The sequence below is a fragment of the bacterium genome (genome assembly GCA_024228115.1).
GTDB lineage: Bacteria > Myxococcota_A > UBA9160 > UBA9160 > UBA6930.
The window spans coordinates 1-57,671 of record JAAETT010000151.1; the positions used below are offsets into that span (position 1 = coordinate 1).

A 57,671-nucleotide genomic window follows, 5' to 3' on the forward strand; every position below is an offset into this window, starting at 1 on the left:
CAGTCTGTGCGGTAGAATCCGGCTTCATGAAGGGGCCCTTGTTGAGGGGAAACGGGTGTCGCAACACGTTTCTACCGCAACTGGGGCCTTCTTCAATTCAAGAACGAGACTTCTTCATGAATTTTCCGGGCTAGACCTTCTGACTCCGCCGATGTGCGGCTGTCGTCGGCGCGCGCGCCTTTCGGCGAAACCCCTGGGGCGTCTGACCCGTCCAGCGCCGGAAAGCGTGGTCGAACGCGCTGAGCTCCGAGTAGCCGAGCAGGAACGCGATCTCCTCCAGGTCGTTCACGGTCTCTTCGAGATAGCGGCGCGCGAGCTGGAAACGCACGCGTGCCACGAGATCCCGATACAGAATGCTGCGTTCCTCCAGACGGCGCTGAAGGGTGCGCACGCTGAGTCCGAGCTGAGGCGCCACCGATCGGATGGGCGGGTGTCCGTCGCAGACCCGGCTCGCAACGAGCATCTCCACATCGCGGAGCCAGGGGTCCGAGCCCTCTGTCGGCTCCAAAGCATCTTGGAGCTGGTGCTCGGCGATGGGAAGCAGGTAACGATCTGCGCCGGGTACCTCGGCGCGAAGGTCGCGGGCGTCGAAGGAGATCGACGCGACGGTGCAACCGAAGCGCAGGCGCGGACAGATCGCTGCCACGTGCTCTCGGGGGTCCGAGGGCGCGTCGTGCTGGAATGACACGTCGTGTGGCTGCCAGTCGGGCCCCCTGAGGCGCCGCATCATGCGGACGAGCATCACGAGACCGGCCTCCGCAAGGTGTCGCAGGGCGTTTCGATCGGCCGCTGGGATCCGGGGAATCTCCAGCGTTGCCGTCTCGCCGCGGACCTCGAGGGGTGGCGTCCCCAGCCCCTGGCCCAGCGCCGCCGAGTAGCGAGCGAGATTTGCAAGCCCGACCGCCACGGTCGGAGCGTTGAGCACCGCATAGGAAAAGGGGCCCAGGGTCGCGAGCCCGAAGCTCGCGCCTACGTGGAGGCCGAGAGCGTCGTCGCCCAGCTCGCGAGCCGCGGCGTTGAACAGGGTCACGACCCGATGCAGGTCGAGCATACGCCTTGGGTTCGCCAGGTCGGCTGCCGTGATCCCGGCTTCGTCCCGCAGCGACCGGGCCGGCCCGCCCGCCGCTGCCACGAATTCGAGCGCGGCCCTCGCAACGCTCGAATTCAGTCGGATGATGGGGCCCATACCTGGCACCAAATATCAATGTTGGTGCTCCGCCCACGGATATGATCGGCAAGATGGCGAGCATTCGCGCCCGTGGTGCAGGTGGTCCCGGGCAACCAACAAGAGGATCCACATGAGCATTCGATTTCCGTCCCTCGAGTTCTTCAGGGCGCTGCAACAGCGCGCGAAGGACGACGCAGATGTGTTCGAAAAACTCGGCGTCTGCGACACCACGTTTGGCATTCGGGTCGGAGACGATCTGTATCGGATCGCGTTCGAGGTCTACGAGTGCACGGAGGTCGATGAAACGAATGATCCGGCTTCACTCGACTTCGTTCTCACTGCGCCGGTCCAGTTGTGGAAGGAGATGTTCGCGTCCGTACTTGCGAACGGGGGTGCGGATGCTGCGCACACGATCAATACACTGACGCATGTAGGCGACGTGATGAAGGTCGAATACGAAGACCCGGAAGGCCACGACCGTCTCTATCGCTTCATGGCGACGATCCAGGAGTTCCTGGACGAGGCCCAGCACCTCGATGTGGAGCTGGGCTGATGTCTTACATCGGACCGAAGGACTTCTCGGAGGACACGAATCTGATCGCCGAAGTGATGCGGGTCATGAGCGGCGACCTCAATCTGGAGTGGATGAAGGACTGTCCTCATGCCATGACCGCCCGTCCCAGCCAGGCGCGTCGCGGTCTCACGCTGGACGATATCAACGACGATCCGTACTACGGGCCCTCGGCGATACCGGAGATCATCCGGCGTCACTTCTCGATGACTCCTCGCGGCGGTGTCCTGCCCGAAGGCTTGCCGTCGCTGGGCTACCGACTGAACCGAAAGAGCGATGTCTGGGCCGATTCAGCAACGGTGTTGTTCGAGGAAAGCAAGTCTCGACGCTGGGCGCCGGCCCGCAGCGTGCCCTGGGATGCGCTGGACGAGGCGTCGCTCAGCTCCGAAGAGGACGTGGCGATCCGCCAGCTGTGCACCGGTTTGACCTCGATCGGTCTCGTCTCCACGGATGTGCCCTCCCGCTGGGTCTGGTTGATGAACCAGGATTTCCACGAAATCAAATACTGGATGTGCGCGCAGATGTTCGACGCGACGCGGCTGGCTGAGGCCTTCCGCAAGCGAGCGCTCTACGGCCAGGGCGCATTGGGATGCGATTCTCGGGAGCTCGGTGAACTGCTCAAGATCATCATGGAGTCGGATACCTACCCGTTGGCGTCTGCAGCGCTGAACCTCACTCTGTTTTCCTTCGTTCAAAGCCTCGGAAGACGTTTCGAGTTCTCGTCGACGAATGCCGCCGACACCTACCTCGGAACCCGGCTCGTGCAAGACGCCTCGCGTTTCATCGCGTATGGCGTCGATCACATTCGCCAACTCGTGGGCACTCGTCCCTCCCAGGTCGAGATCGTCAATGATCACCTGGATCTCGTCGAGAATGGGCTCGTCGGCTACCTCGGCTCGCGAGAACTCATCGAGCCGCTGATCGTGCTCTCGGGCGGTGTCGAGTCCGTGGCCGCGTTCTACCGCAGGGCCGCAGAGCAATACTTCGAGCGCTGCATTGCCGCCGGACTCGGCGAGCGCCAGGACCGCAGCCCGCTTCCGGCCTTCCTGAAACTACTCGATAGCTAGACAGGAAAAATCATGAGCTACTACGGATCGACCGACTATCTGGCGAATGACGATTTCGTTCTTCGCATGAAGGATATCCGCAAAGGCAACCTCGATCTCGGATGGATGAAGGCCGGCACAGAGCAGGTCGAGATCCACGCGGAGAACAAGAAGCGCGGGCTCACGTACCTCGATCTGAACAAGGGGAGCTACGGCTATGACGATCTCGAGGAGGTTCCGCGCGGCCCGCGAGGCATTGCCCCGCGAGGTGCGAGCTACGATGTGGCCGACCAGGCTGACATGGGGCCGGAGCTCAATCGCAAGAGTGACGTGTGGGCCTATAAGGTCGCTTCGTTCTACGAGGAGACCCTGAGCCGCCAGTGGGACGCAACGACCGATATTCCCTGGCGCGATCTCGACAAATACGAAGTGCCGCTCGAGGTCGAGATTGCGTTCGCACAGCTCTGCACCATGTTGACGGAAGTCGAGATGGTTGCGACGGATCTGCCTGCGAAGTGGTGTTGGCGGATGAACAACCAGTTTCACGAGGTCAAGGGCTTCCTCGCTGGGCAGGCGATGGACGAAGCGCGTCACGCAGAGGTTTTCCGCAAGCGAGCGCTGGCCGGCGGCGTTGGCTTGATGCAGGGGAGCCCGCAAGCCGAACACTCGCTCAAGGCAATCCTCGACTGCGATACCTACAGCGAGGCGAGCGCTTTCATGCATCTGCTCGCCGAGGGGAACATCCTGACGATGTTCCGCTTCAGCGAGTTCATCTCGCCGACTGCCCTCGACAAGCGCATGTTCCAGCTCGTCATGCAGGACGAGGCCCGCCACGTTTCGTATGGCCTCCAGCACCTCAAGTGGATCGTCGACCAGGCACCGGAACGCCGGGAGCAACTGCACGCGGCTCTCGATGAGGCGGAGAACTTCAGCCTGAAGCAGTTCGATTCCGCGTTGTTCGAGGCGATGATCGTGCTCGCGGGCAAAGGCACCTCACCGGAACAGATCAAGAAGGGCGTCGAGATCGTCGGCACGCTGCAGATCAAGCAGGTCGAGGAGTACTTTCAGCGATTGCAGCGTGCCGGATTCGGCGAGCGCATCGAACGGAGCAAGTTCCGCGATTTGCTTGCGGCCATATCGTTGAAACAGCAGGACCCCGCGCTACCTGCCTGAACTCGGAAGGCGGGCGCAATCTGGATCGCCCCGTCGCCCATTGAACTACCCGTGTTTCGATCTGGGGAAGAGGGCCCAGGGCCCTGAGAACCGGAGTCGTCGCCGAGCCGTGTCGGCTATCCTTCTGACGACGATTGATTGCCGGCTCTCGCAAGGAGGCGACCATGAGCGCATATCTCGGGGACGCGGTTCTCCTCTACCTGCAGGAACTCATCGACTGGGAGGCCTACTTCGGCTGGCGCAAGGGCGGCGACTGCGATGTCGAGGCGGAGCAGGGAGCTCTGCGCGACATCCTCGCGGCCGGCGCCCAGATCTGCGAAGAGCAGGAACCCGCGCTGCGCGCCGGCTGGTACGAGAGCGCGACGCTCGAGGACGGCGTCGTGAAGTACCCGGCGCATATTGCGGAGACCCTCGCGAAGCTCCGCGAGGCTGGGCTGGTGAGCTTCGGGGTCGAGGAGCAGTACGGCGGCTTCGCGCTTTCGAGCTTCGTTTCGAATGTGCTCCTGCAGATGGTCTCCCGCGCGGATGCCGGCCTGATGACGATCCTCGGGCTCCAGGCCGGAGTGGCGGAGGACATCCAGCAGTACGCATCGGACGAGTTGAAGGAGACCTATCTGCCGCGCTTCGCCTCGGGCGACGTGATGGGCGCGATGGATCTCACCGAACCGCAAGCGGGTTCGGATCTCGGCGCGATCACCACCCGCGCCACCGAAGAAGAGGGGCGCATCTTTCTCGACGGCCAGAAGATCTTCATCACGAACGGCGGCTGCGAGATCCATCTGGTCCTGGCACGCGACCACGACACCTTCGAGGCGTCGAAAGGAACGACCAAGGGCCTCTCCTTGTATCTCGCTCCACGCACCCTGCCCTCCGGAGAGCGCAACGGAATCAGCGTGCCTCGCCTCGAGGAGAAGCTCGGCATCCACGGCTCGCCGACGGCGGCGGTCCAGTTCGACCACGCCGAGGCTTTCCTCGTGGGTACGAAGGGCGACGGCTTCAAGGCGATGCTCTCGCTGATGAACAACGCGCGTCTCGGCGTCGCCGCCCAGGGAATCGGCATCGCGGAAGCCGCGCTGCAAGTGGCAATCGCCTACGCGAAGGAACGGATCCAGTTCGGGCAACCCATCGCAGAGCAACCACTCATGAAGGATCGGCTGGCAAAGATGACCTTGGCACTCGAGGGCAGCCGTGCGCTTCTCTATCGGACCTGTTCGCTGGTCGACCAGAATCGCGCCATCGGGATCGCGCTCGCGCGCGGGGGCCAGTCCGAGGCAGAGCGCACCGAGCTCGAGGCACTCGTCGATCGCAACGACACGCGAATCCGACTGCTCACCCCGCTCGCGAAGTACATGGGCACGGAAGCCGCTGACGAGATCAGTCGCGAAGCGATCCAGATCCACGGCGGTCTCGGATTCATGGCCGAGTCCGAGGTGGGCAAGCTCCACAGCGACGCGATCATTACCACGATCTACGAGGGTACGTCCGAGATCCAGGTGTCCTTCGCACTCAAGGAGATCGGCAAGGGCGCTCTCGGCGTGGTCTTCGAGACGCTGGAGAAGGAGCTCAAGGCCTTCGAGGATCCGGCATTGAAGGAACCCGCGGATCGCGTACTGGAGGGCATGTCGCTGATCCTCGACGCCTCGAGCGCACTGATGGCCGATTTCAACTACGCGCTCATGTCCGCGCAGTCCCTGGCGGAAGTGGTCGCGAGTGTGATCGCAGGCGCCGAACTGCTGAAGCAGGCCCAGGCGGATCCGCGTCGGCTCGATCTCGCAGCTTCCTGGGTGAACCGACGCATGATCGACCTTGCTGGCCGGTGCCAGCGCATCAAGGAAGGCTCGACGGATCGACTCGATCGCGCCGCCAACATCATCGCTCTGGCCGAGTAGTTCCGCTCGTCGAGCCCGCGGCGCAGGGAGGTCGAGGGTGGACGTTAGTCGAGCGTCACGAACAGGGACCGCCGCCGCCGGCCATCGACCGAGCGGCTCTTGTGTCCGCGGCCGGTCAGGTCCTCTGCGAGCAGGATCTCGCCGGCGCCGAGCACGCGCTTCGTACCGTCGCCGATCTCGATCTCGACCGCCGCGTCCAGGTTGATCACGTACTGGCGCCGCGGCGCGGTGTGGAAGCCGAGGTCGTAGTCCCCCTCCGTCTCGCGGAACACGATGCCGGTCGCCTCCTTCAAGGTGGAAATCGCACCGATCGCTCCGTGATCGTCCAAGGGGACGTCCACATCCTCGAAGTGGGACTCGCCGTCGTCGCCGGAATAGATGCGGGTGATCTTCATCGCCCGAGGAATCCGACGATGTCGTCGGCGATTGCCTCCCCCTGGAGCACCGGGAGCATGTGGCTTCCGCCCGGGTAGACCTTGAGTTCTGCGCCCGGGATCACGCCGGCCAGGTACTGGGGGATCGCCAGCGGCGCGAGCCGATCGTCATCGCCGTGTAGCAGGAGGGTCGGGAGGTCGATGCTCTCGACGGGGAACGAGGCGTCGCCGCTGGGGATGCTGAACATCTCGCCTCGGTAGGCCAGCAGGGTTTCCCAGCGCGAGAAGTTGGCCGTTACGTTGGGGATCCACCAATCCGGCATGGGCTTCTCGCTGAACGCCACTGTGCTGAGCACCGAGATCAGGGCGCGTCCGACCGCGGGCACCCGGCTGCGCCAGGCGAGGACCGGATCGGAGTAGAGGAACCGCATGAAGCCGCCGGGATCGGGCGGTTGCGCCTCAGCCGAATCGGGTCCACCGGTGCCAACGAGCAGGAGGCGCCCCATGCGCGAGGGGTCCCGCATCGCCGCCACCATCGCGGTGACACCTCCGTACGACCAGCCGACGACCGTGGCGTTGCGCAGGTCGAGTACCTCGAGGAGCGAGAGCAACTCGGCCGCGTTGTTCCCGACCGTCGCCTGGCTGGCCGGATCCGGCCGCGGGGCCGAGCGGCCGTAGCCAACCCGGTCGTAGGCGAGAGCGCGCATGCCGCGGGCCGCCAGCGCCGCCGAGGTGTTCTGCCAGTCGTAGCCGGTGCCCGGCAGGCCGTGAACCAGGACGACCGGCGGGCCGCTGCCTTCCTCCATCAGGTTCACCGCCAGGCCTCCGGCCAGTGCGATGCGGCGGCCCGGCGGCGGCAGCTCCGGCGGCATCTCCGAGGAGAAGCTCGAGCACACCGGAGGCAGCACGATGGCGCCCGCGATCAGGAGGACGAGGCCGAGGAGAAGGCGGCGAAGCATGCGGCCACGGTACCACGCGGCCCGAGTGCGAGGAGGGAAACTGGATGAACACGAATTCGACGAAGATCCAGGATGACAGCGAGCCGATGATCCAGGACTGGATCATCGATGTGGACACCCACACCACCGATTCCGGCGACCTGTAGACGAGCCCCATGCCACTGGGCCAATCCGGATTCTTGGCGGCATCAGTCCGTAGCGGACGGCTCTTCAGGCGAATCGGGCGAAGTACCGTCAGCGTTGCAGGCCTCTGGCCATCCGGCCTCGCCCCATACCAGTCGACGGATGTTCAGCACCGGTTCGTAGTCGAACTCGGAGTCGTACGCATGATGCACCAACCAGTCGATTCCGTTCTCCGAGTACACGTCGGCGTGCCCAGTGCCGATCAAGCGTCCGTCGCGCTCGATGAGAACAGTGCCCCCTTCTGCGATGAGCGGAACGCCTTCGCGGTCGACGTAGGGGCCTTCCAAGGCCTCGGATCGGCCGACGAGGATCTTGTACTTCGTTTCGGCACCCTTGCAGCAGCTGTTGTGCGACAGGAAGAGGTAGTAGTAGTCGCCGCGCCGGATGATGTACGGGGCCTCGATGATCGGATCCGCTTGCAGGAGCGGACGGGCTGCGAGGACGACGAAATCGCGCGGGTGCTGTGTGGGCCTCAGGGTCTCCGAATCGATCTCGGCCAGGAGGAGCCCGCCGAGCGTAGAGCCGAACACGAGCCACGGCGTCTCGTCGTCATCGATGAACAGGTGCGGGTCGATTGCGTTGTACAAGACATCGTCAACGCCGCAGATGAAGTCGAAGTTTTCGAAGAGTGGCGTCGATCGAAGGATCAACCCGTGGTCGACCCACTGGTAGCGCGGGTCGCTTGGGTCGAGGGTGACGTTCGTCGCAAGGCCAATACCCGCGTTGCAAGTCCCACCGATGTGGCTCTGGTAGAAGAGGATCCACACACCCCGGTAGAAGGCGATGTCCGGTGCGCCGATGTGGTCCGGGTTCGGAAGCTCCTCGATCACCCACGGTGGGAGCTCATCGAAGATCTGGCCAGCCTCGGTCCATGTAACCAGGTCAGGGGAAGTATAGAAGGACGCGAGCGGGCTCGAAGAGTAGACGTAGTAGGTATCGCCAAGCTTCGCGATGGCGGGGTCGTGGATGGGGGCGACCTGGCTCTCGAGGTCGACGATGTTACCGGTGCAGCCCGGGCCCGGTTCCTCGAGGTCCGCGATGAACGGCGGGCCGTCTTCGCAGGTGAGGAGGGCGAGGGCAACCACGGCAAGGGCTGCGGTTCGAACCATGCTGGGACGGGCTCTGTTCAGTCGCGGAAAATGTGAAACCATCCGCAATGCAGCGCCCTCCTGAGGGGAGAATGCCACGCCAACCGATTCATGAGTCTTTCGGGTCAGCGACGGGTGTGCTCATGCAAGAGCGCCCCGGCCCTTCTTCCGCCCCCAGCAGCGTCTCCCATGCAGAGGCGGGTGAAGCCATGACCGAGGCGGCTATGGATTGAGACCCACCTCATCGAGGAGGTGAGGCGGACCGCGCCAATGCCCCGCGAAGCCATCCCACCGCGCCCCCTGATGCGGCCCCTGACCCGCGGAGCGAGCACCCCACATGTCGTGGTTGAGTGGCTGGTCACCACAAGATCTTGTAGGGGACTAGAAAAAGTTCAATGAAGACGAAGATTTTGGTTGGCAAGCTGCCGATCCCTGTCTATAAGAGGGATGTCGTGGCAGCAAGTGGCATGAAGTGGAAGGACAGGGCAAGTCGATGGCACGCGGCCGGTTCTTCCACGCAATGGACGAAAAAGGGCGAGTGAGTATCCCAGCCGTGTTGAGAAACGAACTTCAAACACAAGACGAGCGGCCCCCCTTCCTGACCAGTGTATTGGATAGCCCCGCCGTCGGCCTCTACGCCCACGAAACGTGGCTCGCGATCGAAGAACGCCTCAAGAATGTTTCACAGATGAAGCCAGAGATCGCATCCCTCCGACGCATGGTGATTTCCGGCGCCGTCGAGTCTCCGATCGATGGCTCTGGACGAATCTTGATCCCGCCCCATCTGCGTGAGCACGCGCAGCTGGAGCGGGACGTCACGATCGCGGGCGTCGGCTCGCGCATCGAGATCTGGGACAAAGCCCGCTTCGACGAGGAACTCGGATCGATCCGCCAGCAGGGTCGCGAGGTTTCCGATGTCGCCGCGGAGCTGGGTTTGTAGGGAGAAGTGTTTTTTTTGGGGGGGGTCCCGGAAGCGCAGGCTTCCGGGCAAGAGAGATGGGGTGTCTCCGGAGTGCTGAGCTGAGACGCGCGGGAATCGTTGGGGGGCGTGCCCCCGCGACTCAGAGACGCGCTCCGGAGCTCCCCAATCTCTCCTCCCTGGAACCGCCCGGCGGTTGAGAGGTTCCGAACCTCCACGTCTCCAATCCTCGTTGGGCGGGGGCAGCGGATGCTGTTCTCGCGAATCAAGCAACGGGGGATCGCGGCACGGCGATCCCCACCGAGGTGGGCCCCGAGCGAGATGCCGGGTCCAGGACCGAGTTGAGCAGCGAACCTCTCCACCAGCCCGTACTTCTCGCCGAGTGCATGAACCTCCTGGGTGCCGAACCCGGGAGAACCTTCGTCGATGGAACACTCGGCTATGCGGGCCACGCGGAGGCGCTGCTGCGCGAGACGGCGCCCGATGGCTTGCTATTCGGGCTCGACCGCGATGCGGATGCCCTCGCTGCTGCAGCTGAACGGCTCGCGCCCTTCGGCGACCGCGCCGTCCTTCTCCACGCGTCCTTTCGTGAACTCCGCGATGTGCTGAAGGCCCGCGGTGTCTCCCAGGTCGACGGAGTACTCCTCGATCTGGGTGTTTCCTCGGTGCAGCTCGATCAGGCCGCGCGCGGCTTCCGCTTCTCGGAAGAGACCGCCGAAGAAACCCCCCTCGACATGCGCATGGATGCCAGCCGAGGCGAGACCGCGGCGGACCTGCTCGCTCGGGCTTCCGAGGAGACGCTCACCGATTGGTTCCGGCGCTACGGCGAACTCCGGGGCGCTGCCCGTCTGGCCAGAACGATCGTGGAAACGCGACGCGAAGCCCCGCCGCGAACCGCGGCGGATCTCATCCGCCTGACCCGCGAAGCCCGGGTCGGCGGGGGCCGCCGGCATCACCCGGCCACCCTCGTCTTCCAGGCTCTGCGGATTGCCGTGAACGACGAGCTCGGTGCCCTGGAAGAAGGACTGGCCACGGCGACGAGTGTTCTCGCGCCGGGCGGCCGGCTCTGCGTCATCGCCTACCACTCGCTCGAAGACCGGATCGTGAAGCACTACATGCGCGACGCCGAGCGCGGTTGCATCTGTCCGCCCAAGGATCCCATCTGTACCTGCGGGATCCTGCCCAGCCTGCGCCGCGTCACGCGACGACCGGTTCGGCCAGACCCTGAAGAGATCGCCGGAAACCCGCGGGCGCGTTCGGCTCGCCTGCGGGCCGCAGAAAGGCTGGCAGCATGAGTCGGGCCTGGAGTCAGAAACGGGCGCGGCTCTTCGATGGGGCGACCAAGGGGACGGAGAACCTCGTCGGCCGCGACATGAAGCGGACACGCCGCCGCCGGCGCGGCGGGCGCATCGCCTGGCTGCCCATCTTCGTCGGCGTCCTGGCCGCCGCCCTCTTCCTGGTCGCTCTGCGGAACTCGATCCTTCGCGTGCGCTACGACCTCGACGCCGCGCGTCAGCGCGAAACCGCGCTCATGGAACGCAAGGCGAACGCCACCGTACGGCTGCGTGAACTGCGCGATCCCACCCGTTTGAATGCCCTCGCCAAGGAGCGCGGCTTCGTCAGGCCCGAGAAGGTCATCGACCTGGGAATGGGGGCAGCGCGCCCATGAGATCCGCGGATCTGCGCCATTCCGGACGGCGAACCCTGGGCGTGGGCGTGGGCCTGCTCCTCTTCTTCGGTGTCCTGGCGGTGCGGGCCGCTCATCTCTCGGTGATCGATGGCCGCGGCCTCGAGCGGGGCGACCGCCAGACGATCACCGTACTCCGGGTGGCACCGGCGCGAGGCATGATCACCGATCGGCACGGCTCGGAGCTCGCCATCACCGTGCAAGCCCCGTCGGTCTATGCGGTCCCCGCGCAGATCAAGGACAAGCGAGCGACCGCGGGAAAGCTGGCGAAAGCCCTGGGCAAGAACACCGCGACCGTCCTCGACCGGCTCGAAAAGCGCTCGCCCTTCGTGTACGTCGATCGCTGGCTCGGCGCGTCCCAGGCCGCCGCGGTTCAGGCCCTCGAGCTACCCGGCGTCGGCCTGGTCGACGAGCCGCGCCGCGCGTATCCGCACAAGGCCCTGGCGGGGCGTCTGGTCGGGTTCGCCAACATCGATGGCCTGGGTGCCCGCGGCATCGAACAGATGGAAGATGGCTGGCTCGCGGGGCAGGCGCGCACGGTCGTGGTCGAACGCGACGCCCGGCAGCATTTGCTCCCCAAGGCCGGTGTCGACCCGCGGACCAGCGTTGGTGGGGATGTCGCCCTCACGCTAGACGCCACGCTCCAAGCCGAAGCCGAGACCGCCCTCTACGAGGTCGTTCGGCAGACCGGATCCCGTGGCGGTTTCGTCGTCGTGATCGACCCGCAAACCGGCGATCTCCTGGCCCTGGCCGAAGCTCCCGGTTTCGACCCGGGTGCGTTCCGAACGACGCCCTACCCGCGGACCGCTTCCTGGGCCTTCCTCAACGCACCGGAACCGGGATCCACGCTCAAGCCCTTCGTCATCGCAGCCGCCCTGCAACGCGGCACCGTGCGCACCGACGAGCTCTTCGATTGCGAGCAGGGGCGCTGGAAGGTGCCGGGGAAGCTCATCCACGACGTCAAGGGCCATGGACTCCTCGACCCGGCAGGCATCTTGCGGGTCTCGAGCAACATCGGCGCGGCCAAGGTCGGCTTCCGGGTTGGAGCGCAACCGCATTATGAAATGCTGCGCGCGCTGGGTTTCGGCAGCCGGAGCGGCAGCGGCTTCCCGGATGAATCCGCCGGTTTGTTGCGCAGCTGGAAGCGCTGGCGAACGGTGGACCACGCCAATGTTTCGTTCGGGCAGGGCCTGAACGCCACGGTGATTCAGATGGCGGGGGCGATGGCGACCCTCGCGAGCGGAGGCGTGTTCCACCAGCCACGGCTGATCGCGGCGCGGCGCAAGCCGGGGGGCCTCTGGGAGACCGCTCCCGAAGCGAAGAGCCGTCGTGTGTTGCGCCCGGAGATCGCCCGCACGGTCATGGACATGCTGCACGGGGTCGTGGCGGACAAGGGCGGCACCGGCCGGCGTGCGGCACTCGAGGGGGTAGCCGTCGCCGGCAAGACAGGTACGGCCCAGAAGCTCGACCTTGCGGCTGGGCGCTACTCCCATGAGGACTATCAGGCCTGGTTCATCGGCGCGGCTCCGGCCGAAGCCCCGATGATCGCCATGGCCGTCATGCTCGACGAACCGCGCGGCAAGATCCACGGTGGCGGCTCCGTCGCCGCGCCGCTCTTTGCACGGGTCGCCTCAGCGGCGCTTGCTCAGCGGGGCGTCGTTGCGCTGCCGAAGCTCGGGCTGCCGGATCTTGCCCGGGTCGACTTGCCGAAGAACCCGAGTGCGAAGGAAACTGCGAAGCGGGTGGCCCGTCCCGCCTCCAGGCCTTCCGCCCGCCCGGATGTCGCAGCGGCACGGCCCAAGCCGCAATCGAATGGAAAGGTGGCGAAGAAGAACGCAGCCGGAGCCCGCAGCCCGGCCGTCGAACCCAGGCGGGTCGCGGCGCGGCCCACGGCCCCGACGCCTCTGGCCCAGCTCGGAGGTCGCGTCCTGCTTCCGGATTTCCGAGGGCTCAGCCGCGGAGAGGTGCAGACGATGGCCGCCGGCGTCTCGCTGCGGCTCGTGCTCGATGGCCACGGACAGGCCGTCAAACAACATCCCGCACCCGGCACGATCGTCGGCGGCTCCTCCGCCGTGCGCGTACGCTTCGAACAGGGCATCTGATGCGCTTCCGCGAACTGCTGGCCGCACTACCGCCCTCCCTGGCCGCGACGCAGGTTTCCGATGAGGACCCGGTCGTGCGCGGGATCGCCTACGACTCACGTGCGGTCGCTGCTGGCGACCTCTTCGTTGCCCTCCGGGGTGGGCGCGCCGACGGTCACCGCTTCCTCGCCCAGGCGAGAGCCCTGGGCGCGGTCGCCCTTCTGGTCGAGGAGTCCAGCGGCGAAACGGAAGACTCGGCGTTCGCGGTGGTGCCGGACAGTCGGCGTGCCCTCGCACCCATCGCCACGCGTTTCTTCGGCCAGCCCGCTCGGGAGCTCGCACTGCTCGGAGTGACGGGCACCAACGGCAAGACCAGCACGACGTACCTGCTCGAATCCATCCTGGCAGCGGCCGGAATCTCGGTTGGGCTGATCGGCACGATCGAGGTGCGTTTCGCCGGGGAGCACGAACGCGCCGTCAACACCACACCCGAGAGTCTCGATCTCCAGCGAACGCTTCGCGCGATGGTGACCCGCGAGGTCCAGGCGGTCGCCATCGAGGTGTCCTCCCATGGGCTGGCCCTCGGCCGCGTCGCGGGTTGCCCGTTTGCCGTGTGCGCCGTCACCAACGTCACCCAGGACCATCTCGATTTTCATGAGAGCATGGAGGCCTACACCGACGCGAAGGCCGCCTTGTTTCGCGATCATCTCGTTCCCGGCGGTTGGGCGGTGGTGAACATCGATGACCCCTCCGCCGAACACTTCCTTCGCGCCGGGGAGCAGGCCGGAGCCCGGTTGCTTCGCGTGACGCGGCGCCCGGATGTCGACGCGGAGCTGCGGGTCCTCGAATCCGAAGTCCGTGTGAACGGAACGCGGGCGCGGCTTGCTCTCCCGGACGGAGAGCTGGCGGTGGAACTGCCGCTCGTTGGAGATTTCAACGTCGAAAACCTCGCGGTCGCAGCGAGTGTCGCATTCGCCTATGGCGTTTCGCACGAGGCGATCGTCCGTGGTGTCGAGGGCTGCCCCCAGGTCCCGGGGCGTGTGGAGCGGGTCGCGAGCGGCCGACCGAACGAACCCACCGTCTTCGTGGACTACGCCCACACTCCGGATGCCGTCGACAAGCTGCTGCGCACCCTGCGGCCTCTCACACAGGGCCGACTCATCACGGTCTTCGGTTGCGGCGGAGACCGCGATCAGGCCAAACGACCGCTGATGGCCGAGGCCGTTGCGCGCTGGAGCGACCGTGCGCTGGCGACCAGCGACAACCCGCGCACCGAAGATCCGGCCGCGATTCTTCGGGATGTCGAAGCCGGGCTCGGCGGGCTCGAGCGCTGTGACGCGGCGAACCTCGACGCGACCGAAAAAGGCTACACCTCGGTGATCGATCGACGTGCGGCGATCGAATGCGCCATCGCCATGGCTCGCGCGGAAGACACGGTGGTTCTCGCCGGAAAAGGCCACGAGGACTACCAGATCATCGGAATCGAGAAGCTGCCTTTCGACGACCGGGAAGAAGCGGCGCGCGCGCTGGCGGGGAGGACCTCTTGAGCGTCCCCTTCTCCGTCGCCGAGCTGGTCCGCTGGACCCGCGGTCGCCTGTTCAGCGGCAGCGACGACGTCCAGCTTGGAGCCGTCTCGACGGATACACGAACCCTCAGCACCGGCGCGTTGTTCGTCGCGATCCGCGGGCCCCATCACGATGCACATGACCACCTGGACGCGGCCCTCGAAGGAGGCGCGTCCGCCCTGCTCGTCGAGCGAGGCACTGCCGCCTCCGAAGCTTGCGACGTCCCGGTCGTCTTCGTCTCGGATACCACGGCAGCGCTGGGAGCCCTGGCGGCGGGCCATCGCGCCGCATTCGATGGCCCGGTCATCGGCATCACCGGGAGCAACGGCAAGACCACGACGAAAGAGATGTGCGCCGCGATCCTCTCCTTGCGCGGGCCCTGCCTCAAGAACAGGGGCAACCTGAACAACGCCTACGGCCTGCCTCTGACCTTGCTCGAGCGAGAGGCCTCCCACGAAACATTGGTGGTGGAGTTGGGCATGAACCACCGCGGCGAGATTGCGCCGCTCGCCGCGATCGCCCGGCCCACGATCGGCGTGATCACGAACGTCGGCAGCGCCCACATCGAACACCTGGGAAGCCAGGAGGAAATCGCCGCAGAGAAAGGCGATCTGATTGCGGCTCTCCCCTCGGAAGGCATCGCGGTATTGAATGCGGACGATCCACGGGTGATGAACCAGGCGGGGCGAACTGCGGCGCGGATCCTTCGCTTCGGAAGGGACAACCCGGCCGATGTCCGAGCCGAGAACATCCGCACGACCCGGGATCGCGGATTCGCGTTCGACCTCGTGACCGCGGACGGTGTCGCCGAAGCGGGCCGCTGGCCCGCCGTCGTCGCAGGCCTCGGTGAGCCGACCGTGATCAATGCCCTGGCTGCGGCCGCTGCCGCGTTCGCTGCCGGCGCAGGCCCGGAAACCGTGGTCCGCGGCCTTGCTGCCTATACAGGCGTCTCGGGCCGGATGGCTCAGATCGAGCTACAGGGCGGGATCGTCGTCATCGACGACAGCTACAACGCCAACCCTCAATCGATGGAGGCCGCCCTGCGCAGCCTCGCGGGCCGCGCCAGCGGAGGCAGGGCCTTCGCGGTTCTTGGCAGCATGGGCGAACTCGGGACGGCCGCCGAAGCAGCCCACCGGGCGATGGGTCGGCTCGCCGGCGAACTCGGCGTGGCGGCGCTCTTCACCTACGGCGAGCACGCCGAGACCCTCGCGGAGGCAGCCATCTCTGGCGGTTTGTCCACGAGCGACGTCTGCGTGGCGAAGACCCACGAAGAGCTCGCGGCGAATCTCAGCCGGCGGCTTCGCAGCGGCGATTGGGTGCTGGTCAAAGGCTCCCGTGCAATGGCCATGGAAAAGGTCGTCGGCTTGCTCAGCAAGCAGAAGGATGAAATCTGAATGCTGTTCCATCTGCTCGTGCCCTTCGCCGACGAGTTCACGGCGTTCAACGTGTTCCGCTACATCACCTTTCGCACGGCGGCCGCGACGCTGACGGCCCTCTTCCTTTCCTTCCTGCTCGGCCCCCCGATCATTCGGGCGCTGGGCCGCCTGCGCGTCGGCCAGCCCATCCGCGAGATCGGGCCGGACCACCAGGCGAAGGAGGGCACACCGACGATGGGCGGCCTCCTGATCCTGTTGTCACTCGGGGTATCCGTCCTGCTCTGGGCCGACCTTACGAACCGTGCCATCTGGATCGTGCTCGGCCTCACCATGGGCTACGGCGTGCTCGGCTTCATCGACGACTACCGCAAGGTGCGCGAAGGAAGCAGCGCCGGCCTTTCAGCTCGAGTCAAGTTCTTCTGGCAATGGGTCCTCGCGATTGGCGTCGCGCTGTTGATCTACGCAGACCCGGCCTTCGACGGCGAGCTCGCCGTGCCCTTCTTCAAGGATTTCACACCGCAACTGGGCTGGCTCTACGTTCCGCTTGCCGCGTTCGTGATCGTCGCCGCGAGCAATGGTGTCAACTTGACCGACGGCCTCGACGGACTGGCCATCGGCCCGGTCATGATCGCGGCCGGCACCTTCCTGCTCCTCGCCTACGCAGCCGGCCACGCCCAGATCGCGGACTACCTGGCAATCAAATCGGTGCCGGGCAGCGGACAGCTCGCGATCTTCTGCGGCGCGCTGGTCGGAGGCGGCCTCGGCTTCCTCTGGTTCAATACCTATCCGGCCCAGCTCTTCATGGGCGATGTCGGTGCGCTCGCCCTGGGTGGCGCCCTCGGCGCGATTGCCGTCGTAATCCGCCAGGAGATGCTCCTCGCGGTCGTCGGTGGAATCTTCGTCGTGGAAACACTCTCCGTGATGATTCAGGTGGCTTCGTTCAAGATGACGGGGCGACGGGTCTTCCGGATGGCCCCGGTCCACCACCATTTCGAACAACTGGGATGGCCCGAGCAACAGATCGTGGTTCGATTCTGGATCGTCTCGATCATCCTCGCGCTCGTCGCGCTCTCCTCGTTGAAGCTGCGCTGATGGTCGACCTCACGGGACAGAAAGTGCTCGTCCTGGGTCTCGGCATGACCGGGGCCAGCGCGGCGCGCTTCTGTGCGGAACGTGGCGCCCGGGTGGTCGTGGCAGACGAACGCCCCGACGTCGACACGAGCCAGCTGCCCGCGGGAATCGAGGTTCGAGCGGGGCAGGTCTTTCCGGATCCGGGTGATTTCGATCTGGTCATCCCGAGCCCCGGGATCCCCCGCGCACGTTATGCCTCGAAGGCAAAGCGAGCCTGGGGGGATATCGAGCTGGCGTTCCGCTTCCTGCAGGTTCCGGTGATCGCCGTGACCGGCACGAACGGAAAATCGACGACCGTTCGGCTGATCGAGGCCATGCTGCGAGCGGCCGGGCTTCGCGCGAAGGCGGCGGGAAATGTTGGCGAACCGGCCCTCGAGCTGGTGGGGCAGGCGCTCGACGTGGCCGTTCTCGAGGTCTCGTCCTTTCAGCTCGAAGCGGTGGACGCATTTCGCCCAAAGGTCGGCGTGCTGCTCAATCTCAGCCCGGACCACCTGGATCGCCACGAATCCATGGAAGGTTATCTGGCCGCCAAGGCCCGGCTCTTCGCACGACAGAACGAGAGCGACCACGCAATCCTGAACTTGCGAAACTCCCAGTTGCGGGAGTTGGCGGGCGGATTGCCGGCCGCCGTGCATGCCTTCGACGGCCAGGAACCCGTGGAACGCGGTGCCAGCTGCGACGGAAGCTGCTTCGTCCGCAGTGAGGGCGGCACCGACCTGCGCTTCCCGCTCCCGGGCGGCGAGCCCCTTCCCGAGCCCCTGCGCAGCAACGCCCTGGCCGCCTGGCTCTCGGCCTGCCTGATCGGGGCGGACCCGGCGCGTGCGCTCAGCGCCCTCGGCGATTTCCAACCACTGCCCCACCGGCTCGAACGCATATCCCTCCGCAACGACGTGGAGTGGATCGACGATTCCAAGGCGACCAACCCGGGCGCCGCAGCTCGGGCACTCGAGGGAATGGAGCGGTCGACGATCTGGATCGCCGGCGGACGAGACAAAGGCCTTCCTTTCGACGAACTGGCTTGCGCGGCGCTCGACCGCGTCCGAAGGGTGCTCCTCATCGGTGAGGCCGCGGCCTCTCTTGGACACGCCTTGGCCGGCCATGCAACGACCGAGCAGCTCGGAACGCTGGAAGCCGCTGTGGCCCGAGCCGCGGAACTCGCCGTCCCGGGCGACGCCGTCTTGTTGGCCCCGGCCTGCGCCAGCTTCGACCAGTTCGCAAGCTTCGAGGAGCGCGGTGATCGGTTTGCGGAACTCGTCGGTGCCCTCAGCATGGAGGGGAACCCGTGAGGGGCATCGCTGCGACACCCAGAAGCCCGCTCGGACGGAGCCGGGCGGCCGCCCCGCACGACGGCAACACCGATGCGATCGCTGCCGTTGCCATGGCGGTCGCGCTGCTCGCCGCGCTCGGGGCTGTCGCCGTTTTCAGCGCCAGCGCACCCCTGGCCCTGGAAGCGACGATCCCGCCCCACTTCCTGCGCCATGCGAGCGCCCTGGGCCTCGGGGCGGGGCTGGCGTGGGTTGCATCCCGCATCCCCCTGACGCTCTGGTACCGGACCGCCCCACTCTTCTGGGGCGGAGCGATTCTGCTGCTGGTGCTCACCGCGCTCATCGGACACACCGCAAACGGCGCGCAACGCTGGCTGGTCATTCCAGGGATCGGGGTCGCGTTCCAACCCGCAGAGATCGCAAAGCTCGCCACCCTGGTGGCGGGAGCGGCGTGGCTCTCGGGCCAGGATGGCAAGGCAGCCCTCACCCGCAACGGTGTGCTGGGTGCGTTGGCCCTCGCGACCATCCCGGCATTGTTATGCGCCCCCCAGCCCGACCTCGGAAATGCCGTCCTCCTGGTCGCGTTGATGGGCCTGCTCTTGTTCGTGGGGGGCGCTCCACTGCGGATCCTCTTCGGTCCGGCAGTCGCCGGGGTCGCGGGCATCGCCCTCTACAGCTTCATCCAGCCTCACGCCCTTCGGCGTTGGATCGGCTTTCTCGACCCCTGGGCCAACGCCAACAACGAAGGCTTCCAACTGGTCCAATCCTTCGTTGCTTTCGGGCGCGGTGGCTGGTTCGGGGTCGGCCTGGGCGACGGGCGCCAGAAACTCTTCTACCTGCCCGAGGCCCACACGGATTTCGTCCTCTCGGTCGTCGCGGAAGAACTCGGTCTGGTGGGCGTGCTGTTTGCGCTCGGCGGTTTCGCCGCTCTCTGGATCGCCGGCCTGCGCATCACGCTACGCACCCGACGCCGCTTTCCGATGCTGCTGGCCTTCGGCATGACCTCACTCATCACCGTGCCTGCGGCGATGAACGCCGCAGTCGTGATGGGGCTGCTCCCAACCAAGGGACTCACCCTGCCCTTCCTTTCCTACGGTCGCACTTCGCTTCTGGTCTCATGCGTAGCCATCGGAATCCTGATCGCCGTGGCGCGAGAACCAGCCGGTGACGCACCAGCTCGCAGGTCCAGGCGATGACCCTTCGCTGGATCATCGCCGGAGGCGGTACCGGCGGGCACGTCATGCCCGCCCTCGCGCTCGGAGAACTGTTGCGTGAGGCCGGAGAGCCGGTGCTCTTCGTGGGGACCGAACGCGGCATCGAAACCCGGCTCGTCCCCGAGGCAGGGTTCGAACTGGTCGCGCTCGATTCCCGACCCTTGATCGGCCGATCGCTCTTCTCCCGAATCCAAGCCGTGGGCGCCCTGCTCCGGGCAACCTGGCGCGCACGCAGCGTGCTCGCGCGCTTCGGTGCAGACATCGTCATCTCGGTGGGCGGTTATGCATCCGCACCGGCGGCCCTCGCCGCCGCATCGAGCGGAACGCCGATGGTGCTCGTGAACACGGATGCGCTGCCCGGCGCTGCCAACCGGCTCTCGGCGAGGTATGCGAAGCGCATCTTCGCCGGTTTCCCGAACAGCGAGAACGCCTTCGGCAAGCTTGCCGAGCGAGTCCAGGTGACCGGCGTCCCGCTGCGGCGAACGTTGCGCGACGCTTTCGCTGGTGCTTCCCCGGCCCAGGTGCCCGAGGACGAGCCGCGGCGACTCTTCGTGTTCGGGGGCTCCCAGGGTGCCCGTCAGATCAACGATGCCCTGCTTGCGATGCTTCCGGAGCTGGCGAAGCGTCGGGTTCGCATCGTTCATCAGACCGGAGAAGCGGATCGCGAGCGTGTCGCCGAGGCGTACGCCGGGGCAGGTGTCGACGCCTGCGTAATCGCCTTCGAGCATGACATGCCGCGACGCTACCGGGAGGCGGAGCTGGTCGTCTGCCGAGCCGGGGCCATCTCGATCGCGGAGCTGGCACTGGCGGGCCGCGCTTCGCTGCTCGTCCCGCTGGCCCACGTGGGCGGCGGCGAGCAGTTCGCAAACGCCCGGCTTCTCGAGGAGTGCGGTGCGGCGCAGGTTCTCGACAGCCGGAAGCCGGATGACGCGACCTTCCAACGAGCACTCCTCGACCTGCTCGATGATCCGGCCGGGCTTCGAAAGATGGGCGCTCTTGCCGCGAAGCTCGGCAGGCCCGAGGCGGCTCGCTCCATCATCGTCACCTGCCGCGAGATCGTTGGAGGCTCGCGATGAAACGGCGCTTTCGCGGCATCGATCGGGTGCACTTCATCGGTATCGGCGGCATCGGCATGTGTGGGATCGCCGAACTTCTCCACGGCCTGGGCTACACGATCACCGGTTCGGACCTTGCCGAAGGACCGACGGTCGACCGGCTGAGAACCCTGGGTATCAGCGTGGTCTCTGGCCACGATGAAACGAATGTCGGCGCTGCGGATGTGGTCGTCGTTTCCTCGGCGATCCGTGCCAACAACCCGGAGATCGCTGAGGCCACACGCCAAGGGATCCCGGTGATCCCTCGGGCCGAGATGCTGGCCGAGCTGATGCGGCTGCAGGATGGCATCGCGGTGGCGGGAACCCACGGCAAGACCACGACCACCTCACTGATCGCGCACGTGCTCGAGCACGCCGGACTCGACCCCACCGCGGTGGTGGGCGGACGCATCGCCGGGGCTGGCGAACGCACCGGGGCCCGCCTCGGACAGGGCGCCTTCCTGGTCGCCGAAGCGGACGAGAGCGACGGCTCCTTTCTACGCCTCGCACCCGTCATCGCCGTGATCACCAACGTGGAGCCCGAGCATCTCGACCACTACGGCAGCGAGGAAGCCCTCCAGGATGCCTTCGTGCAGTTTGCGAACCGGGTGCCCTTCTTCGGCGTCTGCGTCGTCTGCCTCGATCACCCGGGCGTTCAGGAATTGCTGCCCCGGCTGACTCGCCGCCGCAGCACCTACGGGTTCTCTCCCCAGGCCGAGTGGGGCGCAGGAGAGCCTGAGTTCCACGTCGACGGCTCCCGCTTCGAGGTGCGCCAAGGCGACCAGGCGCTTGGCCTGATCGATCTGCCCCTCGCCGGTCGCCACAATGTGCTGAACGCGTTGGCCGCGGTCGCGGTCGCTGGCGAGGCGGGCGTGTCCTTCCAGGACACGAGCGAAGCCCTCGCACGCTTCCCTGGGGTCGAGCGACGCTTCGAAACCAAGGGCGACGCCGCCGGGATCCGGGTGATCGACGACTACGGCCACCACCCCACCGAGATCCGCGCAACCCTGGCAGCCGCACGCGGCGTCCACTCCGGGCGATTGGTGGTCGTCTTCCAGCCCCACCGGTACTCGCGCACCCGCGATCTGTTCGAGGATTTCGCGGCGGCGTTTCATGAGGCGGACGTGGTCTGGGTGACCGAGATCTACGCCGCCGGCGAATCGAAGCTCCCCGGCGTCGAAGGCCTGACCCTCGCCGACGCCGTCCGCGCGCGGGGACATCGGGATGTCCGCTTCGCAGCGGACCTTGCGACCCTTCCGGATCGGCTCGTCCCCGAGCTGCGACCCGGCGACTGGGTCCTCACCCTCGGCGCCGGTGACGTCACGCGCCTTGGCCCGCGTTTGCTTGCGGCCCTGGAGGCTCGCGCATGATCGCGCCGGACGTCCGAGAGGCTTTGCAGCATGCGGTCGGCGACGCCGTCGAATTCGAGGCGGACACGAGCCGCCTCACCTCGCTTCGCGTCGGCGGGCCGGCGGATGCACTTGCCACACCTCCGGACCGCCCTGCCCTCGCCCGCCTGTTGGCGACTTGTCATGCCCACGGCCTGCGCAACCGGGTAATCGGCCGGGGCTTCAACATGTTGATCCGCGACGAGGGCTACGATGGCGTGCTGATCCGGCTCTCCCGCTTCCGAGCCCTGGAAGAGCGCCCGGGCCCGCGAATCTTCGCAGAGGCGGGCGTGAGCCATGCGAGCCTCACGCGCTTCTGTCGGGATCGCGGTCTCTCCGGCCTCGAGTACGGCGCGGGCATTCCCGGCAGCCTGGGTGGCTGGATCGCGATGAATGCCGGAATCGGCCCGCGGGAAACCCGGGACGTCGCCCTGGAGATCGAAGTCATCGGACCCCTCGGCGATGAGCCGCGGTGGATCCCGCGCGACGAGCTGCAGTTCGAGTATCGCGCCCTGCGCGGCCTCGAACCCGGGACGGTTGTGGTTTCCGCTTTGCTCGAGGTGAAACCTGCGACCCCGGAAGAAGTGGGCGCCGAAGTCGAACGGTTGCTCGCCCACCGGGCGGCGACCCAGCCTCTCGACATTCCCTCCTGCGGCTCGGTCTTCAAGAACCCGCCGGGCGGCTTCGCCGGGCAACTGATCGAGGCGGCCGGCCTCAAGGGCTCGCAGCAGGGAGGCGTCATGATCTCGCCTGTCCACGCCAACTTCATCGTCAACACGCGCGTCGGCAGCGGGGCCCGCGCCGACGACGTGTTGACGCTGATCGAGCGCGCTCGCAGCGACGTCGAGCGTTCAACCGGCATTCGCCTCGAAACCGAGGTGCAGATTCTGGGGAGAACCCACTCATGAAGACCCGACGACCTCCCAGCCGACGCATGCGCCGGATCGCGCGATGGCTGACCTGGACCGCCGCCGCAGTGACAGGCCTTGCGGTAGGCACGTTCGGCTGGAACCAGCTGGGAAGCCGGGTCGCTCCGCAACACACCGCCGTAGCGGCGCTCGAACTCTCTGGCAACCAGCGTGTCGCCCCTGAGGCACTGGCGGTCCTGGCTGGCATCCGCCCGGGAACACCGCTCGGCGCCGTCGATCTCGAGGCCGTTCGCGTTCGCATCGCCGGCCATCCCTGGATCGCCAGTGCACGGGTGACGGCCCTGCCGCCGCGTCGCTTGCTGGTCGGGGTCGAGGAGCGCACACCCAGAGCCTTGACCCGAACGGCCACAGGAATGCGTTTCGTCGACGGCAGCGGCGTGGCGTTCGCTCCCGCGCCTGCGGCGGGTGGAATCCCGGAGCTACGCCGTGCGCCGGCGCCTGGAAGCCCTTCGGGTTCGGAGGCAGCTCTCGAAGCCCCGGACCCGGACCTCGTTGCGGGTATCCAGGTCCTCGATGGCCTTGCCCGAGAGGGATTGCCCGCACCTCTCCACGTCGAGGTCGGCCAGGACGAAGCCGGTAGCCATCCCGCCTTTGCCTGGCGCCGCGGCGAAACCCTGCAGCGCGTGGTGCTAGGCGAGGGAGAGCTCGAGACGAAGCTCGCTCGTCTCGCCCGCCTCGTGCAGGCGGATCTGCGCCAGGCCCGTGAGGCCGTGCAGCTCGATCTGCGTTTTCGCGGACGCGTGATCCTGCGTCCGCAGGGAGATGAAGCGGTCACGGATGTGACCCAGGACGACGACCGGCCGCTTGGCCAGGGCGTTTGATTCGATTCGAAATCCAGGTCTTCAACAGGGGGGAAGCACCAAATGGCACGTAAAGACGATTTGATCGTCGGTCTCGACATCGGGACCACCAAGATCTGCGCGATCGTCGCAGAACGAAAAGAAAACGGAGTCGACATCGTCGGGATCGGAACCCATCCGTCGAAGGGGTTGCGAAAAGGCGTGGTGGTAGACATCGACGCCACCGTCGATTCCATCAAGAACGCCGTCGAGGAAGCCGAGTTGATGGCCGATTGCGAGATCTCCTCGGTCTACGCAGGCATCGCCGGGGGCCATATCGACGGTTTGAACTCCCACGGGGTCGTGGCGGTGAAGGACCGGGAGGTCTCCGAGAACGATGTGCGTCGGGTGATCGACGCGGCCAAGGCCGTGGCGATCCCGATGGACCGAGAGGTGATCCATGTGATCCCTCAGGAGTTCATCATCGACGATCAGGACGGGATCCGCGAGCCGCTGGGCATGAGTGGCGTGCGACTCGAAGCCCAGATCCACATCGTCACGGCGGCGGTCACGAGTGCCCAGAACATCGTGAAATGTGCGAACAAGGCCGGCCTCAACGTGGTGGACATCGTGCTCGAGCCCCTGGCCTCCGCCGAAGCCGTACTGGCCAGCGACGAGCGGGACCTGGGGGTCTGCTTGATCGATATCGGCGGGGGGACCACGGATATCGCGGTCTTCTCCGAAGGGTCGATCAAGCACACATCGGTGCTCTCGCTAGGCGGCTACCACATCACGAACGACATCGCGGTGGGCCTTCGCACACCCTTCGACGAAGCCGAACGCATCAAGAAGCGGTTCGGAGTGGCGTCCTCACGCTATCTCGGCTCCGACGATGTGATCACCGTGCCTAGCGTCGGTGGGCGAAGGCCGCGGGAAGTCTCACGCAAGATCCTCTGCGAGATCATCGAGCCGCGTATCGACGAGATCCTCTCCCTGGTTCGCCAGGAACTGGTTCGCGCTGGCCTCGAAGACAAGATCCCGTCCGGCGTCGTGCTGACCGGTGGCGCGTCGGCCCTGACCGGTGCGCCCGATCTGGCCGAGGAGATCTTCGAATCTCCGGTGCGCCAGGGCCAGCCGACCCACGTGGGTGGACTGCAGGACGTGGTGCGTAGCCCGATGTACGCCACGGGCGTCGGCCTCGTGTTGTTCGGCCACTCGTCCAGCGGTCGCCACCAGAGCCGTTTCCGCATCCGGGACGAATCGATCTTTCGGCGCGTGAAGCAGCGCATGCGGGACTGGTTCTATGGGGAGTTCGAGTAGGCCGGCCCGCCAGTTGGGCCCGGAACACAATGAGGTCGAGCCCGGAAATGACCGGGCCGGGCTCGCAACTTTTGAGCTAAATAGGCGTTTCCTCTCGGGAAAGTTCCCGCTAGGATCGCGACCACAAGGGGGGTGAAGATGGGCAAGAATCGCAATCCGCGGGATTCGGAGACGCTGGCAGATGCCTCGGGGGATGGTTTCGATCTCCTTGAGGTAGGCCCCGACGATGGCAACGATCTGCTCGAATTCGAAGATTCGGGCGAGCTCCATGCGCGGATCAAAGTCGTCGGCTGCGGCGGTGCGGGTGGCAATGCGCTGGACACGATGATCCGAGCCGGCCTGTCCGGCGTCGAGTTCGTGGCGGCCAACACGGATGCCCAGGCACTCGAACACAAGCTGGCACCGACCAAGGTCCAACTCGGACCGCAAGTGACCCGTGGTCTCGGTTGCGGCGCGAACCCGGAAAAGGGTCGTGCGGCGGCCCTCGAGGATCGCGACAAGTTGCGCGACATGCTGATCGGCTCGGACATGGTCTTCGTCACCGCCGGGCTCGGCGGCGGTACGGGCACCGGCGCCGCACCGGTCATTGCCGAGGTCGCCCGCGAGATCGGCGCCCTGACGGTTGCCGTCGTGACGAAGCCGTTCCCGTTCGAGGGGCGGCAACGCACGAAGCACGCGGAGCAGGGGCTCGACGAGCTGCACCGTGTCGTGGACACGCTGATCACGATCCCGAACCAGCGCCTTCTGGCGTTGGCCGGCAAGGACACGCCCATGACGGCGGCGTTCACGCTGGCGGACGACGTGCTCGTGAACGCGGTCCGGGGCATCTCGGACCTGATCACGGTACACGGCTTGATCAACCTGGATTTCGCCGATGTACGCACGATCATGAACGAGATGGGCATGGCGCTGATGGGTACGGGAGCCGCCAACGGCGAGAACCGCGCCCAGGACGCGGCCTACGCGGCGATCTCGAGCCCGTTGCTCGAGGACGTCTCGATCGACGGCGCACGGGGGGTGTTGATCAACATCACCGGCGGGCCGGACATGACCCTCTACGAGGTGAACGAGGCATCGACACTGGTCCAGGAAGCCGCACACGAGGAGGCGAACATCATCTTCGGCGCGGTCATCGACGAGACGGTGGGCGAGGGCGAACTCCGCGTCACGGTGATCGCCACGGGCCTCGACGATGGCCGTGTGCGGGTGGGCGAGCGCACGCCGGCCCGCGAAAGCCTGGCCGAGCTTCGCCCGCTGGACATGCCTGCCGCAGCGGCGCCCGACGCGGTCGCGCCGCCTCCTGCGGCCGAGCAGACGACCGAGGCCGTGCCCTTCGTCGCGGAGCCCGTGCGTCCCGCGGCCGAGGATGTGGCCAGCCCTGACGAGTTCGTCTCGCCCTTCGAAGACGAGCTCGATGTGCCGACCTTCCTGCGCAAACGACGCCAGGCGGGCCTGCCTCAGGAAGAAGAGGACGATCGTGAATCGCCCGCCTTCCTGCGGAGATCGGCGGACTAGCCGCTAGCCAACTCGGCGGCCCGGCCCTTCCCAAGGGTCGCAGACCAAGCGCGGGGTAGAGAGGTTTCGACCTCTCTACCCCGTTTCATTTGCTCAGCAGGCTCTCCTCCGTCAGCCTTCGCCCATGACAGAGCCGCTTCTCCTCATCGATCGCCGGGATGGAATCGCGACGGTCACCTTCAATGATCCGGCGCGCCTGAATGCCATGACCGAAGCCATGGGCGAAGCCATCTCGAGCGCGATGGGCGAACTCGCGCGAGAGGATGCCGTGCGGGTGGTGATCCTGACCGGTGCGGGCCGGGCGTTCTCCGCCGGTGGCGACCTGGACATGATCGATCGCATGGGCACTGCGGGACGCGCTGATCCCGGCGGTGCGACCCGTGCCCACAATCGCGATTTCATGCGGCGCTTCTACGGCCTCTACCTGGCGATGCGCGAGTTGCCCCAGCCGACGATCGCTGCGGTGAACGGCCATGCCATCGGTGCCGGCTGCTGCGTGGCCCTCGCCTGCGATATCCGCCTGGCCGCCGAAGAGGCCAAGCTCGGGCTCAACTTCACACGCCTCGGCATCCACCCGGGCATGGCGGCGACCTGGACGCTTCCCCGCCTCGTCGGCCCGGCCCACGCGGCCGAGTTGCTCTTCACGGGCCGCCTCCTGGATGGCCCGGAGGCCGCGCGAATCGGCATGGTGAACCGGAGCCTGCCCCGCGAGAAGGTTGGGGCGGAAGCCCTCGCGATGGCGGAAACGATCGCCCAGGCGTCCCCACTCGCGGTCCGCGGCACCAAACGCTCCCTCGCAAAGACCGCCACGGCCAGCCTCGATGAGCAACTCGGAACCGAGGCCCACGAGCAAAGCCTCTGCTACGAGGACGCCGACCTCGCCGAGGGCCTGATGGCGGCAAGGGAGAAACGCCCTCCCCGTTTCTCGGGTCGCTAGGCGAGACCTGCCCGGAGAGCTACGCCCGAGCCAAGCGGTGATTCACGTCACGTCACGGCATTTTTCATTCGCTACCCCTCAAGTCGAAGGCGTTTCGTACGAAACGCATGAAGGCGGAACAAGGGGACTTCGTGAAGCGGGCAATCAAGAGCCACGGACTCTGGCTCACCGTGGCCTACGTCGGCCTGATCCTGCTGATCGCAAAGGGCTACGCCTGATCCCAGGCCCCGGCAGCCCACTCCCGCAGGTCCACGCCTTTCCGGTTCCGGCGGCGGGCGGAATTCGCGCCCGCCACACCGTGCCTGGGGTAGAAATGGCACCACACCGGGCATTCCAATCCTGGTGGAATGCGAGGCGCTGAGCTGCGACCCACTGTGTGGAGCTTCGATGTCCCGAACCAACCTGATTGGTGAGCCGCGCGATGTGGCTCTGCGCGTGCCTCGTGTTCAAAGACGCGCATTTCTCGGGGGGCTCGCCGCATCGGGCGTCGTCGGGGCTGCCCTGCCCGGCCTGTGGACGATCCGGACTTCGAGCCGAATGGGGGCATCTACATCGACGGCGATGGCTGGGACATGTTCCAGGCCGAACGCCGAGAGCTGCTCGAGCACATCGAGCAGGAGCAGGTCGAGAACGTCGTCTTCACCAGCGGTCATACCCACATCTATCTGACTTCCGAGCTCCACATCGATTTCGACGATCCCGCGTCCGTTCCGGTCGCGGCCGATTTCGTTACCGGCTCCCTGACGGCGGATCCGGATCCGCTCACCCCGGCTCCGCTCGACGTGCTGCACTTCGCCGAGAACCTGATGCTCAAGGCCAAGAAGCCGCGCTTCCGCATGGTGAGCGGAGGCTCGGCGGTCGAACGTCTGCTCTGAGTGCCACTCGAAACTGGACGGCTCGAACGGTACGAAAGCGCCCGATCTCGGTATGCTGGGACCCGCGCCAAGGGGAGCCAGCCATGTCTTTGAGCCCGAAGGGCACGATCGCCCGATGGGCGATCGTGAGCCTCGCCATCCTCACGATCGCATGCGAGAACGCCCCACCGCCGGTATTCGGCGGCGGCTCTGTCGCAACCTGGACCGCCTACGGCGGGACACCGGGCGGTACGCACTACTCGACGGCCGAGCAGATCACGCCCGAGAACGTGAGATGGCTGGAGCTCGCCTGGGAGCATCGCTCCGGGGACATCCGGAAGGCTCAGGAGCCCGGCGAAGGGCGCATTCCCGTCACGAACAACGGGTTCCAGGCGACGCCGATCGTGATCGACGACACCCTGTACTACTGCTCCTCTTTCAACAAGGTCTTCGCCCTCGACGCCGAGACCGGGGCTGAGAAGTGGCGTTTCGATGCCGAGGTGGACCGGTATGCCGACGTCCTCCCGGTCTGTCGGGGGGTCAGCAGCTGGCGCTCGGGGAAGCAGGGAACCTGCGAGCACCGGATCCTGATGGGCACCCTCGACGCGCGCCTCATCGCCCTGGATGCCGAAACGGGCAAACGCTGCGAGGATTTCGGGGAAGGTGGAGAGGTGGATGTCACGCATCGCGTGTCGAAGCACCATCCGGCCGAATACAGCATCACCTCGCCCCCGGCGATCCTGAACGATCTGGCCATCACGGGCTCGTTGGTCCTCGACAACCAGCGCACGGATGCACCCAGCGGCGTGGTGCGCGCCTATGACGTGCGAAGCGGCGAACTGCGCTGGGCATGGAATCCCGTCGCGCCCGACGCGGAGAAGCTGAACGAGGACGGCACCTATCGCAGCGGCACGACCAATGTCTGGTCGATCATCGCCGTGGACGAGGAACGCGACCTCGTATTCGTGCCCACCGGCAACACCAACCCCGACTACTACGGGGGGCATCGAGACGGCCTCGACCACTACTCGAGCTCCGTGGTTGCCTTGAACGGCAAGACCGGTGAGGTGGTCTGGCACTTCCAGATGGTTCACCACGATCTCTGGGACTACGACACCCCGTCGCAGCCGACCCTGATGGATTTGCGCCTGGGCGAGGAGACGATTCCTGTCGTCGTGCAGGTGACGAAGATGGGCATGACGTTCGTCCTGCATCGTGAGACCGGCGAGCCTGTATTCCCGGTCGAGGAACGCCCGGTTCCTCAAGGCGCGGTACCCGGCGAGTACCTCTCGCCGACCCAACCGTTCCCGACCCACATCCCCCATCTGCTCCCGCCGATCACCGCAGACGATGCCTGGGGCTTTACGTTCCTGGACGAAGGTGCCTGCCGGGATCGGCTGAACGAGCTGCGTAACGACGGGATCTTCACCCCACCCTCCCTCGGCGGCTCTGTGCTCTATCCCTCGAATGGCGGAGGGAACAACTGGGGTTCGCCGGCCATTCATCTGGGCGAACAGACCATGCTGGTCGTCACGTGGCGGATGCCTGCCACCAGCAAGCTCGTGCCGCGAGACGAATGCGCGGACAACTTCCAACCTCAACACGGCACGCCCTACTGTGTCGAGACCGGGCTCGTCTTCTCTCCGATCGGCGTGCCCTGTACTGCGCCACCCTGGGGCACGCTCGACGCGATCGATCTGGAGGCCGGCAAGATCCGCTGGAGCGTCCCGCTCGGAACGGCTCGTAAGCTTGCGCCCTTCCCGTTCTCATTGATCAAGGGCGTGCCGGGAGTTGGAGGCCCCATGGTCACGTCGACGGGGCTCGTATTCATCGGCGCGTCGATGGACCACATGCTGCGCGCCCACGACCTCACGAGCGGTGACGTGCTCTGGGAGACGACGCTACCGACGGCTGCCAACGCGGTTCCGATGACCTACCAGGTTCATTCCGAAGGTCGCCAATACGTCGTCGTCGCCGCCGGGGGACATTGGGGTTCACCCAGTCCGCCCGGTGATCACCTGATGGCGTTCGCTCTGCCAGGATCGTCGCGAAGAGAGCGCTAGCCTCCGAGAATGGCAGACAGCAGACAGAACGAGACCGTACCCTTCGACTCCATCGAGCCGGGCGATTCGGTTGGCGAATGGAGCTACCGCCTCACACCGGAACTGGTCGACCGACACCGGCGCGCCACCCAGCAGGCGCCCTACGAGGACCCCGAACTCGCTCCGATCTCGATCCTCGCAGCAGACGGCGTCAACCTGGCGGACCGCTTCTGGGACATCTCGCAATCGGTGCATGCGGGCCAGCAGATCGAAATTCTCGGGCTGCCGCGCATCGGGGATGAACTCCGGGTCACTGGAAAGGCCCGCGAGAAATTCGTGAAGCACGGGCGGCGCTTCGTAGTTTCGGAGGTGAGTACCTCGACGGCGGCGGGTGAGCCGATCGCACGGGGCCTGACGACCGGCGTGATCGTCTACTCGGAAGTGGATGACGACACCAGCCCCAAGACGCGACCGCCCGTCGAACAGCCGACGGAATCCCTGGCGACGTTCGGGCCCCTGATCCGGACGATGACCCATGAAGCGATGGTCCTCTACGAGCCCGAGGGAGACACGAATCTGCATACATCGGACGAGGTGGCCCGTGCCGCCGGGCTGCCCGCTGCGATCGCGACGGGCACGTTGTTTCTGGCCTACGTCTTCGATCTCCTCCACCAGACCTACGGGCCCGGCTCCCTGCTTGGCGTCCAGCTCGATACGCGCATCCGGCTTCCGGTCTTCGCCGGCGATCGCATCGAGACGCAAGCGGATGTCGTCGCCCGCGAACAGGGGCAAATTCTCCATCGCGTGCGTTGCCGCGGCCCGCACGGAGATGTCATCGTCGGTACCGCGTCGGTGCGAGAGCTGTGAGCGACCCCCGGGAGCAGGAACTTGCAGAGATCTTCGGCGAACGCTGGGCAGACGCCGAGGGCGTCGTTCGCCAGATAGCGGCCGGCGCACATCTGGCCACGAGTCTGATCGAGCCCACGGTGCTGCTCGGCGCCCTCAGCCGGCACGAGACCACCGGCTCGGCAACGATCGCAGTGATGGCACTCGGGGGACTGGCGCTCGGATTGACGGACCGCTGGGCGATCCGAACCGGATTCGCAAGCCCGGTTTCGCGTGCATTGGCGGGCCAGGGCCGCTGCGAGTACCTCCCGCTCGGCTTCTTCGACGCGGGCCGCCACATGCGTGATGCGAAGCCCGATTGCGTGCTGTTGCGACTCGCAGCGCCCGACGAACGGGGCCTCTGCTCCTACGGCTGGGCGGCAGGCTTCACGCCGGAGCTGGTGGCCGTCGCGCGCGAGCGGAACCTGCCGATCCTGGCTGAGATCGATCTCAGCATGCCGCGGACGGTAAGCGGCCACGAGGTGCCCGTCGCGGCCATCACGGCAGCATGCCTCGCCGGAGGCGAGCCGGCCACGGATGCACCCGTTCCGGCCTCCCCGCATGCCGTGGCCATCGCTCGACACCTCGATCCGTTGGTTCCCGATGGAGCCACCCTCCAGGTGGGTATTGGTGCGGTTCCCGACGCAGCGGTCGAACGCCTGGGCGCTCGCGATCTGGGAATCCACACCGAAGTGTTGGGCCGCGGGCTGGCGAAGTTGGCTATCGATGGTCGCGCGAACGGCGCCTTCAAGGCGCGAGACGCCGGCATCGCCGTATGCACGATCGCTTCCGCCGATCCCCAGGTCGAGGCGTTGCTGGCGTTGCCGGGGCGCACCGAGGTGCGGCCGGCCGGGCAAGTGCTCGACCCGCGGAGCGTGGCCGAGCACGACAACCTCCGCTGCATCAACAGCGCCCTGGCGGTGGATCTCCGTGGCCAGGTGAATGCCGAGACCCTCGGCGCCGAGCAGGTTGCGGGTGTCGGTGGACAGCTCGATTTTCTTCGCGGGGCCGGGCTGCGCGACGACTCGCTGCGCATCATCCTGCTCCCGAGCTCGACTTCGCGGGGCGAGCCTCGCATCGTCGCGGGCCATCCCCCGGGTGCCGTCATCACCGCAACCCGCTACGACGTCGACGTGGTGATCACCGAGCATGGCACCGCGTGGCTGCGGGATCGCACGGATGAGGAGCGGGCCCGGGCACTCATCGCGATCGCCCATCCGGAGCATCGTGCTGGACTCGAAAAGGAAAGAGCTCTGATACCGCCCGCGGCAGGCCGTTAGTCGCCCTGGATCTCCTCGCCGAGATCCTCGAGTGCTTCGCCCGTCTCTCGAACCGCGTCATCCACGGCCTCGCCGAGCTTGCGTCCGGCCTTCTCGAGATCGCCCTCGTCGCCGTGGCGGAGCCGGTCGACCATCTCATCGACCTTCTTGCCGGCCTTCTCGGCAGGGCCCTCCTCGCGACACCCGGCGGTACCGAACGTCAGCACCACGGCCACGAGCGCCGCCGCGGCGGTCCTGCTCAGAGCGCTTCGCACGGCCCTGCGATCTCGCTGGCGTTGAAGAAGTAGGAAATCTCGATCTTCGCGGTCTCCGGTGCGTCGGAGCCATGCGCGGCGTTGCGCTCGATGTCGGTGCCAAAATCGCCACGGATCGTGCCCGCCGGGGCTTCGGTCGAGTTGGTGGGGCCCATCAGCTCGCGGTTCTTGGCGATGGCGCCTTCGCCCTCGAGTGCGCTGACCACGACAGGGCCGGACGTCATGAACTTCACGAGATCACCGAAAAAGGGACGCTCCTTGTGAACGGCGTAGAAGCCCTGGGCCAGCTCGTCACTGAGCTGGAGCTTCTTGATCGCGACGATCTGGAGGCCCGCCTCTTCGAAACGGCGCAGGATTTCGCCGGTGGCGCCCTTGGCAACCGCATCAGGTTTCACGATGGAGAGAGTTCGCTCGACGGCCACGTGGACCTCCTGGGGTTCGATTTCGGGAACGGGTTCGAAGGCGACGGACGTTAGCCGTCGTCCCCCGCCACTTCCAGCACGATCTTCCCGAAGTGCCCGCTCTCCTGCATCAGCTTGTGGGCCTGCTCGATCTCGGCCATCGGCAAGACCCGGTCGACCACCGGAGCGACGCGGCCAGCGTCCAGGGCGGCGCCGAAGCGCTCTTGAAAGGATGCGATCAGAGCGCCCTTCTCGGCCAGGCTGCGCGCCCGCAGCGTCGAGCCCTGGATCCGCAGCCGCTTGCCCACCACGACCCCCAGGTTGATCTCGGTCCTGGCGCCGCTCATCAAGCCGATCATCACCAGCCGACCGTCCACGGCGAGCGAGGCCAGGTTGTCGGCCAGGTAGTCGGCTCCGATGTGATCGAGGACGACGTCCACACCGCGCCCGCCAGTTGCCTCGCGTACCGCCTCCGCGAACGAGGCCTGCTTGTAGTTGACCGCCACGTCCGCGCCCAGTTCGCGGCAGCGAGCGCATTTCTCTTCGCTACCCGCCGTGACGATCACCTTCGCGCCCGCCTCCTTGGCCAGCTGGATCGCGGTCGTACCGATGCCACTGGCGCCGCCGTGGGCAAGCAGCCATTCGCCTTCGGTGAGTTCGGCGTGCTGAAACACGTTCTGATGGACCGTGAGAAAGACTTCCGGCGTGGCGGCAGCCGCAGTCAGTTCCAGAGGCTCAGGCACGGGGAGCAGGCAAGCGGCCGGCGCCACCACTTCCTCGGCGTAGCCACCACCGGCCAGCAGAGCCATGACGCGATCGCCAGGCTTCCAGCCCGTGACCTCGGACCCGACTTCCGCCACCCGACCCGCGCACTCGAGCCCCATGATCTCGGAAGCGCCGGGCGGGGGCGGATACATGCCCATGCGTTGCAGCAGATCGCCGCGATTGATGGCGAAGGCCGCGACGCGGATGCGCACATCGCCCGCACCGAGTTCCGGCGCCGGAACCTCGCCGATACGAAGCGTGGATTCCTTGCCCGGGTTGTCGACGATGACGGCTCGCATGGCCGCAGAGGCTAGCGCGGTCGGCGGTGTCCGGGCGCCTCCACTCGTGGTGGAGGCGCCCGTCGCACCTGTTCGGTCCGGGCATGAGCGCCCGTCCTACCTACTTCAGCTGGCTGCGATCGTACTCGAGGATCGTGCGGGCGATGATCAGGTTCTGGATCTGACCGGTGCCCTCGTAGATATCCGTGATGCGCACATCCCGGAACCACTTCTCGAGAAGATGCTCGCGAGAGATCCCCATCGGTCCGAGCAGCTCGATGCAGCCCTGGGTGATCTCACGCACGGACGAGCCGCCCTTGGCCTTGCTGATGGAGGCTTCCAGGTTGTTCGGCTGGCCCTGGTCGGACAACCAGGCCGCATGACAGACGGTCAACTCCGCCGCTTCCTGAAGCGCTTCCAGTCGCTGGAACTTCGCCGCCACGGCCGACTGGCCTTGGGTGCCCGTCCCGTAGGAGAGGTCGACACCGGCCTGCTCCAGCTGCTCCCGAGTGAAATCGAGGGCCGCTTTGGACATGCCGAGGCCAAAGGCCGCCGTCATCGGGCGTGTGATGTTGAAGGTCTTCATCACACCGCGGAAACCGCCGGAGCCCGCCTTCGGAATCTCCTCCTTGCCGCCCAGCAGGTTGCCGCGCGGAATGCGGCAATCCGTGAACACGTAGGTGGCGGTATCGTCGGCGCGAATACCGAGCTTCTTCTCCTTGTGGGAGACCTGGAAGCCCGGCGTCTCCTTCTCGACCAGGAACGACTTGATGCCCGCACGGCCCGCAGAGCGATCCAGCGTGGCCCACATCACGACGCCATCAGCACGACAGCCGGTGGTCACGAAGATCTTCTCGCCGTTGATCACCCACTCGTCGGTCTCCTCATCGAGGACGGCGGTGGTCTGGACCAGCGAGGGATCGGAGCCGCAGCCCGGCTCGGTGATGGCCATCGAGAGCAACAGGCCGCCCCACTTGGCGCGCTGCTCTTCCGTGCCCGCCGCGCCGAGGGCGGCGTTGCCGAGACCCACGCCGCGGCCCTTGCGCATGCGCACGGAGTAGTCGCCCCAGGTCTCGGCCATCGTGATCAGCATGCCGATCACGCTCTGGCTCGTGTCTTCATCGTTGCGCTCGCCCATGAGGGACCAGACGCCCGGGAAGTCCTTGGCCTCGTCGAGCTCTTCGGGCGGGAACTCGGCTTCGTTCTCGTCGTAGTGTCGAGCGTACTTGCGGGCCACGAGTGCTTCCGTGCGAACGTAGTCGAGGATCTTGTTGTCGGTATCGGTCAGGTTGAAATCGATCATTGGGATGTCTCCAGATCGTCGAAAGGTGAATTGGTTGCGGGCCGCGCTAGACGGCTGCGACGCCCTGGAGGACGCTCAGCGTGCGCGCAGCGCGGTACCACATCTCGACGGGATGTTCGCGGATGAAACCGTGGCCACCGAGCACCTGCAGGCCGTCATCGGCCAGCTTCATGCCCTTCTCCGAGGCGTACGTGGATGCGAAGATCGCAGCCTTGGTCGCATCTTCGAGGCTTTCGAGGGTGGCCGCGGCCTTCCAGGTGAGCCAGCGCATCGCGTGGGTCTCGATCTGCATGTCCGAGAGCATGAACGCGATGGCCTGCTTCTGGGCGATGGCCTCGCCAAAGGCGTGGCGATCCTTGGCGTAGGGAATCGCGTACTCGCGCACGGCGCGTGCCAGGCCGACCAGCAACGCCGCGTTGGCAGTGCGGGTGCCCGCAAGCAGACGCCCCGCATCGATCCCAGCCTCGCCGCCAAGGCGTGCTTCGGCCGGTACCTCCACCTTCTCCAGCTCGAGGCTCACGGTGGGCAGGCCCTTCATGCCGAGGTTCAGCTCGAGATCGCCGATCGTCAGGCCGGCGGCGTCCCTCGGCACGATGAACGCGTCGAGGCTCTCGGCGCCTGTGTCGGCACTCTGGGCATTTCGCGCGACCACCAGGAAGTGCTCGGCGCGATCGCCGAGCACGACGAAGCGCTTGTGGCCCGTCAGGACGAAGCCGCCTTCCTTCGCTTCTGCCGTGGTCTGGAGCGCTAGCGGATCGAATGCCGGAGACGGCTCGATCAAGGCCAAGCTCGCCGGAGCGAAGCGCTCCTCGCAGAAGCGCGGCAAGTAGCTGGCCTTCTGCTCGGCGGTTCCGAAATCGTTGATCGCGAACGCGAACACCGAGGGATGGGTTGCGGCAATCGCCAGGCCCGGATCGCCGAACGCCAGTTCCTCGAGGATCAGTGCGTTCGTTATCGGCGAGCGGGGCTCGCCGCCACCGCCGAATTCTTCGGGCAGCTGGGTGTTGGTGAGACCGAGTTCCCATACCTGGTCGAGGACGCCGTCCGGAAGCGCACTGGCTTCGTCGGCGTCGCGCGCCACGGGACGGAGCACCTGCTCCGAGAACTCGCGCATCGCATCGCGCACGACTTCCTGCTCTTCGGTGGGTCCGAACGAGATCATGTTGTTACTCCTGGGTTCCGCCCGAGGTCTCCGGCAACGTGCTCGGAGCCACGGGACGGGCAAGCTGGTGAAAGAAAGGATCCATGGCTTCGCGGCCGCCCTCTTTTTCGAGGAGGCCACGCTTGGCAGCGTCGCGGGCATCGAGGAGCCCGAGGGCAACCGCACACCAGACGCGGGCATCGGCCGTGTACCGGACGTCCGCACCACTGGCGAAGCCGGGTTCGACCCGGCATTGGCCGCCGTGGATGCGAATGGACCAGACGCCACCGCCGGCGCCGGTGAGTCGCAGCTCGAAGACGACGTCCGCCTCCTTGGCCAGTTCCTCCCTCAGCAGGAAGGGCAAGGACTCGAGGATCGAGATGGCCGACGTTTCGGTGAACTGCTGGATATCCAGATCCAGCTCCTCCACCGCATGGTGGACGTACCAGCGCGCGATCGCGGCAATGACGGGCTCCAACTCGCGAGCCCTCTCGGTCGCCGCGTAGGCCTGCCGCCCGCCATCGAGCTCCTGGGTGCCTACGAAACCCGCCGCTGAGAGCTGACGCAGCCGGTTCGAGAGCACACGCGGCGTGATACCGGTGCGCTGGCGAAGCTCCTGGAAGCCGCGGGGCCCGCGCAGCAGGTGGCGGATGAGAACGAGCGCCCATTTGTCCCCGATCCAATCGAGCGCCCTTGCGACGGGATCGAAGATCTCGCCGGGCCGAGGAATAGGTGTGGGGGAGGCGTGCTCGGACACGGGACTAAGTATCTATCGGATACTTGCCACCAGGTCAAACGGATTCTTGCCCCCAGGGGCACCTGAGTTCAGGCTCCATGGAACCAGCGCCCATTGACGGGAGCGGGTAGCCTCTCCCCGCCGGAGGTGGACGGAGGATCGCCGGCGGGCAAGCATCGCCCGCGGGAGGAAAGTCCGGGCTCCATAGGGCAGGGAGGTCGCTAACGGCGACCCGGGGTGACCCGAGGGAAAGCGCCACAGAAACGACACCGCCGATGGCCCTTGATCCCGGCCGCTCTGAGAGGGGTAGCCGGAGGAGGCACAGGCAAGGGTGAAAACGTGGGGTAAGAGCCCACGCGCGACAGCCGGGTGACCGGCGGCGGGGCAAGCCCCTCCCGGAGCAAGCTCGAATAGGGACATCGCTGAGGGCGACCCGCCCAAGGTCCGCAAGGGCCCGGTGTCCGGGTGAGAGTGCTGGAGCGACGCAGCAATGCGCCGCCTAGATGAATGATCCTTGCCGGCCTCCGGGCCGGAACAGAACCCGGCTTATAGTCCACCTCCGGCACGGGGACGTTCCTTGCGAACTTGCGATGTTGAGATTGTGGGGAACCCACAATCTCAACATCGCAAGTTCGCAAGGAACGTCCCCGCCTCTTTGCTTACAGCTCTCGCCGCAGGCAGCGGAGCTTGCCGCGCCGGGCCGGGTCGTAGCTCTTCCACTTGGCCGGCGGCAGCTGGTCCGGCGGTACCTGGGAGAATCCCTGCCGTTCGAAGAAGGCCGCGACCCTCTGCGAGGTCGTGCAGGCAAAGATCCCACGCAACCCCAGGGAAGCTGCGCGCTCGACGGCGTGCGCCACCAGATGTTGGCCCACACCCTCCCCGAGAAATCGGGTCAACGTATACAGGGCGCTGATTTCGCCCTGGTCGCCCCAGTGGAGGAGTGCGCCCATCCCCGCGAGGTGGTGATCCTCGACGAAGGCGCCGAAGCCGCTGACCAGGATGCGATCGATCTCCGCTTCGCTACGCGGTGCGAGGTAGCCCTCCTCCATGCCCCGAGCGACAAGGTCGGCGGCGGCCGTGTAGTCGTCGATAGTCAACGCGCGCACGCCGACATAACGTTCGCGCGTGAACAGCGTTCCGACACCACTGTAGGTGAAGAGCTCGTCGGTCAGCCCGGCGGCCGTACACACGTTCACCGCAGGCAGGCCCGCGCCGAGAAGAGCGGCGACTTCACTCCAGAGCGCCATCCGGTCGCGCCCGGCCAGGCTGCTTCCGCCCTCGGCGAGCCAACCCTTCAGTTCCTCCAGGTGGACGAAGGAATGGCGGCCTTCCTGGGTCGTCACGAGGCCACCTTCCCCATCGAGCCGTACCACTTTGAAGAAGCGCAATCCGGTCGCCAGGTTGCGAAGCCCTGAGGCGAAGTCATCGGCCCCGACCTGGACGCCAACCCGAGCGGCTTTGTCCAACTGGCGCCACAACGCGCCCTCCAGCCGGTCCTCCTCGGCGGAAAACGTGGCGCCCAGGGAGTGCAAGTTCAGCACCTCCCGATCCGGCGCGACCAGCACCACGCGCCCCCCCCCCTCCTCCAGGATCTCGAGCGCCCGGGTCACGGCGGGATGGCGCAGATCGTCGGAAAGGGGGGTTGCTAGAGCAAGCGTTCGACCGCGAAACTCGCGCTGATAGAAGGCGCGCTCGGAGAATCCGGGCGCCATGGCTTCCGAGGCCGGATCGGACATCGGCGAATTGTCGCGGATCGCCGGCCATCTCGGTATGGTGGCGCCTCGATGGGATTCGACGGCTGGCTCACGCTCGGCGTACTCGTCTTGATGGTGGCCGCGATGGTCCGGGAGGTCGCGGGACCGGACCTCATCGTCATGGCGGGCTTGTTCGCCTTGGCGGCTACCGGCGTGCTGACGCCTGAGGAGACTTTCTCCGGTTTCGCGAATCCGGCGATGGCCGCGGTGGGAGCCTTGTTCATCGTTTCCGCCGGCCTGCGGGAGACCGGCCTCCTGGAAGCGGCCGTGGTGCGTCTGTTTGGCCGGGCGCGGGGAGAGTTCTCGGCTCTTACCCGCATGTGCCCTCCCCTGGCAGGCTTCTCGGCATTCCTGAACAACGCACCGATCGTCGCCATGATGACCCCGGTGGTGATCGAGTGGGCGCGCCGCCGAGGCCTCTCGCCGAGCCGTTTCCTGATCCCGCTCTCCTACTCGACCATCCTCGGCAGCCTGCTCACGGTGATCGGAACGAGCGTCAACCTCACGGTGGCTGGCTTGATCGTCCAGGCCGACATGCCAGCGATGCGCTTCTTCGAGCTGCTGCCGGTTGGACTTCCCGTGTGTTTCGCCGGGCTCGCCTACATCGTCTTCGTCGCGCCCCGCTTGATCCCAGCGCGCCAGGACCTCGCCCAGCAACTCGGCGAGCAGAGACGCGAGTACACCGCGGCGATGCGGGTCGAAACCGGCAGCCTCCTGGCTGGGGAAACCGTCGAAGAGGCCGGCCTTCGCCAGCTTCCCGGCCTCTTCCTGATCGAAATCGATCGGGGCGGACGAACGATCACGCCGGTCGCTCCCCAGGAAGTCCTGCGTGAGGGGGACCGGCTGGTCTTTGCCGGTGCCGTCGCCACAATCGTCGATCTCCAGCGCTTCCCTGGCCTGGTTCCCGATACGGTCGATGCAGCCGACCAGGGCGGTGGCGAACCGCGAGAGCGCCGCTTGATCGAGGCCGTGATCTCGAGCAGTTCTCCCCTTCGCGGCCAGAGCGTCCGTGACGCCAACTTCCGGACGTCCTTCGATGCCGCCGTCGTGGCGGTGCACCGCAACGGCGAGCGCGTGGGCGGGAAGATCGGCGAGATCGTATTGCGGCCCGGCGATACGCTTCTGCTCCAGACGGCCGTCGGCTTCATGCGAGCCCACGGCAACAGCCTGGATTTCTACCTCGTGAGTGAGATCGGCGGCCACGTTGCACCGCGCACGGAGAAAGCCGGCCTGGCGATCGCCATCCTGGTCGGGATGGTCGGTATCGCCGCCCTCGACATCCTTCCGATCTCCATCGCGTCCTTCATCGCGGTCGGCGCGCTCATCGGCACGCGCTGCATCGACGGTAGAATCGCAAGGCAGAGCGTCGAATGGAACGTGCTCGTCGTAATCGGTGCGGGCCTGGGCATCGCATTGGCCATGCAGAAATCGGGCGCGGCCAGTGAGATCGCCAGCCTGCTCGTCGGCGGCACCGGCCAACTCGGCCCCTGGATCACACTGGCTGCCGTCTATCTGGTGACCGTCCTGCTCTCGGAATTCCTGCACCACAATGCAGCCGTGGCGATCATGTTCCCGATCGCGATCCAGGCAGCAAGCCAGGTCGGAGCCGATCCGCGCGGCTTCATCATGGCCATCGCCATGGGGGCGAACTGCGCCTTCGCCAACCCGGTGACCTATCAAACCCACTTGATCGTCTACGGCCCGGGCGGCTATCGGTTCACCGATTTCGTGCGCGTCGGTCTACCCCTGGACCTGCTCTGCGCGGCCGTCGCACTGACGGTCATCCCGTGGATCTGGCCGCTCGGCTAGATGCGCATCGACGCCTACCTCCCGGAGTTCACCTTTTCCGAGCGCCACATCATCCAGGTAGACGCTCCACCGGCTCGGGTCTATCCCGTCGCGCGCCACCTCGATTTCAACGATTCCCGGATCATCCGTGCGCTGTTCCGAATGCGAGGCTTGCCTGCCGAGGATCTCCGCCTGGATTCCCTGCTGGGCGATCGGCCCGGCTTCGCGATCCTGGAAGAGCGGCCGCCGGAGGAATTCGTGATCGGCCTGATGGCCGAGGGCACGCGGCGGATCAAGATCGAAAGCGCTGAGGCCTTCCATGCCTTTGCGCCCGCCCAGGGCCTGCGCATCGCCTGGAATTTCCACCTGCGTCCCGTGGAGGACGGCACCCTCGTTTCGACACAGACACGCGTGCAGTGCCTGGGCGCGACAACGCGGCGCCTGTTTCGGCTCTACTGGCTGGTCATCCGCCCGTTCAGCGGCTGGATCCGGCTCGAAATGCTGCGCACCCTGAAGCGACAGGCCGAAACGGGCTGAGCCCTACTCGCCGCGGACCTCGCGCACGGCGGCGATCACTTCGTCATGAATCGTGCCGGAAGTCGCAACGATGCCGCGGTTGTTCTCGAGCGTGCGCCCGCGGGAGAAATCGAGGTCGCTTCCGAACACGTCCGTCACCCGGCCGCCGGCCTCCTCCACCACGATCTTGCCCGCGGCATGATCCCAGATCTTCTCCCGGTAGTCCTTCCGCGTGGGCATCCGCAGGTAGATCGAGGCGTCGCCCCGGGCGACGGCTCCATACTTGCACTGGCTGTCGATGCGAAAAGGCTCCTGGGTGATGCCGAGACGGGCCGCGATTCGGGCCGATTCGCTCTGGTCGGAATGGGCCGATTCGACGGACTCGCAGAATCGCGCTTCGGCCGGGATTGCCACCTTCGCGACGTGAAGCGGAGCGCCGGGCCCATCTCCTGCGAGCGCATGTTCCCGTGCTCCCTGGCCACGCACCGCCGAGAAGAGCAAGCCCGGGCCTTCGGGCCCTTGCAGGTTCGGGCAGCCGAGCACACCCAGCACGACCTGGCCCTGCTCGATCAGCCCAAGCGCCACGGCATACTGCTCGCCGCGAAGAAATCCCTTGGTTCCGTCGATCGGATCGAGCGTCCAGTAGCGGCCCGTGTCAGCCTGGGCGCCGCCCCGATCGATCCAGCCGAGCACAGCGGCCTCATCGACCTCCCCTTCGACCTCGGCCGCGACCTCTCTTGCGACCGCGGCTCGCAGCACCGCCTGATCCCCTGCGCGCAACTCGGCGGAATCCTCTTCGCCCACCACCGGATCCTCGGGCAGTACGCCCGCGAGCCGCTGGCAGACGATCGCCTGGGAGGCAAAATCCGCCACCGTGACGGGGCTCTTGTCCTTCTTCTCGAGAGTGTCCGCAGTGACGAGCCGCTGTTGAACCGCACGGCAGACCCGTGCTGCGGCCCGCACGGCCTCCAGGGCAACTTCGAGTTCAGCAGCATATTCGGTCAAGATGGCCTCCCTTTGGGCAGCGGAACATGCCAAACCTGGGAAGCTCCGTCGTGTCATCGCTAGGGCGAACTTGCCGGTCGCGCGGCCCGACCGAGACTTCGGCTCGCCTCCATTCAGACGAAAGGCCGAGACGATCGACTGGGTCAGCCATCGACCCCTTCGAGACCGGATCTGGCATCCTGGTCCTCAGGATCCCGTAGCAGGGCCAGCTGGAACTCTTTGCGGGCCAGCGCGCGGTTCTCCTCCTCGAGAGCCAGGCGGCCGAGGATCGTATGCGGGCGGGCAGAGGTGCCGTCTTCCTCGACGACCTTGCGGGCACAGGCGGTAAGCTTGGCGCGCTGTACGCGCACCTCGACCCGGGCGACCCGATAGGCGGCCCAGGTCTCGTACATGTGGTATTCGGCCTCGAGCGGCTCCAGCTCGATCGCGCGTGCGAAACTCTCCCGGGCCTCGGCGATCCTTTCCGCCTCCAGATGCTCCTGACCCAGCCGGAAGGCTCGTTCGGCCTCGAGCCGGGCTCGGGCCCGTTCATTCTCCGACGGCTCATGGGGCAGGTCGGCTTTCTGGGGGCTCTGGGGCGGGCGCAATGCTGGGCCCTTGGCTTGCGACTGCGGCTGGCGCTTGGCGGCGGTGAGCTGGCCCGTCATCTCGAGCGCAATCAGCAGCCGCGGGTCCGCGGTTTCGAGCAGTTGGGCGACGCTGCGCTCACCGTTCGCCGCTCCAAGCTGCGCGGCCTGCACGCTATCGAGCTCCAGCCGTGCCGCCACGGTCGTGGGCGGCGCCGCCAGCCGCGGCAGTCCCTCCACCCCGGCTTCTACGGCAGCGCGAGCTTCAGACACGGGTAGATACGCGGAAAGCGCATGCGTGATGATCGCCTCTACTTGGGGCAGGCCGAAACCGCCTACTTCGGTTTCGGGCTCTTCTTCGCGGAACTCGTGGCTCACGTAGGTCCGAAAGCTTGCGACGATCTTCTCGCCCAGTTGCTCGCGCAACGCAACGAACACTTCCTCAGGTGTGAAGAGCCCGAGCTCGACGAGCACCTCGCCCATTCGCACGGGCTCATGCTCGTAGACACGCTCGGTCATGCGTTCGATCACCCGGACGTAGTCGTCCTCCGAAAGCTCGCCCTTGCGCAGCAGGATGCGGCCCAGGCTCTCCCGCAACGAGCCGCCTTCGGCCATCACGATGCGGCCGTCCCGGAAACGGATGAAGGTTCGCCGGCCCTCGCCACGAACGTCGAGCACGCCGGTGGCCCGGCTCTGGCGCAGCTTCATCACGACGCGGGAGAGCACGAGGGAAGCATCGGGCCTGCGCTGGGGTTGGGGAGCTGGTTGATCGAGGAGCGTCCGGATCTCCACCGCCAGCTTCGCAACGTCGACCTGTCGAGGTAACACCAGACTTGGCTGCATGGCTGCCGGAATCAGACGCTCCAGCTCCGCCGATTGGCCAGTGGCATCGAGCAATACCAGCGGCGGTGCTTCGAGCGGCGCGCGAAGTGCAGCACAGCCGGAGATCAGGTCGCTCCCGGGCAAGGGGTGGCTCAGCACGGCTACATCGAAGGCATCTTCGCGCAGCAGCTCCAAAGCCGGATCAAGAGATCTTGCGCGGACGGTCGCAAACCCGGCGGCACCGAGGCCCTCGTCGTAACCTTCCGGCGGCGGGGCGGCCTCTACGATCAGGATGCGGATGGGACGCTCGGACACGCCATCTCATCGGCCACTCAGCGCGCCACCTGCAGGAGAATTCCCCGGTGGTGGCTCTTCTCGGTCGAACCCCGTCCGGAGCAGGAACACCCGATCCTCACTCGGGTGGTTCACCGACAGCAACCAGCAGCAGCGTGGGTCCGTGAAGCGTCTGTCCCCGGCCGCCTGGCCCAGCTGGGGGCACCATCAGCTTTCGCTTGGGAAGATCATCGGTTCCTGACGGATCCGCAGTCGGGTCACACGTTCTTTCCCACCTTCGACCATCAGGTAGAGCGCAGGAACCGTGAAGAGCGTCAGTCCACTCGCAACGGCGAGCCCGAACACGATGCCTGCGGCGAACGGGCTATACACCGGATGGGTGCCGCCCAATCCCACTGCCATCGGAAAGAGCCCTGCGATCGTCGTCACGGTCGTGAGCAGGATCGGGCGAAAGCGCAGGCTGCAGGATTCGCGCACCGCATCGAGCGATGAGAGGCCGCGCGCCCTTCCCTGGTTCACGAAGTCGATCAACACCAACGAATCGTTCACGACGATGCCCGCCAACCCGACCATCGCGTAGAAGACGTACATCGTGAGCGGATAGTCGAGCACGAACATGCCGAGGATGACGCCGATGAAGGCAAAGGCGATCACACTCATCACCACGACGGGCTGAAGGTAGGAACGGAATTGCGTCGCCAGGATGGCGTAGATGGCCACCAACGCGATGAAGAGCGTGCCCAGGAGTTCGGAGATGCTGCGCTCGGTTTCCTGGGCCTCTCCGCCAAAGACCAATGAAACGCCAGGCCAGCGAACGCTTGCATCGGCGAAGCGCGATGCCATCTCGCGGTTCGCTGAAACCGACGTCGCCTGCAACTTGTCGACTTCGGCGTACACGACCACCGCCCGGCGGGCGTCGTAGTGATAGAGCGATTGATAGCTGCGCTCGACTTCGATGCGTGCCACGTCGCCGAGCTTAACGGTATGCCCTGCAGGAGAACGGATCTCCACGTCGAGCAGATCGGCAATGCTGCTGCGCTGCGCCTTCGGATACATGACCCGGATATCCACATCCTCATCGGAGGCCGGATCCTTGAACGTGGAGGGAACGAGCCCATCGTTCGCTGCGCGCAGCGCGATCCCCACATCCTGGAACGTCAAGCCGTGAAGCGATGCGCGATGCTCATCCAACCGCACGCGTAACTCTCGCGGACCGATGGGCAGGTTGTCCTCGATGTTGAAGACGCCAGGAATCGTCGCGAGATCGGCCTTGAGTTCGGCCGCAACCCGTTTGGCCAGCGCGTAGTCATCGGCAAAGACGCGAATGGCGACGGGTTTGCCGACCGGCGGCCCATTCCTGGGAGCGAAGACGAAGACCTTCTCGATGCCGGGGCTGCTTTCCATCGTCTCCTCGACACGGCTACGCACCCGCTCGAAGATGCGCTCCGGGTGGGCCACGTTCTCGCTGGTATCCGGAAACTGGATGTAGAAAGCGCCGTAGTTGGTGCCGGTCTGCGGCCCACCATCCGCCGACATCTTCATGCCCGCATAGGACAGGTAGTCGGTGATCTCAGCGCCGAACTCCGAGAGGGCAGCGTCGATCGCTGTGATCGATTCGGAGGTCTGATCGACTCCGGCATCGATGGGGCCATCGGTCGTAATATAGAACTGGTTGAAATCGGACTTGAAGAGGTCGATCGGGACGTGCTGGGTGAGCCCACACGAGAATGCAAGCGCCGCACAGCACACCAGGAAGAAGCTGCCGCGATAGCGCAGCACGGGTTCGAGGGCGCGCAGGTAGGAGTCTCGCGAACGCATGAGGAAGCCATCCACGGAGGCCCGCGCACGGTGGGAGAGCGCCACGAAGCCCCCTTCTCCTGCATCGTCGGTGGTACCGGCTGCGGTCGTGCTGCCCCAATCCAGGTAGTGGGCCGGCAGGATGATCAGCGCCTCGAAAAGGGATCCCACCAACGTGACGATCACGGCCTTCGGTAGCAGGGAGAAGAACTCACCGGATGTGCCGGAGACGAGAAGCATCGGCAGGAACGCCGCGAGCGTGGTGGCCACCGTTGCGATGACCGGCCACATGACCTGCCGGGTACCCTCGATGATGGCGGTACGGACTTCGAAACCTTCCTCCACGTGTCGATAGATGTTCTCGATGATGATGATCGCGTGGTCGACCAACATCCCCGAGACCATGATGAAGCCGATCAGCGTCAGGCTGTTCAAGCTCATCCCCATGTAGGGAAAGGCATAGAGCGCGAACAAGAACGAGAACGGGACGGCCAGGATCGCCAGCAGCGCGTTGCGAAAACCGACCGTGAACCAGAGCACGGCGACCACGGCCATCACACCGATCAACAGATTGGATTGGAGCAGGGCCATGCGGGATTCGATGTAGGTCGAGCTATCCCACGTGACGGTCGCCTCGACGCCGGGCGGAAGTCCCTGATTCGCTTCGTCCACCAGTTGGTGGACGCGGGCCACCAGTTCCCGGACGTCGACACCGCTCTCCTGGGCTACACCGAGATGAATGGCCGGGTCTCCGTTGTAGCGTCCGAACAAGCGTCGGCTCTCGAAGCCCCCTTCGACCGTGGCGATCTCGCCCAGCGTGATGTGGCGCCCCCGGACATCCTTCTTGATGACCGTCGCGGCCAGGGATTCTGGCGTGGAGAAATTGCCGAGGCCCCGCACGGTGATCTCATCTGACGCGTCGTTGACGAAACTACCGGCCGGAATGTTCTGGTTGTTCGCACGAATCACCGCGTTGATCTCGGGAAGCGTGAGATTCGCCTGGAGTGCCCGCTGTCGATCCACGTAGACGCGCAGCTCGCGATCCCGATCGCCGCGGGGAACGGTCTTCCGCACGCCCGGAATCCGCTCGAGGCGGATCTCGAGGTCTCGCGACACCTCGCGAAGGGTGTACTCGCCAACTCCCCCGACATCGGAGACGGCGACCATGCACGAAGGCCGCACTTCGTGAACCGAGAGTTCGAAGACGACTGGTTTCTCGGCCTCCCCTGGCAGATCATTGACCCGGTCGATAGCGGCGCGCAATTCGTTCAGTGAGCTCTCTTGCTGGATCGCCGAGAGGGATTCGTCCCATTCGACGTCGATCGAGGAGACTCCCGCCAGCGACGAGCTGGTGAGATCCTTGATGCCGGCCACCTCCTGGATTTCCTCTTCGAGCTTGGTCGTCACCAGCCGTTCGATCTCGTCAGCAGAGGCACCCGGCCAGACCGTATTCACGATCGCCGTATTGAAGGAGATGTCCGGGAACACCTCGACGGGAATGCCGACGAAGGCGAACAGGCCCGCGCCGATCACCATCACGAAGAGGATGTTCACCAGGACGACCTGGCGAACCGAGAACTCGGGAAGGCTCATCTCTGCGCCCCGACGCCTTTTTCACCGGGGGTGGCCAGCGGCTTTCTCGGTTTCACGACCAGACCCTCGCGTAGCTCTCCGAGGCCGGTCGTCACGATCTGCTCGCCGTCCTCCAACCCCGAGACGATCTCCAGGTCTTCCGGCCGGAAGGGGATGTCGCGCACTTCGATTCGACGCTGCCGGGCGACGGGGCCCTTCTCGCCGGACTCGATCACGTACACGAGGCGCACCCCGAACTGGTCGAGGGTGGCCTCTCGCGGTACGAGCCGAACCGGTCTCGGCTCGCCTAGCTTCAAATCCACTCTCGCCACCATACCCGGCAGGATCCGCTGGTCGGGATTGTCGATCTCGACCTCGATGGGGAACTTGCGACTGGTCGTATCCGCCGCCGCACCCACGTGGAGGATACGTCCTTCGAGGGTCTCCCCGGGGTAGGCCTCGAGGCTGACCGTCACGCTCGCTCCTGCCTGCAAGGCCACGATCTCCCGGTCGGTCACGCCGAGTGCAAGCCGCGCGGTAGAGAGATCCAACAACTCGCCGACCGATTCGCCGGGCTGAAGCACCTCCCCGTTCTCGACCGGAAAGCCCTGGAGCGCGCCGGCGAAGGGCGCGTGAAGGGTCTTCTTCGCCAGCTGGTCGCGGGCTTCGGAGAGGTTGGCGCGGGCCTCGCGAAGATTGGCGGCCGCCACCTTCTGGCCGTTCACGGCCTGGTCACGTCGCGACGCGCTGGCGGCATCCCGGGTTGCCAGGCTTTCGAATCGGGCGCGCTCGCTCTCCGCCAGGGAAAGCTGGCTCTCGGCCCGTGCCACGGCTGCGCGAGATCGTTCGACCGCAACCTCGGCAAGGAGTGGATCCATCTTGACGAGCAACTGGCCAGCCTCGACCGCCTCGAGATCCTCCGCCCCGAGTTCGATGACCCGGCCGCCAACTTCGGCAAAGAGTTCGACCCTGCGTCGGGCCTCGATCACACCGGAGAGGCGCGTCGTCCGGACCAACGGCCGTGCCTCGATCGTCCAGGTGCCGACCCGTACGGCGGTGGCTTCGGCGCCAGCCGCAGCTTCCCGTTGAAGCTCGGGCGCGAAGCTGTACAACGCGAAGGTCCCGACAAGGAGGAGCGCGGCGGTGGCGAGGAAGATCCATCGCGCTCGTCCACTGGCCAGTTCGGAATTCGCGGAATCGTTCATTGAAACTCTCCAGAAGCGGCAACGGGAGGGAGACGAAGGCGATCGTTCAGCAGTGCATCGAACGCAGCGCGAAGGGCAGTGGCCTCGACAGCCTCGGGATCGACGCTGCCCCGAAAGATCGAGCCCGAAACCAGGGCAAGTAGCGCTGCGGTAAAAGCATCGATGTCCGCATCGCGGCGGAAAGCCCCGGTTGCCTGACCGGCTTCCAGGGCCTCTCGCGTCGACGACGCCCACAACTCGAAGAAACCGCGCAGCGCTTGCTTGAACCGCTGTTCGAGGGCCGGCGCGTCTGCCACCAAACCCCACCCCTGAAAGAGCAGCGGTGCCGTCGGCGCCTGGAATCCAATCATCTGGATCAGCGCGTCGATTCGGCGATCGAGAGAGCGGGCCGGATCAGGCTCGGCCTCGACCGCGCCTGCGACGATTTCGGTTCCGGCCTGGAGCCGGTCTTCCAGCATCGCGAGGAGCAGATCCTCCCGGCTCTCGAAATGGTTGTAGAGCGTGCCCTTGGAGACATGGGCATGAGCGGCGATCTGTTCCATTCGCACGGCGGCGAGACCGCGCTCGAGGCACGCCTCCCGGGCCCCGCGCAGGATCTGCTCTCGGCGCGCATCGGGCCCGGGCCGCGAAGACGAATGGGGTTGACGATTCGAAGCGGGCAAACAGCGTGCTCAGGGCGCGAGCAGGTACTGACTGGTCAGTACTACTCTATCCGGCCATCAAATGCCAACTTCGCCGACCCCGATCTTGGCCGATTCCAGTCGAGCATCGGGGGTAGGATGGCGTCATGCCGCGCCTGGGAACGACCGCGCTGAAATGGCTCCTCGGCCTCGTCCTGCTGGGTTGCGGGACGGCCTACTTACCCGTGGAAACGCTCGATGAGAGGAGCCATGGCGCGCCTCTCAGCCGCTCGGACTACCAGCGAAGCGGCGACCTCACCTGGCGGCTGGGCGATGTCGAACGAACGGGAGACGCCCTGCGGATCGATTTCTCCCTGACGAATGGCACCTCCCGAACGATCGAACAGGGCCTGCTACGCGTGATCCTGTATGGGCCCGACGGCGCCCAGATGAGCGGCCGACTCCCATTCTCGGGAATCAGGGTGGGGCGCTCGCGGGCACTGTCTGCCCGTTTTGCCTCGGTGCCGTTTCGCGTCGCGGATCTGGGACTCGAAATCATCTTCGTCAGTCCTTGAGTGATTTCAACTAGTTGGTTGCGAAGCTGCGAATCCGATGGGGGAACTTCCGTGTAGCCCCGAACCCCCGCGGGACGGAAATTGACTCCGGTGTCGAAGAAAGTTCTGGAAATGCAAGTGGAGACGTAAGAAGATATCGGACCGGTTAGCGCACCAGACTTGGAGTCATTCTCCCCGCGGGTGAGCATTCTGCGAGCCCCGTCCAGAAATCAAGAGAACCGAGTTGATCCCCCCCGCCCTCAACGATCCCTCCCGACCGGGTCCCACCCGATGCGAGGACTCTGCGTGAGTTCGAGACGGCTCGGCCGGGCGCCGCGAACGCCCGCCGCACTCTGACCCGTGCCGGAGGCATGTCGAGCGATCGACGCCGCCTCCGCGCTTCGCGGTCGACCTACCCCACGACTTCCACGGACCTTTCTTCTTCAACCCGCCGCCCTCAAATCAGCAAGGAGCCAGTGACCTTGGACCAGCCCATGCGAGCCGAAGCCACCACGCCGACCCAACCCGCCCCGGCGGCGAAGGGTGCGAAGCCCGCCCCCTCCGTCGAAGATCATGAAGGCGCACGAGACCGGCGGCCCCTGGAATCGTACTTCCAGGATATCGGCGGCACTCGAACGCTGAAGCGCGAAGAAGAGGTCGTGCTCGCCAAGGAGCTCGAGGCCGCAACGAGCCAGCTGCGCGACGCGCTCTACGCAATTCCCGCCTGCGCACGGCATGTTGTCGAGCGTTGGGACACGCTTCGTGCCATGTCCCATACCGGCGCGAAGCTCTCCGAGTCCGCAGGGGATGAGGACACCGGCGAGATCGCCACGCGCGTCGAGGGCGCGATCAATCGGCTGCGCCGACACGTGAAACGCCGCGACGGCCTGAATACCCGCTCGCCCAAGGCCCAGTGGAGCCGTGCCAACAACGGGATCGCCAACGAGATGCACAACGCCAAGCTCTCTCTTGCGGTGCTCTCCGAACTGCGAGAGCAGGTCCGGAGCCTCGGCCGGGAACTCCGCCGTGCGCGCAAGGGCAGCCGACGTTTGAAGGAGCTCGAAACCCACGCCGGCCACGGCAAGGTCGCGTTCGGCGCGTGCTGGAACGATGTCGAAGCCGCTCAGGATCGGCTCACCGCGGTGAAGAATCGCTTCATCGAGCACAACCTGAAGCTCGTCGTCGCGATCGCGAAGGACTACCGCAATCTGGGCCTCTCCTTTCCGGACTTGATCCAGGAAGGCAACCTGGGCCTGATCCGTGCCGTCGAGAAGTTCGACCATCGCCGAGGCTTCAAGTTCTCCACCTACGCTGTCTGGTGGATCCGCCAGGCCCTCGTGCGCGCCATCCAGAACCATTCGAGGACGATCCGCCTGCCCTCCCACGTGCACGACCGCTTGCAGCGCAGCCAGAGGATCAAGGCCGAGCTGACCAGCAAGCTGGGCCGGGAGCCCACGCCGGCAGAGCTGGCACCTGCCCTCGAGACCGATACCCAGGCCCTCGAAGCCCTCGACCGGTTGAGCCGGGAGGCGATCTCTCTCGAGTCCTCGGTCGCCGGCACGGAGAAGCGGCTGGAAGATTTCGTCCCGGATGCGGGCGCATGCTTTCCGGACGGTGGGATCGACGACGACCGCATGCGCTCCGGCGTCGGGCACCTGATCGGCGCCCTCTCCCACCGCGAGCAGCTGATCCTGCGCCTGCGCTACGGCCTGGGCAGCGAAGAGGAGCACACCCTCGAACAGATCGGCCAGAACCTGGGGCTCTCCCGAGAACGGGTCCGCCAACTGGAGGCCCGCGCCCTCAAGAAGCTGCGGGACACCACACCCGCCCAGCGGCTCCATCCCATCCTCGAACCCTGATCGCGGCGGAGGTGCGTCCCCTCTGGTGGGATCAGCGGAGGCTCAGGTAGGCGGCGAACGCCAATGCGGCCGCGAAGCAGTAGTACGCGAAGAGATGGAAGCGTTGGCGCTCCAGAAGGCGCACGAACGCACGCAGTGCAAACAAACCTGATACGGCCGCCGCCACGGCTCCGATGCCACAGGCGATGAGCGTTGCCGAATCTGCCGCACTTGCATCGGGGATCGCCAGAACGGCCGCACCGGTGATGGCGGCAACGGCCATCAGGAATGAGAACTCGGTCGCCGCCAGAGGTGCCACGCCCAGGGCGAGCGCCGCCGCCAAGGTCGATCCGCTCCGCGAGATTCCGGGCGCGATCGCCAGCATCTGTGCGCAGCCGATCCAGAAAGCCTGAGACCAGCTCGGCACCTCGGCGCGGGCGTGAGGCTGGGTGCGGCGAATCGTGAGCAGCAGGGCGCCGGTCGCCAGAAGCGTCAGCACGATCAGCCGGGGCTCACCGAACAGGGATTCGATGAACGGCTTGGCGGTAAGCCCGGCGACCACGGCGGGAAGGGTGGCCAGAACGAGCTTCCCCGCGTAGCGCCAGGCCTCCGCTTCTCGCGCGCGGAGGCCGACGAGCAGGCCCACGATCCGCTCGCGGTAGAACGCGAGGATCGCCACCAGAGTGCCCACGTGGACGGCGATCTCGAAGAGCACGCCCTCACCGATGTGGCCCAGCAGAGTCTCCGCGATGACCAGGTGGCCCGAGCTCGAAACAGGGAAGAACTCGGTCAGCCCCTGCACGATCCCCAGCCACGCCGCCTCGAGCGGTCCCATTTGACGCTGCCCCCTTCCCCTCTTCGACCGAACGGAGTTTAATCCCCTGATGCGTGAGAATCTCGGACTCTTCCTGGCAAAACGTGCGGCCCTCGGGCCCGATCTCGAGGCCCTGATCGAGATCGAGCGAGGCCGCAGGTTCCTGTACAGCGAGCTGAACGCCCGCGCCAATCGCATCGCCCACGCCCTTCTGGAAAAGGGCGTACGGCCTGGCGATCGGGTGGCGCTGCTGATGATGAATGGCGCCGAGTACATCGAGAGCTATTTCGGGATCGCGAAAATCGGTGCCGTCATGGTTCCGCTCAATTGGCGACTCGTCCCGGAGGAGCTCACCTTCATCCTCAGTGACTCGGGCTCCAAGGTCCTGCTCTTCGACGGCGAGTTCGACGAGCCGGTCGCGGAGCTGCTGGAGCGGGACACGCCGATCTCGAGCTGGATCCGTGTCGGTGCGGCCAGCGACACCCCGGACTTCGCCGATGACTACGACACGCTCACTGCGGCGGCAAGCGATGAAGAACCGGATATCGCTGCCGAGGGCGATGACATCCTCTTCATCATGTACACGTCCGGCACCACGGGGCAGCCGAAGGGCGTCGTCCACACCCACTCGAGCGTCACGTGGGCCTCGTTGACGATCAACATGACGGCGGACAACCGCCACGGCGATCGCTACCTGCAGATGTTGCCGCTCTTCCACGTCGGCGCACTGGGGCCGCTCACCGCGGGCATCCACCGTGGCAGCGCCATCGTCTTGATGCGCGCCTTCGACCCCTCGCAGGTCTTCCCGGTGATCGAGCGCGAGCGGGTGACCACCGCGCTCGCCGTTCCGGCCATGCTTCGCTTGATGCTCGCTGCCGACAATCACGAAGAACACGACCGCACGACCTTGCGCTGGATCATGTCCGGTGCCGCGCCCGTGCCCGTGCCGTTGATCGAAGCCTACGCGGCCATGGGAATCGAAATCCATCAGGTCTACGGGTTGACCGAGACTGGCGGCCCGGCCTGCCTGATCAGCCCGGAGGCCGCCATCTCGAAAGCCGGTTCGACCGGCCCGGCATTCCTCCACACCGATGTGCGCGTCGTCGATGAGCAGGGCCAGGACGTACCGCCCGGGAAGATCGGCGAAGTGATCGTTCGCGGCCGCCACATCATGAAGGAGTACTGGAACCGGCCCGACGCGACCGCCGAGACCCTTCGGGACGGCTGGCTCTATTCCGGCGATCTGGCATCGATGGACGAGGACGGATTCGTCTACATCCAGGATCGCAAGAAGGACATGATCATCTCCGGCGGTGAGAACATCTACCCGGCTGAGGTCGAGAACGCGCTCTCCGCTCATCCGGGCGTGGCCGACGTCGCTGTGATTGGCATGCCGTCTCCGAAATGGGGAGAATCCGTGGCCGCCATCGTGGTTCGCCGACCGGGTACCGAGGTCACAGAGGATGACGTCATCCAGTTCTGTCAGACCAGACTGGCCCGCTTCAAGCAACCCAGAGTCGTGCACTTCATCGACGAGATCCCACGCAACCCGACCGGGAAGATCCTGAAGCGGCTCCTGCGCGAGCAATTTCCCGGACCGGCACCCCAGTAGGAAGAGGAACCGGACGAACCCATGATCATCGCCTGCCTGGACCTGGAAGGGGTCCTCGTCCCTGAAATCTGGATTGGTGTGGCCGAGCGTACGGGTATCGAGGAACTGCGTCTCACGACCCGCGACATCCCGGACTATGACGAGCTGATGACCCGACGGCTCAGCATCCTGGAGAAGAACGATCTCGGAATCGCCGACATCCAGGAGGTGATCGCGGCCCTCACACCCATGGCCGGCGCCCGTGATTTCCTGGACGAGCTACGTGCGCGCATGCAGGTCGTGATCCTCTCGGACACGTTCTACCAGTTCGCCAAACCCCTGATGCGGCAACTGGGATGGCCCACCCTCTTCTGTCACGATCTCGAAATCGATGGCGCCGGAAAGATCGCGGACTACCACCTGCGTCAACAGGACCCGAAGCGCAAGGCGGTGATGGCCTTCCGGTCGCTGAATTTCAAGACGATCGCGGCGGGCGATTCGTACAACGACACCACGATGCTAGGCGAAGCCGACCGTGGGATCCTCTTTCGGCCCCCGGAGAACGTGATCCGCGAGTTCCCCCAATTCCCCGTCTGCCACGGCTACGACGAACTCGCGGCTGCCTTCGACGAGGCGGCGAAAGCGATCGAGACCTGACGCCCCGCATCGGCGGATCCGCCATGCATGGACCGAGCTAGCCGTTCGCACCTCTCGCATCCCCGGCGCTCCGCACCCGATCCGCCTTGAACATCCGGAGACCTGAGGGCTGATAGGTCAGCACCAGAGCCCGGCGTGCGCGGTCGGAGCGGTTGGGACGAGAACCGTGCACCGTGTGAGGGCTGAAAAAGACCAGCGAGCCCGCAGGAACGCGGATCAGCACTTGATCCCCCTCATCGAAGTGGTCCGGATGGGTAAAGAGAGGCCCGAGGGTTCCATCGCCGGTACGTCCCGGAAGGCAGCCCTTCTTGTGGCTGCCGCGGACGACGCGAAAGCAGCCATTCTCCTCGTCCGCATCATCGAGGGTGATCATCACGTTGGGCAACTGGTCCAGGTGCTCGCAGAAATGCGCCCAATAGGGCGAATCCTGATGCCAATCGAAACGCGAGCCCTCCTGCGGGCGCTTCAAGTTCATCTTGTCGGAAAAGAGGGCGACCTCTTCCGTTCCCACGAGTTCGCAGATCGGCTGAACGATACGAGCATCATCGACGAGTTCGTCGAAGACCGGATGCAGGCCATGAAAGGGCTCGATCACCCGGATCGTCCGGGACTCCGGTGCGTGCTCGAGCTGAACGGTCGCGCCTTCACCCAGGGCGGGCACCTCCACATACTCGTTGCCGTCGATCACGTAGTGGTCGAGGCTGGCGGAAACACACGCCTCGGCCTGCTTCACGACGGCTTCGGCAGCCGTCCGGAGAGCATCGATCTCACTCGAACCGAATAGCGACGGGCGACAGAAGAAGCCGTCCTCCTCCCAGGCTCGTCGCTCTGCAGGCGTGAGGCCGTAGGTCATCTGTTCGGAATTCGCGGTGTCGTTCGCCATGGCGGATGGGAGTGTGAGCGATGGCGGGAATCCCCGCCAGCACCTGGGCCCATCGCCCCATGGGTTGAGCCGCCCTCCAGAGCCGGAGCCACGGATTTACGCAAGTTTCACAGGCCCGGCTCATCGAGGGCCGAAACAACACTTATCCTCGCGGTCGCGCAATCCTGGAGGGAAGCATGGCAAGCCGAGCAGCGTCATCGAAACAGCCGAAGCCCGAGCCCTCGCGAGCCTACCACCAGAACTACGAAGAATCGGACGGCTGGCTGACCCGCACCGGCGCCGTCGCCCGGGTGATCTATTGGGGCATCCACGCAGCTTGCCTGCTCGTCCTCGTCGTAGGCGCACCACTTCCCGCCGTGTTGCTTTGCGTTGTCACGTATTTCGTGCGGGTGCTCGGGATCACCGGCGCCTATCACCGCTATTTCTCGCACAAGAGCTACAAGACAGGCCGCATCTTCCAATTCGTGATCGCCTGGATCGGCTGCTCTGCAACCCAGAAGGGCCCCCTCTGGTGGGCGGGAAACCATCGTCGACACCACCGCTTCTCGGATCAGGAGGGCGACCCTCATAGCCCGAAGCATGGCTGGTACCACTCCCACCAGGGCTGGATCTTCGACACGCGCTGGGAGGGAACTCCCGAGGATGTGATCAAGGATTTCGCACGTTACCCGGAGCTGGTCTGGCTGAACCGGAATCACTGGGTTCCGCCGCTCACCCTGGGAATCCTCTGCGCGCTGATCGCGGGCCTGCCCGGCGTCGTATGGGGCTTCGCCGTATCGACCACCTTGCTCTGGCACGCGACCTACTCGGTCAACTCCCTGGCCCACCTCTGGGGAAAGCGTCGCTACGAAACCGGCGATACCAGCCGAAACAACCTGTGGATCGCGCTCTTCACCTGCGGCGAGGGGTGGCATAACAACCACCACTACTACCAGGCGGCAGCGCGCAATGGCTTCTTCTGGTGGGAAATCGACGTCACCTGGTACGTCCTGAAGGCGCTCTCCTGGGTCGGGCTCGTCTGGGACCTCCGGGAGCCGACCGAAGCCGTCAAACAAGGCCGTCCTGGCAAGACTCGCCTCGCCCGGGCCGCGTAGAGAAGACCGCCTAGCGAGCCGTCGCAGCGTTCCTGGGCATCCGGCGCGAAACCCGAGGCAGGTAGAGTTCGACCCGACTCCCTCGCTTGCGCGGGATGACCTCCAGACGCCCTCCCCCAGCACGCAACACGACGTCGCCAACCTGCAAAGCCAACTCACGCCCTCGCGGGGCCGGCCCGGGGCCAAACGGGGCCAGGGGTGGCCCCGAATCGCTGAGGATCAACACGAGATGGCGGGCCTGCTCTCGGGCTTCGAGCTTGATGCGGATCTCGGATCCGCCGTTGGCCAGGGCACCGGCTACAAGAAGAGTCAGCAGCTGGTGGACCGTATCGACATCGATCCGCACATCCGAGAGCCGATTGCCCTTGAGTGCCTTCAACTGCTCGGGGCGAAAGAGCAGCTCTTCCACTCTCCGACGAAGAGCCGCCAACACCTCGGAGGAGGCGACACGACCGAGCAGGAGCTTCTGCATACGAAGCGGTCGGATCAGCGATACCCAGGCGCCGGCCTGGGCACCCAGCAGCTGCACCTCGTGGGCAATCCGGCGCCGGTCTTGAACCGGCAGCGGATCGCCAAGAAAGTGGCCCGATAGCTGGACGCCGGCCAGCAGATTTCCGAGCTCATGGCAGACCGGCCTGACCCAATCCATGGAACGAACGACTCCCGCCTTCTTCCCACGAAGGGGCGACGAAACCTCTCAGCGATGCACCC

50 protein-coding genes and 1 other RNA gene are annotated in these 57,671 nt (G+C 65.9%); 32 read left to right on the forward strand and 19 right to left on the reverse strand.

Going from position 1 to position 57,671, the window contains the following annotated elements:
* Positions 1–130 precede the first annotated feature (130 nt).
* Positions 131–1,186, reverse strand: a complete 1,056-nt coding sequence (locus GY937_07290) for an AraC family transcriptional regulator (protein MCP5056519.1) — start codon at positions 1,184–1,186, stop codon at positions 131–133.
* 112 nt (positions 1,187–1,298) lie between these two features.
* On the opposite strand from GY937_07290, the gene GY937_07295 reads away from it, so the two are divergent.
* The 4 genes from GY937_07295 (at position 1,299) to GY937_07310 (ending at position 5,847) form a co-directional block, all read left to right on the forward strand.
* Complete coding sequence (locus GY937_07295; GenBank protein ID MCP5056520.1) at positions 1,299–1,721, forward strand: hypothetical protein; 423 nt, start codon at positions 1,299–1,301, stop codon at positions 1,719–1,721.
* On the forward strand, positions 1,721–2,806 hold the full coding sequence (locus GY937_07300; protein ID MCP5056521.1) for a hypothetical protein: 1,086 nt from the start codon (positions 1,721–1,723) through the stop codon (positions 2,804–2,806). The genes GY937_07295 and GY937_07300 overlap by 1 nt, the downstream gene beginning before the upstream one ends.
* Positions 2,807–2,818: 12 nt before the next feature.
* The gene (locus GY937_07305; GenBank protein ID MCP5056522.1) at positions 2,819–3,958 is read left to right on the forward strand and encodes a ferritin-like domain-containing protein; all 1,140 of its coding nucleotides are present in this window, start codon (positions 2,819–2,821) and stop codon (positions 3,956–3,958) included.
* A 164-nt stretch (positions 3,959–4,122) separates the two neighbouring features.
* Complete coding sequence (locus GY937_07310; protein ID MCP5056523.1) at positions 4,123–5,847, forward strand: hypothetical protein; 1,725 nt, start codon at positions 4,123–4,125, stop codon at positions 5,845–5,847.
* Positions 5,848–5,891: 44 nt separating this feature from the next.
* On the opposite strand, the gene GY937_07315 is transcribed toward GY937_07310, so the two are convergent.
* The 3 genes from GY937_07315 to GY937_07325 all read right to left on the reverse strand — a co-directional run bounded on the left by GY937_07315 (position 5,892) and on the right by GY937_07325 (position 8,472).
* Positions 5,892–6,242: a hypothetical protein gene (locus GY937_07315; GenBank protein MCP5056524.1), complete on the reverse strand. Its 351-nt coding sequence runs from the start codon at positions 6,240–6,242 to the stop codon at positions 5,892–5,894.
* Positions 6,239–7,180 carry an alpha/beta hydrolase gene (locus GY937_07320; GenBank protein MCP5056525.1) on the reverse strand — a complete coding sequence of 314 codons (942 nt, stop codon included), beginning with the start codon at positions 7,178–7,180 and terminating at the stop codon, positions 6,239–6,241. Before GY937_07320 ends, GY937_07315 begins: the two co-directional genes overlap by 4 nt.
* Before the next feature lie 188 nt (positions 7,181–7,368).
* Positions 7,369–8,472 (reverse strand): arabinan endo-1,5-alpha-L-arabinosidase, encoded by a 1,104-nt coding sequence (locus tag GY937_07325; GenBank protein ID MCP5056526.1) that lies wholly within the window; start codon positions 8,470–8,472, stop codon positions 7,369–7,371.
* Positions 8,473–8,944: 472 nt separating this feature from the next.
* Between GY937_07325 and GY937_07330 the strand changes: the two genes are divergently transcribed.
* From GY937_07330 to GY937_07425, 20 genes are all read left to right on the forward strand, one after another.
* Positions 8,945–9,391, forward strand: coding sequence for a division/cell wall cluster transcriptional repressor MraZ (locus GY937_07330; GenBank protein ID MCP5056527.1), 447 nt, complete (start codon positions 8,945–8,947; stop codon positions 9,389–9,391).
* A gap of 365 nt (positions 9,392–9,756) precedes the next feature.
* Positions 9,757–10,665: a 16S rRNA (cytosine(1402)-N(4))-methyltransferase RsmH gene (gene rsmH / locus GY937_07335; GenBank protein ID MCP5056528.1), complete on the forward strand. Its 909-nt coding sequence runs from the start codon at positions 9,757–9,759 to the stop codon at positions 10,663–10,665.
* Positions 10,662–11,039, forward strand: a complete 378-nt coding sequence (locus GY937_07340) for a hypothetical protein (protein ID MCP5056529.1) — start codon at positions 10,662–10,664, stop codon at positions 11,037–11,039. The genes rsmH and GY937_07340 overlap by 4 nt, the downstream gene beginning before the upstream one ends.
* Positions 11,036–13,159, forward strand: coding sequence for a hypothetical protein (locus GY937_07345; GenBank protein ID MCP5056530.1), 2,124 nt, complete (start codon positions 11,036–11,038; stop codon positions 13,157–13,159). The genes GY937_07340 and GY937_07345 overlap by 4 nt, the downstream gene beginning before the upstream one ends.
* Positions 13,159–14,685: a UDP-N-acetylmuramoyl-L-alanyl-D-glutamate--2,6-diaminopimelate ligase gene (locus GY937_07350; GenBank protein ID MCP5056531.1), complete on the forward strand. Its 1,527-nt coding sequence runs from the start codon at positions 13,159–13,161 to the stop codon at positions 14,683–14,685. The genes GY937_07345 and GY937_07350 overlap by 1 nt, the downstream gene beginning before the upstream one ends.
* Positions 14,682–16,097, forward strand: a complete 1,416-nt coding sequence (locus GY937_07355; GenBank protein ID MCP5056532.1) for a UDP-N-acetylmuramoyl-tripeptide--D-alanyl-D-alanine ligase — start codon at positions 14,682–14,684, stop codon at positions 16,095–16,097. The genes GY937_07350 and GY937_07355 overlap by 4 nt, the downstream gene beginning before the upstream one ends.
* Positions 16,098–17,171 (forward strand): phospho-N-acetylmuramoyl-pentapeptide-transferase, encoded by a 1,074-nt coding sequence (locus GY937_07360; protein ID MCP5056533.1) that lies wholly within the window; start codon positions 16,098–16,100, stop codon positions 17,169–17,171.
* Positions 17,171–18,496, forward strand: a complete 1,326-nt coding sequence (gene murD, locus GY937_07365) for a UDP-N-acetylmuramoyl-L-alanine--D-glutamate ligase (protein MCP5056534.1) — start codon at positions 17,171–17,173, stop codon at positions 18,494–18,496. The genes GY937_07360 and murD overlap by 1 nt, the downstream gene beginning before the upstream one ends.
* On the forward strand, positions 18,493–19,671 hold the full coding sequence (locus tag GY937_07370) for a cell division protein FtsW (GenBank protein ID MCP5056535.1): 1,179 nt from the start codon (positions 18,493–18,495) through the stop codon (positions 19,669–19,671). The genes murD and GY937_07370 overlap by 4 nt, the downstream gene beginning before the upstream one ends.
* A complete protein-coding gene (gene murG / locus GY937_07375) occupies positions 19,668–20,765 on the forward strand; it encodes an undecaprenyldiphospho-muramoylpentapeptide beta-N-acetylglucosaminyltransferase (protein MCP5056536.1) in 1,098 nt (365 codons plus the stop codon). Before GY937_07370 ends, murG begins: the two co-directional genes overlap by 4 nt.
* Positions 20,762–22,153, forward strand: coding sequence for a UDP-N-acetylmuramate--L-alanine ligase (locus GY937_07380; protein MCP5056537.1), 1,392 nt, complete (start codon positions 20,762–20,764; stop codon positions 22,151–22,153). Before murG ends, GY937_07380 begins: the two co-directional genes overlap by 4 nt.
* Positions 22,150–23,079 carry a UDP-N-acetylmuramate dehydrogenase gene (gene murB, locus GY937_07385; protein MCP5056538.1) on the forward strand — a complete coding sequence of 310 codons (930 nt, stop codon included), beginning with the start codon at positions 22,150–22,152 and terminating at the stop codon, positions 23,077–23,079. The genes GY937_07380 and murB overlap by 4 nt, the downstream gene beginning before the upstream one ends.
* Positions 23,076–23,921, forward strand: coding sequence for an FtsQ-type POTRA domain-containing protein (locus tag GY937_07390; protein MCP5056539.1), 846 nt, complete (start codon positions 23,076–23,078; stop codon positions 23,919–23,921). Before murB ends, GY937_07390 begins: the two co-directional genes overlap by 4 nt.
* Positions 23,922–23,963: 42 nt before the next feature.
* Positions 23,964–25,199 carry a cell division protein FtsA gene (gene ftsA, locus GY937_07395; GenBank protein ID MCP5056540.1) on the forward strand — a complete coding sequence of 412 codons (1,236 nt, stop codon included), beginning with the start codon at positions 23,964–23,966 and terminating at the stop codon, positions 25,197–25,199.
* Positions 25,200–25,436: 237 nt separating this feature from the next.
* A complete protein-coding gene (ftsZ, locus tag GY937_07400) occupies positions 25,437–26,714 on the forward strand; it encodes a cell division protein FtsZ (protein ID MCP5056541.1) in 1,278 nt (425 codons plus the stop codon).
* A 124-nt stretch (positions 26,715–26,838) separates the two neighbouring features.
* Complete coding sequence (locus GY937_07405; GenBank protein MCP5056542.1) at positions 26,839–27,651, forward strand: enoyl-CoA hydratase/isomerase family protein; 813 nt, start codon at positions 26,839–26,841, stop codon at positions 27,649–27,651.
* 512 nt (positions 27,652–28,163) lie between these two features.
* On the forward strand, positions 28,164–28,526 hold the full coding sequence (locus tag GY937_07410) for a hypothetical protein (GenBank protein ID MCP5056543.1): 363 nt from the start codon (positions 28,164–28,166) through the stop codon (positions 28,524–28,526).
* Between the two features lie 83 nt (positions 28,527–28,609).
* On the forward strand, positions 28,610–30,568 hold the full coding sequence (locus tag GY937_07415) for a pyrroloquinoline quinone-dependent dehydrogenase (GenBank protein MCP5056544.1): 1,959 nt from the start codon (positions 28,610–28,612) through the stop codon (positions 30,566–30,568).
* A gap of 9 nt (positions 30,569–30,577) precedes the next feature.
* A complete protein-coding gene (locus tag GY937_07420) occupies positions 30,578–31,414 on the forward strand; it encodes a MaoC family dehydratase (protein ID MCP5056545.1) in 837 nt (278 codons plus the stop codon).
* Entirely contained in the window at positions 31,411–32,712 is a 1,302-nt protein-coding gene (locus tag GY937_07425; protein MCP5056546.1) for a hypothetical protein, read from the forward strand. Before GY937_07420 ends, GY937_07425 begins: the two co-directional genes overlap by 4 nt.
* Here the strand turns inward: GY937_07425 and GY937_07430 are convergent.
* The 6 genes from GY937_07430 to GY937_07455 form a co-directional block, all read right to left on the reverse strand.
* The gene (locus GY937_07430; protein MCP5056547.1) at positions 32,709–32,954 is read right to left on the reverse strand and encodes a hypothetical protein; all 246 of its coding nucleotides are present in this window, start codon (positions 32,952–32,954) and stop codon (positions 32,709–32,711) included. The genes GY937_07425 and GY937_07430 overlap by 4 nt on opposite strands.
* A complete protein-coding gene (gene ndk / locus GY937_07435) occupies positions 32,951–33,388 on the reverse strand; it encodes a nucleoside-diphosphate kinase (protein MCP5056548.1) in 438 nt (145 codons plus the stop codon). Before ndk ends, GY937_07430 begins: the two co-directional genes overlap by 4 nt.
* Before the next feature lie 50 nt (positions 33,389–33,438).
* Positions 33,439–34,431 carry an NAD(P)H-quinone oxidoreductase gene (locus GY937_07440; protein ID MCP5056549.1) on the reverse strand — a complete coding sequence of 331 codons (993 nt, stop codon included), beginning with the start codon at positions 34,429–34,431 and terminating at the stop codon, positions 33,439–33,441.
* A 100-nt stretch (positions 34,432–34,531) separates the two neighbouring features.
* Positions 34,532–35,713 carry an acyl-CoA dehydrogenase gene (locus tag GY937_07445; GenBank protein ID MCP5056550.1) on the reverse strand — a complete coding sequence of 394 codons (1,182 nt, stop codon included), beginning with the start codon at positions 35,711–35,713 and terminating at the stop codon, positions 34,532–34,534.
* A gap of 46 nt (positions 35,714–35,759) precedes the next feature.
* Entirely contained in the window at positions 35,760–36,875 is a 1,116-nt protein-coding gene (locus GY937_07450) for an acyl-CoA dehydrogenase (protein MCP5056551.1), read from the reverse strand.
* Between the two features lie 4 nt (positions 36,876–36,879).
* Complete coding sequence (locus GY937_07455) at positions 36,880–37,611, reverse strand: hypothetical protein (GenBank protein MCP5056552.1); 732 nt, start codon at positions 37,609–37,611, stop codon at positions 36,880–36,882.
* A gap of 122 nt (positions 37,612–37,733) precedes the next feature.
* Here GY937_07455 and rnpB point away from each other — a divergent pair.
* An RNA gene (rnpB, locus tag GY937_07460) (RNase P RNA component class A) lies at positions 37,734–38,155 on the forward strand.
* A gap of 94 nt (positions 38,156–38,249) precedes the next feature.
* Here the strand turns inward: rnpB and GY937_07465 are convergent.
* Entirely contained in the window at positions 38,250–39,326 is a 1,077-nt protein-coding gene (locus tag GY937_07465) for a GNAT family N-acetyltransferase (protein ID MCP5056553.1), read from the reverse strand.
* 48 nt (positions 39,327–39,374) lie between these two features.
* Here GY937_07465 and GY937_07470 point away from each other — a divergent pair, with 48 nt between their 5' ends.
* The gene (locus tag GY937_07470) at positions 39,375–41,153 is read left to right on the forward strand and encodes an SLC13 family permease (protein MCP5056554.1); all 1,779 of its coding nucleotides are present in this window, start codon (positions 39,375–39,377) and stop codon (positions 41,151–41,153) included.
* The gene (locus GY937_07475) at positions 41,154–41,669 is read left to right on the forward strand and encodes a DUF2867 domain-containing protein (protein ID MCP5056555.1); all 516 of its coding nucleotides are present in this window, start codon (positions 41,154–41,156) and stop codon (positions 41,667–41,669) included.
* A gap of 3 nt (positions 41,670–41,672) precedes the next feature.
* Here GY937_07475 and GY937_07480 read toward each other — a convergent pair whose 3' ends face one another.
* From GY937_07480 to GY937_07500, 5 genes are all read right to left on the reverse strand, one after another.
* Positions 41,673–42,656 (reverse strand): 3'(2'),5'-bisphosphate nucleotidase, encoded by a 984-nt coding sequence (locus tag GY937_07480; protein ID MCP5056556.1) that lies wholly within the window; start codon positions 42,654–42,656, stop codon positions 41,673–41,675.
* Positions 42,657–42,796: 140 nt separating this feature from the next.
* Entirely contained in the window at positions 42,797–44,356 is a 1,560-nt protein-coding gene (locus GY937_07485) for a DUF4388 domain-containing protein (GenBank protein MCP5056557.1), read from the reverse strand.
* A 186-nt stretch (positions 44,357–44,542) separates the two neighbouring features.
* The gene (locus tag GY937_07490; protein MCP5056558.1) at positions 44,543–47,725 is read right to left on the reverse strand and encodes an efflux RND transporter permease subunit; all 3,183 of its coding nucleotides are present in this window, start codon (positions 47,723–47,725) and stop codon (positions 44,543–44,545) included.
* Positions 47,722–48,909: an efflux RND transporter periplasmic adaptor subunit gene (locus GY937_07495; protein ID MCP5056559.1), complete on the reverse strand. Its 1,188-nt coding sequence runs from the start codon at positions 48,907–48,909 to the stop codon at positions 47,722–47,724. The genes GY937_07490 and GY937_07495 overlap by 4 nt, the downstream gene beginning before the upstream one ends.
* Complete coding sequence (locus GY937_07500; protein MCP5056560.1) at positions 48,906–49,571, reverse strand: TetR/AcrR family transcriptional regulator; 666 nt, start codon at positions 49,569–49,571, stop codon at positions 48,906–48,908. Before GY937_07500 ends, GY937_07495 begins: the two co-directional genes overlap by 4 nt.
* A 125-nt stretch (positions 49,572–49,696) precedes the next feature.
* Here GY937_07500 and GY937_07505 point away from each other — a divergent pair, with 125 nt between their 5' ends.
* Both GY937_07505 and GY937_07510 read left to right on the forward strand, forming a co-directional pair.
* A complete protein-coding gene (locus GY937_07505; protein ID MCP5056561.1) occupies positions 49,697–50,104 on the forward strand; it encodes a hypothetical protein in 408 nt (135 codons plus the stop codon).
* Between the two features lie 461 nt (positions 50,105–50,565).
* Positions 50,566–51,942 carry a sigma-70 family RNA polymerase sigma factor gene (locus GY937_07510; GenBank protein ID MCP5056562.1) on the forward strand — a complete coding sequence of 459 codons (1,377 nt, stop codon included), beginning with the start codon at positions 50,566–50,568 and terminating at the stop codon, positions 51,940–51,942.
* Positions 51,943–51,973: 31 nt separating this feature from the next.
* Here the strand turns inward: GY937_07510 and GY937_07515 are convergent, their stop codons facing one another.
* On the reverse strand, positions 51,974–52,756 hold the full coding sequence (locus tag GY937_07515; GenBank protein ID MCP5056563.1) for an undecaprenyl-diphosphate phosphatase: 783 nt from the start codon (positions 52,754–52,756) through the stop codon (positions 51,974–51,976).
* A 49-nt stretch (positions 52,757–52,805) separates the two neighbouring features.
* Here GY937_07515 and GY937_07520 point away from each other — a divergent pair, with 49 nt between their 5' ends.
* Together GY937_07520 and thrH are read left to right on the forward strand one after the other, a co-directional pair.
* A complete protein-coding gene (locus GY937_07520; protein MCP5056564.1) occupies positions 52,806–54,347 on the forward strand; it encodes a long-chain-fatty-acid--CoA ligase in 1,542 nt (513 codons plus the stop codon).
* Between the two features lie 21 nt (positions 54,348–54,368).
* Positions 54,369–54,983 (forward strand): bifunctional phosphoserine phosphatase/homoserine phosphotransferase ThrH, encoded by a 615-nt coding sequence (gene thrH, locus GY937_07525; protein ID MCP5056565.1) that lies wholly within the window; start codon positions 54,369–54,371, stop codon positions 54,981–54,983.
* Between the two features lie 37 nt (positions 54,984–55,020).
* Here the strand turns inward: thrH and GY937_07530 are convergent, their stop codons facing one another.
* Complete coding sequence (locus GY937_07530; GenBank protein MCP5056566.1) at positions 55,021–55,866, reverse strand: phytanoyl-CoA dioxygenase family protein; 846 nt, start codon at positions 55,864–55,866, stop codon at positions 55,021–55,023.
* A 176-nt stretch (positions 55,867–56,042) separates the two neighbouring features.
* Between GY937_07530 and GY937_07535 the strand changes: the two genes are divergently transcribed.
* Positions 56,043–56,960 carry an acyl-CoA desaturase gene (locus GY937_07535; GenBank protein MCP5056567.1) on the forward strand — a complete coding sequence of 306 codons (918 nt, stop codon included), beginning with the start codon at positions 56,043–56,045 and terminating at the stop codon, positions 56,958–56,960.
* Between the two features lie 10 nt (positions 56,961–56,970).
* On the opposite strand, the gene GY937_07540 is transcribed toward GY937_07535, so the two are convergent.
* Entirely contained in the window at positions 56,971–57,609 is a 639-nt protein-coding gene (locus tag GY937_07540; GenBank protein ID MCP5056568.1) for a hypothetical protein, read from the reverse strand.
* Positions 57,610–57,671 lie beyond the last annotated feature (62 nt).

Coding starts and splice junctions, on each gene's coding strand:
- GY937_07290 (MCP5056519.1), bottom strand. CDS start 1,186: ATGGGCCCCATCATCCGACTGAATTCGAGCGTTGCGAGGGCCGCGCTC.
- GY937_07295 (MCP5056520.1), top strand. CDS start 1,299: ATGAGCATTCGATTTCCGTCCCTCGAGTTCTTCAGGGCGCTGCAACAG.
- GY937_07300 (MCP5056521.1), top strand. CDS start 1,721: ATGTCTTACATCGGACCGAAGGACTTCTCGGAGGACACGAATCTGATC.
- GY937_07305 (MCP5056522.1), top strand. CDS start 2,819: ATGAGCTACTACGGATCGACCGACTATCTGGCGAATGACGATTTCGTT.
- GY937_07310 (MCP5056523.1), top strand. CDS start 4,123: ATGAGCGCATATCTCGGGGACGCGGTTCTCCTCTACCTGCAGGAACTC.
- GY937_07315 (MCP5056524.1), bottom strand. CDS start 6,242: ATGAAGATCACCCGCATCTATTCCGGCGACGACGGCGAGTCCCACTTC.
- GY937_07320 (MCP5056525.1), bottom strand. CDS start 7,180: ATGCTTCGCCGCCTTCTCCTCGGCCTCGTCCTCCTGATCGCGGGCGCC.
- GY937_07325 (MCP5056526.1), bottom strand. CDS start 8,472: ATGGTTCGAACCGCAGCCCTTGCCGTGGTTGCCCTCGCCCTCCTCACC.
- GY937_07330 (MCP5056527.1), top strand. CDS start 8,945: ATGGCACGCGGCCGGTTCTTCCACGCAATGGACGAAAAAGGGCGAGTG.
- rsmH (MCP5056528.1), top strand. CDS start 9,757: ATGAACCTCCTGGGTGCCGAACCCGGGAGAACCTTCGTCGATGGAACA.
- GY937_07340 (MCP5056529.1), top strand. CDS start 10,662: ATGAGTCGGGCCTGGAGTCAGAAACGGGCGCGGCTCTTCGATGGGGCG.
- GY937_07345 (MCP5056530.1), top strand. CDS start 11,036: ATGAGATCCGCGGATCTGCGCCATTCCGGACGGCGAACCCTGGGCGTG.
- GY937_07350 (MCP5056531.1), top strand. CDS start 13,159: ATGCGCTTCCGCGAACTGCTGGCCGCACTACCGCCCTCCCTGGCCGCG.
- GY937_07360 (MCP5056533.1), top strand. CDS start 16,098: ATGCTGTTCCATCTGCTCGTGCCCTTCGCCGACGAGTTCACGGCGTTC.
- murD (MCP5056534.1), top strand. CDS start 17,171: ATGGTCGACCTCACGGGACAGAAAGTGCTCGTCCTGGGTCTCGGCATG.
- murG (MCP5056536.1), top strand. CDS start 19,668: ATGACCCTTCGCTGGATCATCGCCGGAGGCGGTACCGGCGGGCACGTC.
- GY937_07380 (MCP5056537.1), top strand. CDS start 20,762: ATGAAACGGCGCTTTCGCGGCATCGATCGGGTGCACTTCATCGGTATC.
- murB (MCP5056538.1), top strand. CDS start 22,150: ATGATCGCGCCGGACGTCCGAGAGGCTTTGCAGCATGCGGTCGGCGAC.
- GY937_07390 (MCP5056539.1), top strand. CDS start 23,076: ATGAAGACCCGACGACCTCCCAGCCGACGCATGCGCCGGATCGCGCGA.
- ftsA (MCP5056540.1), top strand. CDS start 23,964: ATGGCACGTAAAGACGATTTGATCGTCGGTCTCGACATCGGGACCACC.
- GY937_07405 (MCP5056542.1), top strand. CDS start 26,839: ATGACAGAGCCGCTTCTCCTCATCGATCGCCGGGATGGAATCGCGACG.
- GY937_07415 (MCP5056544.1), top strand. CDS start 28,610: ATGTCTTTGAGCCCGAAGGGCACGATCGCCCGATGGGCGATCGTGAGC.
- GY937_07420 (MCP5056545.1), top strand. CDS start 30,578: ATGGCAGACAGCAGACAGAACGAGACCGTACCCTTCGACTCCATCGAG.
- GY937_07440 (MCP5056549.1), bottom strand. CDS start 34,431: ATGCGAGCCGTCATCGTCGACAACCCGGGCAAGGAATCCACGCTTCGT.
- GY937_07445 (MCP5056550.1), bottom strand. CDS start 35,713: ATGATCGATTTCAACCTGACCGATACCGACAACAAGATCCTCGACTAC.
- GY937_07450 (MCP5056551.1), bottom strand. CDS start 36,875: ATGATCTCGTTCGGACCCACCGAAGAGCAGGAAGTCGTGCGCGATGCG.
- GY937_07465 (MCP5056553.1), bottom strand. CDS start 39,326: ATGTCCGATCCGGCCTCGGAAGCCATGGCGCCCGGATTCTCCGAGCGC.
- GY937_07470 (MCP5056554.1), top strand. CDS start 39,375: ATGGGATTCGACGGCTGGCTCACGCTCGGCGTACTCGTCTTGATGGTG.
- GY937_07475 (MCP5056555.1), top strand. CDS start 41,154: ATGCGCATCGACGCCTACCTCCCGGAGTTCACCTTTTCCGAGCGCCAC.
- GY937_07490 (MCP5056558.1), bottom strand. CDS start 47,725: ATGAGCCTTCCCGAGTTCTCGGTTCGCCAGGTCGTCCTGGTGAACATC.
- GY937_07495 (MCP5056559.1), bottom strand. CDS start 48,909: ATGAACGATTCCGCGAATTCCGAACTGGCCAGTGGACGAGCGCGATGG.
- GY937_07505 (MCP5056561.1), top strand. CDS start 49,697: ATGCCGCGCCTGGGAACGACCGCGCTGAAATGGCTCCTCGGCCTCGTC.
- GY937_07515 (MCP5056563.1), bottom strand. CDS start 52,756: ATGGGACCGCTCGAGGCGGCGTGGCTGGGGATCGTGCAGGGGCTGACC.
- GY937_07520 (MCP5056564.1), top strand. CDS start 52,806: ATGCGTGAGAATCTCGGACTCTTCCTGGCAAAACGTGCGGCCCTCGGG.
- thrH (MCP5056565.1), top strand. CDS start 54,369: ATGATCATCGCCTGCCTGGACCTGGAAGGGGTCCTCGTCCCTGAAATC.
- GY937_07530 (MCP5056566.1), bottom strand. CDS start 55,866: ATGGCGAACGACACCGCGAATTCCGAACAGATGACCTACGGCCTCACG.
- GY937_07535 (MCP5056567.1), top strand. CDS start 56,043: ATGGCAAGCCGAGCAGCGTCATCGAAACAGCCGAAGCCCGAGCCCTCG.
- GY937_07540 (MCP5056568.1), bottom strand. CDS start 57,609: ATGGATTGGGTCAGGCCGGTCTGCCATGAGCTCGGAAATCTGCTGGCC.